Annotated in this window: 48 protein-coding genes and 1 pseudogene; 16 read left to right on the top strand and 33 right to left on the bottom strand. The window is 48.7% G+C overall.

The genetic code is table 11. The annotated features are described in order from the left end of the window. Positions 1–11: 11 nt before the first annotated feature. The 5 genes from ACFO4L_RS00245 to ACFO4L_RS00225 form a co-directional block, all read right to left on the bottom strand. Positions 12–857, bottom strand: a complete 846-nt coding sequence (locus ACFO4L_RS00245; protein WP_377907625.1) for a carbohydrate ABC transporter permease — start codon at positions 855–857, stop codon at positions 12–14. 29 nt (positions 858–886) lie between these two features. After that, on the bottom strand, positions 887–1,780 hold the full coding sequence (locus tag ACFO4L_RS00240) for a carbohydrate ABC transporter permease (protein WP_377907624.1): 894 nt from the start codon (positions 1,778–1,780) through the stop codon (positions 887–889). A 139-nt stretch (positions 1,781–1,919) separates the two neighbouring features. Continuing rightward, the gene (locus ACFO4L_RS00235; RefSeq protein WP_377907767.1) at positions 1,920–3,287 is read right to left on the bottom strand and encodes an ABC transporter substrate-binding protein; all 1,368 of its coding nucleotides are present in this window, start codon (positions 3,285–3,287) and stop codon (positions 1,920–1,922) included. Between the two features lie 71 nt (positions 3,288–3,358). Next, positions 3,359–4,279: an N-acetylmuramic acid 6-phosphate etherase gene (murQ, locus tag ACFO4L_RS00230; RefSeq protein WP_377907623.1), complete on the bottom strand. Its 921-nt coding sequence runs from the start codon at positions 4,277–4,279 to the stop codon at positions 3,359–3,361. Between the two features lie 5 nt (positions 4,280–4,284). Continuing rightward, entirely contained in the window at positions 4,285–5,247 is a 963-nt protein-coding gene (locus tag ACFO4L_RS00225; protein WP_377907621.1) for an N-acetylglucosamine kinase, read from the bottom strand. A gap of 414 nt (positions 5,248–5,661) precedes the next feature. Between ACFO4L_RS00225 and ACFO4L_RS00220 the strand changes: the two genes are divergently transcribed. Continuing rightward, complete coding sequence (locus tag ACFO4L_RS00220; RefSeq protein WP_377907620.1) at positions 5,662–5,919, top strand: hypothetical protein; 258 nt, start codon at positions 5,662–5,664, stop codon at positions 5,917–5,919. 558 nt (positions 5,920–6,477) lie between these two features. After that, positions 6,478–7,020 carry a cupin domain-containing protein gene (locus ACFO4L_RS00215; protein ID WP_377907619.1) on the top strand — a complete coding sequence of 181 codons (543 nt, stop codon included), beginning with the start codon at positions 6,478–6,480 and terminating at the stop codon, positions 7,018–7,020. Between the two features lie 861 nt (positions 7,021–7,881). Here the strand turns inward: ACFO4L_RS00215 and ACFO4L_RS00210 are convergent. After that, positions 7,882–8,112 (bottom strand): hypothetical protein, encoded by a 231-nt coding sequence (locus tag ACFO4L_RS00210; RefSeq protein ID WP_377907618.1) that lies wholly within the window; start codon positions 8,110–8,112, stop codon positions 7,882–7,884. Positions 8,113–8,474: 362 nt separating this feature from the next. Between ACFO4L_RS00210 and ACFO4L_RS00205 the strand changes: the two genes are divergently transcribed. The 3 genes from ACFO4L_RS00205 to ACFO4L_RS00195 all read left to right on the top strand — a co-directional run bounded on the left by ACFO4L_RS00205 (position 8,475) and on the right by ACFO4L_RS00195 (position 12,621). Continuing rightward, positions 8,475–9,722 (top strand): L-lactate MFS transporter, encoded by a 1,248-nt coding sequence (locus ACFO4L_RS00205; protein WP_377907617.1) that lies wholly within the window; start codon positions 8,475–8,477, stop codon positions 9,720–9,722. Positions 9,723–9,782: 60 nt separating this feature from the next. Next, positions 9,783–10,154, top strand: coding sequence for a Na-translocating system protein MpsC family protein (locus tag ACFO4L_RS00200; RefSeq protein ID WP_168008158.1), 372 nt, complete (start codon positions 9,783–9,785; stop codon positions 10,152–10,154). Between the two features lie 106 nt (positions 10,155–10,260). Beyond that, on the top strand, positions 10,261–12,621 hold the full coding sequence (locus tag ACFO4L_RS00195) for an FdhF/YdeP family oxidoreductase (protein WP_377907616.1): 2,361 nt from the start codon (positions 10,261–10,263) through the stop codon (positions 12,619–12,621). 749 nt (positions 12,622–13,370) lie between these two features. Here ACFO4L_RS00195 and ACFO4L_RS00190 read toward each other — a convergent pair. Together ACFO4L_RS00190 and ACFO4L_RS00185 are read right to left on the bottom strand one after the other, a co-directional pair. Beyond that, positions 13,371–14,390, bottom strand: coding sequence for an LLM class flavin-dependent oxidoreductase (locus ACFO4L_RS00190; RefSeq protein ID WP_377907615.1), 1,020 nt, complete (start codon positions 14,388–14,390; stop codon positions 13,371–13,373). Between the two features lie 145 nt (positions 14,391–14,535). Beyond that, a complete protein-coding gene (locus ACFO4L_RS00185; RefSeq protein ID WP_377907614.1) occupies positions 14,536–15,078 on the bottom strand; it encodes a general stress protein in 543 nt (180 codons plus the stop codon). 150 nt (positions 15,079–15,228) lie between these two features. On the opposite strand from ACFO4L_RS00185, the gene ACFO4L_RS00180 reads away from it, so the two are divergent. Then, complete coding sequence (locus ACFO4L_RS00180) at positions 15,229–16,173, top strand: EamA family transporter (protein WP_377907613.1); 945 nt, start codon at positions 15,229–15,231, stop codon at positions 16,171–16,173. Between the two features lie 20 nt (positions 16,174–16,193). Here the strand turns inward: ACFO4L_RS00180 and ACFO4L_RS00175 are convergent, their stop codons facing one another. Beyond that, positions 16,194–16,865: a phosphotransferase family protein gene (locus tag ACFO4L_RS00175; protein WP_377907612.1), complete on the bottom strand. Its 672-nt coding sequence runs from the start codon at positions 16,863–16,865 to the stop codon at positions 16,194–16,196. A gap of 106 nt (positions 16,866–16,971) precedes the next feature. Between ACFO4L_RS00175 and ACFO4L_RS00170 the strand changes: the two are divergent. After that, a pseudogene (locus ACFO4L_RS00170) lies at positions 16,972–17,703 on the top strand (MCP four helix bundle domain-containing protein); the annotation flags it as partial. Beyond that, positions 17,683–18,654: a methyl-accepting chemotaxis protein gene (locus ACFO4L_RS00165; RefSeq protein WP_377907766.1), complete on the top strand. Its 972-nt coding sequence runs from the start codon at positions 17,683–17,685 to the stop codon at positions 18,652–18,654. The pseudogene ACFO4L_RS00170 and the gene ACFO4L_RS00165, both read left to right, overlap by 21 nt. Before the next feature lie 72 nt (positions 18,655–18,726). Here ACFO4L_RS00165 and ACFO4L_RS00160 read toward each other — a convergent pair whose 3' ends face one another. Beyond that, positions 18,727–19,164 (bottom strand): OsmC family protein, encoded by a 438-nt coding sequence (locus ACFO4L_RS00160; protein WP_377907611.1) that lies wholly within the window; start codon positions 19,162–19,164, stop codon positions 18,727–18,729. A 288-nt stretch (positions 19,165–19,452) separates the two neighbouring features. Here ACFO4L_RS00160 and ACFO4L_RS00155 point away from each other — a divergent pair, with 288 nt between their 5' ends. Continuing rightward, on the top strand, positions 19,453–20,256 hold the full coding sequence (locus ACFO4L_RS00155; RefSeq protein ID WP_377907610.1) for a SurA N-terminal domain-containing protein: 804 nt from the start codon (positions 19,453–19,455) through the stop codon (positions 20,254–20,256). Between the two features lie 226 nt (positions 20,257–20,482). Here the strand turns inward: ACFO4L_RS00155 and ACFO4L_RS00150 are convergent, their stop codons facing one another. Beyond that, positions 20,483–20,911, bottom strand: coding sequence for a VOC family protein (locus ACFO4L_RS00150; protein WP_377907609.1), 429 nt, complete (start codon positions 20,909–20,911; stop codon positions 20,483–20,485). A 222-nt stretch (positions 20,912–21,133) separates the two neighbouring features. On the opposite strand from ACFO4L_RS00150, the gene ACFO4L_RS00145 reads away from it, so the two are divergent. Together ACFO4L_RS00145 and ACFO4L_RS00140 are read left to right on the top strand one after the other, a co-directional pair. Then, on the top strand, positions 21,134–21,355 hold the full coding sequence (locus tag ACFO4L_RS00145; protein ID WP_168008178.1) for a hypothetical protein: 222 nt from the start codon (positions 21,134–21,136) through the stop codon (positions 21,353–21,355). Between the two features lie 117 nt (positions 21,356–21,472). Next, positions 21,473–21,652 (top strand): SE1832 family protein, encoded by a 180-nt coding sequence (locus ACFO4L_RS00140; protein WP_377907608.1) that lies wholly within the window; start codon positions 21,473–21,475, stop codon positions 21,650–21,652. 419 nt (positions 21,653–22,071) lie between these two features. Here ACFO4L_RS00140 and ACFO4L_RS00135 read toward each other — a convergent pair whose 3' ends face one another. The 7 genes from ACFO4L_RS00135 to rlmD form a co-directional block, all read right to left on the bottom strand. Further along, entirely contained in the window at positions 22,072–22,716 is a 645-nt protein-coding gene (locus tag ACFO4L_RS00135; RefSeq protein ID WP_440898575.1) for a hypothetical protein, read from the bottom strand. A 465-nt stretch (positions 22,717–23,181) separates the two neighbouring features. Further along, a complete protein-coding gene (locus ACFO4L_RS00130; protein ID WP_377907607.1) occupies positions 23,182–24,384 on the bottom strand; it encodes a PDDEXK-like family protein in 1,203 nt (400 codons plus the stop codon). Between the two features lie 253 nt (positions 24,385–24,637). After that, positions 24,638–27,799: a type I restriction endonuclease subunit R gene (locus tag ACFO4L_RS00125; RefSeq protein ID WP_377907606.1), complete on the bottom strand. Its 3,162-nt coding sequence runs from the start codon at positions 27,797–27,799 to the stop codon at positions 24,638–24,640. Between the two features lie 11 nt (positions 27,800–27,810). Beyond that, complete coding sequence (locus ACFO4L_RS00120) at positions 27,811–29,031, bottom strand: restriction endonuclease subunit S (protein ID WP_377907605.1); 1,221 nt, start codon at positions 29,029–29,031, stop codon at positions 27,811–27,813. Beyond that, a complete protein-coding gene (locus ACFO4L_RS00115; RefSeq protein WP_377907604.1) occupies positions 29,021–30,616 on the bottom strand; it encodes a type I restriction-modification system subunit M in 1,596 nt (531 codons plus the stop codon). Before ACFO4L_RS00115 ends, ACFO4L_RS00120 begins: the two co-directional genes overlap by 11 nt. A gap of 348 nt (positions 30,617–30,964) precedes the next feature. Next, positions 30,965–31,936, bottom strand: coding sequence for a tRNA dihydrouridine synthase (locus ACFO4L_RS00110; protein WP_377907603.1), 972 nt, complete (start codon positions 31,934–31,936; stop codon positions 30,965–30,967). A 65-nt stretch (positions 31,937–32,001) separates the two neighbouring features. Further along, the gene (gene rlmD, locus ACFO4L_RS00105) at positions 32,002–33,372 is read right to left on the bottom strand and encodes a 23S rRNA (uracil(1939)-C(5))-methyltransferase RlmD (RefSeq protein WP_377907602.1); all 1,371 of its coding nucleotides are present in this window, start codon (positions 33,370–33,372) and stop codon (positions 32,002–32,004) included. A 124-nt stretch (positions 33,373–33,496) separates the two neighbouring features. On the opposite strand from rlmD, the gene ACFO4L_RS00100 reads away from it, so the two are divergent. Beyond that, positions 33,497–34,468 (top strand): SEC-C metal-binding domain-containing protein, encoded by a 972-nt coding sequence (locus ACFO4L_RS00100; protein WP_377907601.1) that lies wholly within the window; start codon positions 33,497–33,499, stop codon positions 34,466–34,468. 120 nt (positions 34,469–34,588) lie between these two features. On the opposite strand, the gene ACFO4L_RS00095 is transcribed toward ACFO4L_RS00100, so the two are convergent. From ACFO4L_RS00095 to ACFO4L_RS00085, 3 genes are all read right to left on the bottom strand, one after another. Beyond that, positions 34,589–35,554: a sugar-binding transcriptional regulator gene (locus tag ACFO4L_RS00095; RefSeq protein ID WP_377907600.1), complete on the bottom strand. Its 966-nt coding sequence runs from the start codon at positions 35,552–35,554 to the stop codon at positions 34,589–34,591. Positions 35,555–35,725: 171 nt separating this feature from the next. After that, a complete protein-coding gene (deoC, locus tag ACFO4L_RS00090) occupies positions 35,726–36,397 on the bottom strand; it encodes a deoxyribose-phosphate aldolase (RefSeq protein ID WP_377907599.1) in 672 nt (223 codons plus the stop codon). A gap of 28 nt (positions 36,398–36,425) precedes the next feature. After that, complete coding sequence (locus tag ACFO4L_RS00085; protein ID WP_377907598.1) at positions 36,426–37,676, bottom strand: NupC/NupG family nucleoside CNT transporter; 1,251 nt, start codon at positions 37,674–37,676, stop codon at positions 36,426–36,428. A 224-nt stretch (positions 37,677–37,900) separates the two neighbouring features. On the opposite strand from ACFO4L_RS00085, the gene ACFO4L_RS00080 reads away from it, so the two are divergent. Both ACFO4L_RS00080 and ACFO4L_RS00075 read left to right on the top strand, forming a co-directional pair. Then, positions 37,901–38,248 (top strand): DUF5665 domain-containing protein, encoded by a 348-nt coding sequence (locus ACFO4L_RS00080; protein WP_377907597.1) that lies wholly within the window; start codon positions 37,901–37,903, stop codon positions 38,246–38,248. Positions 38,249–38,284: 36 nt separating this feature from the next. Then, on the top strand, positions 38,285–38,737 hold the full coding sequence (locus tag ACFO4L_RS00075) for a DUF948 domain-containing protein (RefSeq protein WP_168007799.1): 453 nt from the start codon (positions 38,285–38,287) through the stop codon (positions 38,735–38,737). Between the two features lie 105 nt (positions 38,738–38,842). Here the strand turns inward: ACFO4L_RS00075 and ACFO4L_RS00070 are convergent, their stop codons facing one another. Continuing rightward, positions 38,843–39,781: a diacylglycerol kinase gene (locus tag ACFO4L_RS00070; RefSeq protein ID WP_377907596.1), complete on the bottom strand. Its 939-nt coding sequence runs from the start codon at positions 39,779–39,781 to the stop codon at positions 38,843–38,845. Between the two features lie 589 nt (positions 39,782–40,370). Here ACFO4L_RS00070 and ACFO4L_RS00065 point away from each other — a divergent pair. Further along, a complete protein-coding gene (locus tag ACFO4L_RS00065) occupies positions 40,371–40,937 on the top strand; it encodes a M15 family metallopeptidase (protein ID WP_377907595.1) in 567 nt (188 codons plus the stop codon). 37 nt (positions 40,938–40,974) lie between these two features. Here the strand turns inward: ACFO4L_RS00065 and ACFO4L_RS00060 are convergent, their stop codons facing one another. The 11 genes from ACFO4L_RS00060 to ACFO4L_RS00010 form a co-directional block, all read right to left on the bottom strand. Beyond that, positions 40,975–42,906, bottom strand: coding sequence for a fructose-1,6-bisphosphatase (locus ACFO4L_RS00060; protein WP_377907594.1), 1,932 nt, complete (start codon positions 42,904–42,906; stop codon positions 40,975–40,977). Between the two features lie 482 nt (positions 42,907–43,388). After that, positions 43,389–43,844, bottom strand: coding sequence for a hypothetical protein (locus ACFO4L_RS00055; RefSeq protein WP_377907593.1), 456 nt, complete (start codon positions 43,842–43,844; stop codon positions 43,389–43,391). 391 nt (positions 43,845–44,235) lie between these two features. Then, on the bottom strand, positions 44,236–45,669 hold the full coding sequence (gatB, locus tag ACFO4L_RS00050) for an Asp-tRNA(Asn)/Glu-tRNA(Gln) amidotransferase subunit GatB (RefSeq protein ID WP_377907592.1): 1,434 nt from the start codon (positions 45,667–45,669) through the stop codon (positions 44,236–44,238). Continuing rightward, a complete protein-coding gene (gatA, locus tag ACFO4L_RS00045) occupies positions 45,666–47,141 on the bottom strand; it encodes an Asp-tRNA(Asn)/Glu-tRNA(Gln) amidotransferase subunit GatA (RefSeq protein WP_377907591.1) in 1,476 nt (491 codons plus the stop codon). The genes gatB and gatA overlap by 4 nt, the downstream gene beginning before the upstream one ends. A gap of 17 nt (positions 47,142–47,158) precedes the next feature. Continuing rightward, complete coding sequence (gene gatC / locus ACFO4L_RS00040; RefSeq protein WP_377907590.1) at positions 47,159–47,449, bottom strand: Asp-tRNA(Asn)/Glu-tRNA(Gln) amidotransferase subunit GatC; 291 nt, start codon at positions 47,447–47,449, stop codon at positions 47,159–47,161. Positions 47,450–47,635: 186 nt separating this feature from the next. Beyond that, the gene (locus ACFO4L_RS00035; protein WP_377907589.1) at positions 47,636–48,916 is read right to left on the bottom strand and encodes a CamS family sex pheromone protein; all 1,281 of its coding nucleotides are present in this window, start codon (positions 48,914–48,916) and stop codon (positions 47,636–47,638) included. Between the two features lie 139 nt (positions 48,917–49,055). Continuing rightward, positions 49,056–51,056: an NAD-dependent DNA ligase LigA gene (ligA, locus tag ACFO4L_RS00030; protein ID WP_377907588.1), complete on the bottom strand. Its 2,001-nt coding sequence runs from the start codon at positions 51,054–51,056 to the stop codon at positions 49,056–49,058. Between the two features lie 86 nt (positions 51,057–51,142). Continuing rightward, positions 51,143–53,371 carry a DNA helicase PcrA gene (gene pcrA / locus ACFO4L_RS00025; RefSeq protein ID WP_377907586.1) on the bottom strand — a complete coding sequence of 743 codons (2,229 nt, stop codon included), beginning with the start codon at positions 53,369–53,371 and terminating at the stop codon, positions 51,143–51,145. Positions 53,372–53,412: 41 nt separating this feature from the next. Beyond that, entirely contained in the window at positions 53,413–54,117 is a 705-nt protein-coding gene (pcrB, locus tag ACFO4L_RS00020; RefSeq protein ID WP_377907585.1) for a heptaprenylglyceryl phosphate synthase, read from the bottom strand. 286 nt (positions 54,118–54,403) lie between these two features. Next, on the bottom strand, positions 54,404–54,718 hold the full coding sequence (locus ACFO4L_RS00015; protein WP_168007821.1) for a YerC/YecD family TrpR-related protein: 315 nt from the start codon (positions 54,716–54,718) through the stop codon (positions 54,404–54,406). A 135-nt stretch (positions 54,719–54,853) separates the two neighbouring features. After that, on the bottom strand, positions 54,854–56,605 hold the full coding sequence (locus tag ACFO4L_RS00010; RefSeq protein WP_377907583.1) for an adenine deaminase C-terminal domain-containing protein: 1,752 nt from the start codon (positions 56,603–56,605) through the stop codon (positions 54,854–54,856). A gap of 335 nt (positions 56,606–56,940) precedes the next feature. Here ACFO4L_RS00010 and ACFO4L_RS00005 point away from each other — a divergent pair, with 335 nt between their 5' ends. Further along, entirely contained in the window at positions 56,941–57,513 is a 573-nt protein-coding gene (locus ACFO4L_RS00005; RefSeq protein WP_377907581.1) for an LOG family protein, read from the top strand. The last annotated feature ends 158 nt before the right edge of the window (positions 57,514–57,671 follow it).

The raw sequence follows: 57,671 nt of genomic DNA, 5'->3' as shown, positions 1-57,671 counted from the left end.
GCTTTCCAGCGCTAGCCTTTGATTGCTCCTTCTGTCATGCCTTTTGAGATCCTTCGCTGGAAAATGGCATAGAGAATAATGATTGGAATAATCGCGATCGTCAAGCTTGCAAACAAGGTGCCCCACGCATTGGTGTAGGAAGCCTCCCTGCTAATGAAATCGATTGCAAGTCCCAGTGTATAGTTTTCCCTCGACTGCAAAAAGATAAGCGCCATAAAATATTCATTCCAAAATTGAATCGCATTCATAATTGTAACCGTAATAATGCCGGACATGGAAAGCGGCGTAATGATTTTCCATAAAATCCGGTATGGGCTCATGCCGTCCATCGCAGCGGATTCTTCCAGCTCCTTTGGGATCGAGCCCATAAAGGTCGTTAATACGAAAATGCTGAACGGCAGCTGGGAGACGGCATATACGATAGAAAGACCGAACAAATTATCCAGCATACCGAAGTTCATCAGCAGGAAGAACAAAGGAATCCACCCCAGCACCATCGGAATCATCATCGCTGAAATGTACAAATTAAACAGCACGGTGCTTCCCTTGAATTCCATTCTCTCCAACGCGTAAGACGTCGGCACTGCCAGGGCTAAAGCCAGCAGGGAGCCGAGCACCGTTACGAGCAGACTGTTGAATACCCCAAGATCGATATTGTAATTGTTCCATGCATCAATAAAATTTTGAAATCCAAATGATTCGGGCAGTCCCCACGGATTTGCATATATCTCTGCATTCGTTTTGAACGAACCGAGCATCATCCAGAAAATCGGATACAACACGGCGAGCGACCACAGCACCAACGGAATCCGCAGGCCGAATCGCTTCAATATATGTCCTTTCTTTTTATCCTCCATTGCTGTTCCTCCTCTGCATATCGCTCATGCTAATACTGCACTTTCTCCCGCTTCAGCAGTCTGGCGAGCACCAGCACTGTCACCAATGAAATGACCAGAATCATGACGCCGATCGTCGCTCCATAGCCGAAATTGTACTGCTCGAAGGCCTGCTGATACAGGTAGGAGCCCATGACGTGGGTCGAATTGTTCGGACCGCCACCGGTCATGATCTGCACGATGATAAACGAGCCGTTCAGCGTCGTGATAACGATATAGAGAATGGAAACCTTGATTTGCGGCCAGAGCAGCGGTACGGTTACCTTCCAGAACTGCTGCCATTCTGTCGCTCCGTCAAGCTCTGCTGCTTCATAATAGCTCTTGGAGATCGTCGCAATGCCCCCCATCAACATCAGCATGAACAAGCCGATCCCGGCCCAGATGGATGGCAGCACAAGAGAGGGGAGCGCCCACGTTTCGCTTCCAAGCCACGGGCGTGTTAAATTTTCCAGTCCTACTGCCTCCAAAGCAGAGTTCACCAGGCCGAGATTCGGATTGTAAATGAACGTCCATAAAATCCCGATAACAACAACCGACATGATATTCGGGAAGAAAAAAATAATCCGGTAAAACGGTGCTTCCTTCAGCTTCATCTGCATGATCGCCACTGCGAAATACATTGCCAATACCATGATTCCGAGCACCTTCGTTACCACAAGAAAATAATCATGGAGGATGGTCCGCGGAATGATGCCATCGTTGAAGAGTCGGATATAGTTATCAATTCCTACAAATTCCCGGTTTGCTGCTGCTCCGGACCAGCTGAAAAAGGAAAAATAAAGTCCGCTGATCATTGGATAAAGCGTAAAAACAGCAAATAAAAGAAATGTCGGTACGAGACAGAATGCCAGAAATAAGTATTTTTGTTTTTTCGTCGTTACCAATGCTATCCCTTCTCTCCCGTTCAAACTTTGCGCGCTGCTTAGCCTCCGCGCTTTTATAAAAGTGGCTGTCCCGCCTGTATTCCGGGACAGCCGATTTGTGTTACAAGGTGCTAAAGAGGACCGTCTGCATCAGACTCTTTTATTCGCCTCTGTAGTCTGCTGTAGCAGCCTCTGCAGCCTCAATGAATTCATCCACTGTGCTGTTGCCAAGCATCAGAGCCGTCAGTGCATCCCCAATCGGCGTTTCCAAATCCGCGCTCATCGGATGCGGACGGTGGTAAATCTGCACCTGCTCTTCGTCATTGATCATCGCATTTGCCTCAATCAGATAATCCGGCACTTCTTCATTTTCGGATAGATCGACGCCTTCCAGGTTCATGATGGCACCTGTATGCTCAGAGAAGAGCGTAGCGTACTCCTGAGTGAAGACAAATTCTACAAATGCTTTCGCAGCATCCGGATTGTCTGCATTTTCAGCTACAGCAAGCGGTCGAAGGTCTGGAACAATCGCATAAGGTTCTCCTTCGTCCTGCATCGGTGACGGAATAAAGCCAAATTCAAAGTCATCCGGCACATCGCCGGCCATTTCATTCGGCAGCCAGAATCCAACCGGGATAAACGCGTTATCTCCGAGCAGGAAGTTCATCTGCGACTGCGTATGGTTTAATGCGCCAAATCCGTCATCAATGTATCCAGCTTCCTGCATCTCAGCTACCTTTTCCATTTGGGCAACGACCTCGTCCCGCTCCCAGACGCCCTCTTCACCGGTTACGATATCCGCCAGAAGCTCATCCCCTCCAGCTGCACCGAATGCAGGTGTGAGCACACCGCGCAGGAAGTAGTAAGGGTGCTGTCCTGTCGTTACGAATGGTTGAATATCTTCATTGCTTTGAATATCCCCCATTGTATCCATGTAGCTAGGGAAATCTTCAGGAACGTCATACCCTTCTGCTTCAAACTGGGCGGCGTTATACCAAGTGCCCCACGTATCAAACACAAGCGGCAGGCTGTAGATTTGTCCGTCATATGTGGCCGGATCTACGATAAAGCTGTCAGAAAGCATGTTGCCGTCTGCTGTCTCCACCTCTTCAAGCCAGTCAGTTAAGTCCATCAGCTGTCCATCTTCCACCATCTGAGTTTCACTGGATCCAGCTCCGTCTATATACACAACATCAGGCGGATCGTCGGACACCCAGCGTGATCTCATTTCATCATTAACGTTCGGTCCCGCATGTTCAATGATTTCCACGTCCGGATACTCTTCCTGAAAATCTGCAATGACTTCCTTCCACCACGAGTCGCCGTAGCCTCCGACAAAATACTGAATCTCAAGCTCGCCTGAGATGTCGCCATCTCCGCTTTCTCCGTTGTCAGCTGCGGCGTTGCTGTTATTATTGTTCTCCTCTGCTTCTGCCCCATTGCCGTTGTTTTCTTCTTCTCCGCCGCATGCTGCCAAGAGTCCGATCATAAGACCAGTGGAGCATGCTGCTGTCAGCGAACGCTTCATTGATTTTTTCACTTTTTCTTCCCCCTTCAGAAAGTTAGTGTATGATGAAACGCCGAATAAATCCGGCCGGATCAACCTTGTTTCCCTGCTTGTGCCTGACTGGCTGCTTGTTTAACACATCCATTTGAGTTCTCGATTGCTTCTAAAGCTTCGTCGACTCCGACACCTGCTTTGATCATCACAATCGCGGGCTTCACCTTCCATGAAGCTTTCTCTAGCACGTCATGTGCTTCTGTAACCGACAGGCCTGTTAAATCACTGACAATCTGCTTTGCTCGTTCGCGAAGCTTGTAGTTACTCGCATGCACGTCCACCATCAGATTTTCGTGTACTTTACCGAGCTTCACCATGACGCTCGTGCTGATCATGTTCAGCACCATTTTATGAGCCGAGCCCGCTTTCAAGCGTGTGGATCCGGTCAGCACTTCCGGGCCTGTAATAACTTCTATGGCCACATCTGCATAAGCGCTTATTTCCGACTGCGGATTACACGAAAGGGAAATAGCTGCTGCCCCAATCTCTCTGGCATAGGTGACCGCTCCGATCGGGTACGGGGTCCGGCCGCTTGCTGTGATGCCAATAACCGCATCTGTTGCGCGCAGCATTCTTCCCTGCAGATCACGTTTTCCCTGCACACCGTCATCTTCTGAATTTTCTTTGGCCTGTTCGACTGCACCATCTCCGCCAGCCATGACGGTCTGCACCATCTCCGGATCTGTCATGAACGTAGGCGGGCATTCAGAGGAATCCATATAGCCAAGCCTGCCGGATGTGCCTGCACCGACGTAAAAGAGCCGCCCCCCTCGTTCCAGTTTTTCCACTATTCGTTCGATTGCCTGTTCGACGGCAGGTAAAGCTTCTGCTACAGCATCGGCTACTTTTTTGTCTTCCTGGTTCATTGTTTTCAGCATATCGGCTGTGCTCATATCACTCAGCCGCATACTCGCTGGATTACGCTGTTCTGTCAAAAGCGCTGACAGCTCTTTTCCCATTGATATCACCTGACTTTTCCTGTGTCATAAATACGTCTGGCTGCGAGTTGCAGCGCCCCTTCAAGCGGGTCTGCCGCAGATTCTGCCCACGTGCCCAGTCCGTCTGCCTTCAGCAGATGGCGGAACTGCTTTTGAAATCCTGGCGCCTGCTTAATCAGAGACCCTTCAGCTGCCACCGGAACATGAGGCGAAAACGTACCTGCCTGGTCATGCAAGCTGCGGACATGAAGGCAAAGTTCTTCAACAGCCTGATGCACAATGCCTGCAGCAGCCTCATCCCCACCCTCTGCCGCTTCCATGACGAGCGGTGCAGCAGACGCAATCTCCCTTTTTCCTGCATGCTCATACACGAACGATACGAGATCCTCCGGCTCCTGCAAACCAAAAAACGAGAGCAGTGATGAGGTTAAGCTTGTTGGTGATGCACGTCCGTCAGCTGCCCGGACAACCGCCTGCAGCGCTTCCAGCCCGATACGGTAACCGCCGCCTTCGTCACCGAGCAAGTGCCCCCATCCACCACAGTGAAACAAATCTCCTGTCTTCGTTCTTCCAATAGCGTTTGATCCAGTCCCGGCGATGATAAGAATACCTTCCCCGGGTCCCGGTATCGCCCCCTCCAATGCTGTAACGGAATCGGCATACACATCGATACAGGCAGATGCTGATATGCCAAGCTGTGAGACAGCTTTTCTCAGCTCTGCCTGAGCCCGCAGCTGATCATGCAGGCGCCCGGCTCCTGCAAGTCCGCAGCAGATTCCTGCAACATCGCCTGCTCGAATTGAATGCGCTTTCAATAATGAGGAAAGTAATTCAGTCAGTTCCTCTCGCATCTGCTCAAAGCCGACAGCTCTTGGATTGGATCCATTTCCCTGGATGACTGCTGATTCCCGGTCCAGCCCGCTTGCCGTTACAAAAGCTGCTGCAGCTCTGGAATTCGTTCCGCCTCCATCAACCCCTATCACATACATGCTGGACAGCCTCCTGTTCGTTGAATAAGTAGAGCTTACCGTTAATGAATTATTATGTCAACAATATTTTTAATATTTGTAACTATATTTCATTTATTTTTTTGATTTCTCTGACTTTTTGTATTTATCTGCTTGTAATGTTAGTTTGGGCCTGCAGCTTATTCTGCAGCTGCTGATCTTACAAGGTTTGCAAGCTGCTAATTCGGCTCTTTAGAAGCAGGACGTTTTCCCACGCATTTCCAATCAAATTTGATATGATAAAGAAAACAAGTATTTGAGAAGCACTTTTTTTCACGAAAGAAGGTTTAGTACACTTCTACCTACGGGTAGTAGAATAGTACGTGACTATACGACTATTTTTAGGAATGATGCTTCCAGAAAACGTCGCGCACGTAACAGGAGGGAGATGACACCATGGCCATGAAAGAATCCGAATCTGTTGCTGATGTGATAAAAAGAGATGTAGAAAGGCTGAAAGGCCAGATACGCAGAGAAACGGACAAGCTGGAGCGAAAAAAGGCAGCCGGCCGTAATCATAGAAGCGACTACATGATTATCCGCTCCAGACGGGACATTATTGCAATTGAATCAAAAATTCAAAGCTTGCAGTTCCGGCTTGAACAAAAGCAGACCGATCTCTCAAAAGCTCTCGCTGCCGAGCGGAGCAATTAACCAGTTAACCTTTCTGCATGATTGAAAAAGACCCCGGTCATTCCCATGGGAATGACCGGGGTCTTCTATGTTGCTTTACCTTTTTAGTTATAGACGCAGATTGCAGCAGGTGACTTCTTCAACTGGTGCCCTAATGCAAATACAGTGCCGACACCTGGTTTATGAGGAAGATTTTTCTCTTTTGGAGACGAGCACGAGCAGGAAAACAATACGCAATACCAACAGCGATCCTATGCGAGCACATTGTCTTCACCAAATATAAACGGTAATACGGTGTCAAACCCCCGGTACTCCCAGCGCATGAAGCAATGACAGCACAGCAATGGCAGCTGCAACTCCTCCCAAAAACATCCACACATCCTGCTTTCTCATCTTTCTATCCCCTTCCCTATACCAGCTGTCCTCGTTCTCTTCGCTGCTTGAATATCCATTTCTGCCTATTGTCGTCTGGTTCCTTACATGACTATTTAGGTTTCAGACATCATTACATGCCTTTTTATGGTAACCGTTTTCTTTTTAAGGTACAATATGGTAAATAAAAGAGAAGGAGGTAATGGTATGACTTCTATACCGAAGCAATCCATTACAAATAAGCTGACAGGAGAGCGCATCACGTTTCTCGAAAAAGCTCCGGCTGGTCAGGGCTACGAGAAAATCGAAGTATACCTGCCGCCGGGCGCTTCCGGTCCGCCCGTGCACTATCACGAAAAATTCGAGGAAATGTTTGAAGTCGTGTCTGGCAAGCTGCATATTGAGCGCAGCGGTGAACAGATGGACCTGAGTCCGGACAGCGGACGAATCAGTATTCCCATTAACACACCACATATGTTTAAAAACGCATCTACGTCCAGATCGGTTACGTTTCGCGTAACGCTCACCCCCGCCCACTATTTTCAGGAATCTATGTGCATTTTGTATGGACTGCTGGAGGATGGGCTTTATACGGAAGAAGGCCAGCTTGCTAACCCGCTTCATACTGCTGTCGTTCTTGACATGCAGAACACGATCGTAGAGGGAATGGAGATGCTGGAGGAATGGAAGGAAGAAGCTGAGCAGAAGGGCGTTCGTGAAGAGCTGATAGAAACCTACGTTCATTCATAAAGACGCGTTTATCCTGCTGTCACTGAAAATGCTCCAATTAGAAAGCTCGGCAGTCCTTAACAGGACTGCTGGGCCCAGAATGTTGATGAAGTCATGTTAGGTGGATAACGTTGCATCTGCCTGTATCTGCGGACACTCGCTTTCCGGAGGGAACGGGCTCGGCTCTTCCTTCTGCTGTCGGAAGCGCTGGATCTTCGCCTCGTTCTGATCCTCCAGGAGTCGAGCTCCTTCGATGTCGGCAGCTGGCAGTCTGTTTCACGTACTTGGTTAGGTCTGCACGATCGGCTTCCAAACAGCTAGATCCTTCCCGATGAGACGTTTCGATGTTGAATCGGGGTGACCGTACTTCATCATATTCACGATAAATGAAAAAAAGCAGTCGCGTCTGCCTGTCGTGACGTTGTTCTCCAACAAACAGAGCCGTTTTCCCGATGTGTCCGGCGTGCCCGTGGAAGCCGCGCAGCCTGAAGATGCCGTGCCGTTCAGATCTGCGAACGGCATCCACGCACGAGCGGAGCCGGACTGGCTCTTGAAGGCTTCTTGTAAGAAGCCTGAGTCCGAGTGAAGCCTCATAACCGTTCGATCTTGAACGGCATGAAAAGCGCGAGCGGAGCCGGACCGGCTCTTGAAGGCTTCTTGTGAGAAGCCTGAGTCCAAGTGAAGCCGCGCCATCCTCCCGTGCCTTTCTTCCCTTCATATGGGGGTCGCCCTGAGAAATAGCTGAAGGCCAGCCCACGGCAGGTTAGGTAAGCAGAGGGAAAATACAATCAAACGAATAAATATGTAAGTGGAAAGACTTTCTCAACAGCCTGAGCCCGGCAGTCCTTAACAGGACTGCCGGGCCCATTTCACGTACTGCATTTAAGCAGAGTGGAGCAGCGTCGCAAGTGACGCCTCTCTGATTCGTTTTTCTTCTTCTGATACAAGATCATACTTTTTCAGCAGATGGAACATTTCGTTTAGTGCCGTCTGATGACTGGCTGTTTCCAGATAGCGGACACTTGCTTCATAGAGCTCTATTGGCAGATAGGACTTTTGAGATTCCAGCTTCTGCTGAACATCTTGTAAACTGTGATCGATCGAACAGGTCATGTTACATCCCTCCTTGCAACTGTGGTCATTATACGAAATTCTTTAGACTCCCGCAACAAAAGCTGCAATTGTGTCCAAAAATTGAACTTTTTTCACTCGTTCTATTGTAAATGCTTACATTAGCAGGTATTATAATGAGTGCAATCATACATCCTGCATCGTGATGACGCGGAACAGCGACCCTGTCACCGGTTTCACGAAAATGCAGCTATCTAGTAAAACGCTACGTTGGCCGTTCAGCAGCGCACCTGCTGTCGTTTACCGTTGCCGTTCAGGGAGAAGACTATTCTCCTTGAAAAGGCAGCGGTTTTTTTATTGGCGGCTGATCAAAATCTTGACTACACAAAAGGGAGTGCAGCATGATGAATGGAAAATTAAAGAACCGCTGGCTGATCGCGCTGGCCGCTGTAGGTATTCACATTTCGATCGGCTCTGTCTATGCATGGAGCGTATTCACTAATCCGCTGTCTGAACAATTTGGCTGGAGCCTCAGCGCTATTTCCATGACGTTCAGTATCGCCATTGTTTTTCTCGGACTATCAGCTGCTTTTATGGGGCACTTTGTTGAGAAATACGGACCTCGCATTTCAGGTCTCGTTTCCGCATCCTTTTTCGGTGCCGGCTTGATAGGAGCTGGCTTTGCCGTTCAGGCAGAGTCACTCTATCTGCTTTATTTCACGTACGGAGCGCTCGGCGGCATCGGACTCGGCGTCGGTTATATCACGCCGGTATCCACCCTTGTGAAATGGTTTCCCGACCGGCGCGGCTTAGCGACAGGTCTTGCTATCATGGGCTTTGGTTTCGCTGCCATGATCGCCAGTCCCATTATGGCGTCGCTGATCGACTCTGTCGGCATTGCTTCTACCTTCTTTATTCTTGGTACCGCCTACTTTGTCATTATGTTTGCTTCTTCGCTGTACCTGGAGCGTCCGCCGGAAGGCTATATGAAGGAACTCCAGGCTGAAAAAGCGAAAAGCGGAGGCGATCTTTCCCAGCTTACTGCAAATGAAGCCGTGAAAACAAAACGCTTCTGGTTTCTTTGGATTATGCTGTTCATTAACGTGACCTGCGGGATCGCGATCCTGGCAGTTGCTTCACCGATGGGACAGGAAATTGCCGGACTTTCGGCGGCGGCTGCTGCAACGATGGTTGGAATCATGGGCTTCTTCAACGGGGCCGGACGACTGGCCTGGGCTTCGATTTCCGACTACATCGGACGACCGAACGTGTACACAGCATTTTTCGCCATTCAGATCGCAGCCTTCTTTATGCTTCCGTCGCTGACCCATGCAATCGCCTTCCAGATCGTGCTGTTTTTAATCATGACATGTTACGGCGGCGGCTTTGCTTCAATCCCGGCCTATATTGGAGATATGTTCGGAACGAAGCAGCTCGGCGCGATTCACGGCTACATTTTGACTGCCTGGGCGCTTGCCGGCCTTGCCGGACCAATCATTGCGGCACAGGTGCGGGAGATCACGGAAAGCTATGCAGCAACGCTTTATATCTTCGGCGGCATGTTTGTGATCGCCTTATTCGTCTCTCTCATTATCCGGGTCGACATCCGAAGACTTCGGGAAGCGAAAGCGGATCAGAAGCTCGCAAGTTGACAAGCGCTTCAGATAAGACTACGCTTTCTTTATACATTCACTGCAAAGGATTGGCGCTTGATGGGAAAATATGAAGCAGAATTCAGCAATCTCGTCCGTTCTTTCCGTAAACGGCATATGGGCAAAGGTCCAAGCAGGATTCAAACGACTTTCTGCAAAAACTGGGCGATATGCGAGATGGAAGGCAACCTCTCCCCAGTGGAGAAATTCATTGCCAGCGATCAGGACGGTCGTCAGATGCTGCGTGCAGCTCGAACCGAAATGGTAAAAAACATTTACCGCACACACCGGCCTGTTGAGATGGAAGACTTGCTGGAATGCAACTTCGTCGATTTATTTGTAGACATTGATATTGAACAGGATAAAGGCATGTCGATCTTTATTTTCGATGAGGATCTGGAGAAAAAATTCAGAAACGAAAAAGAAGGTTAGGCACTTGACAGCGTCCCTGTTAAAGACTCAACCACCGATTCCAGCACCCCGTTTTTTCGGGGTGCGGATGCGGTGGTTTTTTTATTACCTTTCAGGAGGAATGATCATGGGAAAGACAAAGCATAACGGACCGATGAAAAAAGCGAAAATGCCGGCACCGGAACATTGGGTGAGTCCTGTTCCCTTCGGCCTCGGCAAAGTAAAGCCGAAGCATATCCGCGACTCGTTTAAAACAATGTGGGAAAACAAGGACAACTTAAATTACGCTAAAAACATCATCACGAAAGGCGTCTGCGACGGCTGTGCCCTCGGCGTATCCGGACTGTATGATCAGACGCTCACCGGCCCGCACGTCTGCACGACCCGTTTTAACGTGCTGCGCCTGAATACGATGCCGGCAATAGACGAAGATGTCCTGCACTCGGACATTGATGAGCTTCGCAAGTATTCGTCGACCGAGCTGCGCAAGCTTGGCCGCATTCCTTACCCGCTCATCCGACGTCCCGGAGAACGCTCCTTCTCCCGCATCAGCTGGGATGACGCGATGGATCAGATTGCTGCCAAAATGAAGAAGCTTGATCCGAAGCAGTATGCGTTTTATATGACGTCCCGCGGCATCACCAATGAATCGTATTATGTCGGCGGAAAAGTGGCCCGTTTTCTCGGGACGAACAACGTTGATAATGCATCACGCATCTGTCATTCACCGAGTAAAACGGCACTGAAGCGCTCGATCGGTGTCGGCGCATCTACATCTAACTATCAGGACTGGATCGGTACCGATGTCCTGCTTTTCTGGGGAAGCGTGGCGTCCAATTCATCACCTGTTTCTACGAAGTACATGCTAGAGGCAAAGAAAAAAGGCACGAAAATTATTGTCATTAATCCGTATAAAGAGCCTTCGATGGATAAATACTGGGTGCCGTCTGTTCCCGAGTCTGCTATTTTTGGTACGAAAGTGGCGGACGATTTCTATCAGGTAAACATCGGAGGCGATATCGCCTTCATGCACGGTATTATGAAGCACTGGTTTGATATGGAGGAAGAGGCGCACGGGTCTGCGATTAACCATGCATTCGTTGATGAACATGTGAATGATTATGAGCAGTTAAAACAGCACGTCGTTGCGCAATCATGGGATGAAATTATATCCTCTTCCGGCGTTAGTAAAGAACGGATCATCGAGCTTTCCGAGCTGCTCGCCAACAGTAAAAATGCCGTGTTTGCCTGGGCGCTCGGCCTCACAATGCACACCTTTGCGACCGATAACATTTCACAGGTCGCGAACCTGGCACTGCTGCGAGGCTTTCTCGGCAGAAAGCACGCAGGCCTGATGCCATTCCGCGGTCACTCCTCTGTTCAGGGGAGCGGTGAAATGGGCGCCGATCCGTTTGTCCTTCCCGGAGGCGACTATAAGGGGGATAACATTCCCCGAATTGAGAAGCTCTGGAACTTCAAGCTGCCGGCGTGGCAGGGTGATATTGTCGGCGTGAGTCTGGAGAACATTATGCTGCCCGAAGACCATGAACGAAAAATAAAGATGTACTATATGTCCGGCGGAAACTTCCTTGAAACGATGCCGGATCCGGATTTTATCGAAGAAGCACTCGCCAATCTGGAGATCCGCGTTCATCAGGACATCATCCTGAATACGTCAACGCTCGTCGATGCAAAGGAAGCGGTCATTGTCCTGCCGGCGAAAACACGCTACGAGCAGGAAGGCGGCGGCACCTCGACGTCAACGGAGCGTATGGTTTATTTCTCTCCTGAAATCGAAGGCAACAAAAATAAAATTGAAGAAGCACGCGCGGAATGGAAGATTTATGTCGATCTCGCCAAACGCGTCAAGCCTGAAACAGCCCACCTTGTGGACTTTAAAACCGGACAGGAAATCCGCGATGAAATCGCTGTGGCGAATCCCGCCTATGAAGGTGTTCAGCATTTGAAGCGTCAAGGAGACGTGTTCCAGTGGGGCGGCGCATGGCTTTGCGAGGATGGCATCTGTCCGACAGAAGACGGCCGCGGAAACCTGATTCCGGTCGATATTCCGGACCTCAATCGCAAGCCAGGCGACTTTTACGTCACTACCCGGCGCGGCAAGCAGTTTAATTCCATGGTATATGGGGAGAAAGACCCGTTCAATCAGGCAGACCGCTATGACGTGCTCATCAGCAGCAACGACGCACGACGTCTCAGCATTCATGAAGGCGAAGCGGTCGTCGTGTATAACCAGCACGGCGTCTTTCAGGGTAAAGCCCGGATCGCCGAAATGGCCGATTCCAATATCGGCGTTCACTTCCCGGAAGGAAACTTCCTGCTGCCAAAAGGCCGCTACGAAAAATTTGCCGGCATACCGGACTACAACATCGCCGTGCAGGTTGAAAAAGCCGATCGCTACAACGCACGAAAAGATACGAAATACTACGAAAAACCGGTGGAAGACTTGGAGATGGCTCCCCCGTCTTAACGAATATGGATTACGTTTAGGAAGCAGAAAGGTTATTCGTTTGGCGGCAGCTCCTCTTCGCTGACCGGCGGAAGCAGTCGATTGTAAAGATGTACAGGTAACAACACGTTAGAAACATCATAAAGACCCGGAGGCTTGCGGCCTTTCGGGTTTTTTCGTTATGGGCGGTTAGAGGAGTGCGTGAGTGCCTGATCGAATAAGAGAAGCGGAAAGTTATTACGGAAGCATGTCAACTTTTCATCAGCAGCAATAAACTTTTCAACCCTGGCGCTAAACTTTTCATTCTCAGGCTGAAACTTATCAGAGCTTTCAACTGGCGTTCGCGATAGCGAAAATCTTATCAAACTGGTGGCAGAAGTTTTCATTCTGAGCGTTCAACTTATCATTTCAACCCTGAGGTCGATTTTTCTGTTCAGCATGCATCAATGTCAAAGCAAAGAAAGCTTGATTGGACCCTGAAGCGCAAAAAAGTTTAACATTTACCGGGAAATGTTGAATGTTTACCCGCCTTCGTTAACGCTATTTTCGTTATACCACTCCTAAGTTGATACTCGTAAACATGTACCGGCCATTGTTAAAGCTTTTGCAGCAGAAGTTGAACACCTTGCCGGCAACGTTCATGCTTTCACCGCAAACGTTAACCATTTTCAACCAGCCTTCAGCCGATGTCCTCTGCTTCCCTATACATGCAGCGGCGGCTCCGCCTACACACGAAGAGACCCGGAAAACTGCTTCCAGGTCTCTCTTAATCAGGTTGTCGTTTGCGAGCTGCTCGTTTTTTTAGCAATGTCAGCAAACCGCCGGTAGGAGGCGTGCTGTTTTTCTTCATCGTAAATGTAGGACACGACCATGATTTCATCAGCGGCGAACCGGGACTGAAACTCCTGCAGCTGCCGGGAAACAGTTTCCTCACTGCCGGCAAGCGTCATGCTCGACATCGCCTGGGACATTGCTTTTTCCTGAGGTGACCAAATACCATCCATGGACGCGACAGGCGGCTGCAAAGGCTGCTGCGTGCCGCGGACTACGTTCAAAAAGAACTGCTGCATCGTCGTCTGCTCGCGGGCTGCTTCTTCGTCTGATTCCATCGCGATAACGTTTAGACAGACGATCATATGCGGCTTATCAAGCCACTCGGACGGCTGAAACTGCTCGCGGTATATGCGGATGGCCGCTTCCATCTGCTGCGGAGCAAAGTGAGCAGCAAATGCGTAAGGCAGTCCAAGCCGGGCAGCGAGAACGGCGGAATCTGTAGACGAACCGAGAATGTAAAGCGGTACGCCGGTTCCAACTCCCGGATGAGCTTTCACCTTCCCTTGTATTTCAGGGGGACCAAAATAGTGAAGCAAGTCCTGCACATCATCCGGAAACGAGTGAACCGCCGTATCCATGTGCGTCCGTCTAAGCGCTCTGGCTGTATTCATATCCGTTCCGGGAGCGCGTCCAAGACCGAGATCCACTCTGTCGGGATAAAGCTCAGCCAGTGTGCCAAACTGCTCGGCAACAACGAGCGGAGAATGGTTCGGCAGCATCATGCCGCCGGAACCGACACGGATCGAAGACGTTTCTTCCAGCGTCCTCTGAATCAATAACGGCGTAGCAGAGCTGACCAGGGTCGGCGTATTATGGTGCTCGGCAATCCAGTAGCGGGTGTAGCCGGCATCTTCAACGGAAGCTGCCAGTCTCGTCATAGCATCTATAGCGTCAGCGATCGTTTCGCCTTGTCTGACTGGTGCCAGATTTAAAGCGGAGACAGGTAATGCATGCATATCTATCAGAACCCTTTCTTTTTGTAAGTCATGTAACAGCTTACCAATCCCTCCTCCCTTCGTAAACGATTCTGCTCAGATCTTCATGCAAAGCGGCGAAAACAAACATTCATAAGAAAAGACCCGCCGGATAGCGGGTCTTCATTTAACGGTCTCGGTGTTTCTCATCCACGTCACTATCCTGCGGGAACTTTGGTGCATCCTCTGCTTGTTCGGCAGGATCCTCGGAGCTCATTGGATCCCCAATCTGGCTCGGACCTTCCGGATCGATGCTGCCTTCTGTTTTCTCGTCATCAAAGGCAGCTCCTGCTTCCATCTCCGGAGCCAGAACGACCATCCTGCCGTTGTCGAGCTCGGCCTCAAGTTTCTGGCCCTCTTCACCGGTGATACCGATTTTATCAAACGTAAAGCCTTCCGATCCTCCGTCCTGACCCTTAAATTCTGTCGTTCCTTTAAACGCGGTTTTTATCTTTTCCCAAAAGGACTGATCTTCCTCATTGCCTGTGCCTTCTTCCTGCTGAGGCTCCTCAATGCGTACATTCGTTTCGGACTTCAGCCAGTCTGCCGCATCACTGTCTCCGGCTGCTACGATAATTTCCTCCGGTCTGTGGCCGTCCAATTTTAATGATTCAACGGATTCTCTTACTTCTGACTCTGATGAGAATACTCCGACTACTCGTTTTTTCATGCTGTATGCCTCCTCCTTCTTTTTATCTCCTGTTCGTTCATATTCCCAATAAGTTGAAATAACTAAACATAGGCTGTCAGACTGCCTTTACCGAAGCTGTGGCACTGTATTACACTAAAGAAAGAGTTTGGAAGGAAAGGAGTTTTCATAATGCCGCGCTGGTGGGGGTTTTTTCTCGTGATTACAGGGGCAACGCTCTGGGGTCTTGGCGGAACCGTTTCACAATATGTATTTCAGGAATTTTCAATTCCGGTCAACTGGCTTGTCAGCCTGCGATTAACCGTTGCCGGATTACTGCTGCTCCTTGTACAGGCAGTCTGGAAGGACCGGCGGGAGCTTGTGCGCGTATGGACAACGAAGCAGACCGCGATTCCACTTGTCCTCTTCGGGATATTTGGCATGCTTGCTGTGCAGTACACGTACATGGCTTCTATCAGCTACGGAAATGCGGCCGTTGCCACCCTGCTTCAGTATACGGCGCCGGTGATGATCATCGGCTGGCTCCTGCTCCGCAGACAGTCCAGGCTGACAGTCCGTGATGCCGCTGCGGTCATGCTCGCGCTCGGCGGAACGTTTCTGCTGCTCACAAACGGATCCGTGCAGGCACTATCGGTTCCAGTTCCTGCAGTAATATGGGGGCTTTTGTCCGGTGCTGCGCTTGCCTTTTATACACTTTATGCTGTACCGCTGCTGAAACAGTTCTCGGCGCTTGTCATCGTAAGCTGGGCGATGGTGATCGGCGGCACCCTCCTTTCTTTTTTGCACGCCCCCTGGGATATTCCGGCTGCCTCCCTTCCACTTTCGGCTTGGGCTGCACTCACGTTCATCGTCATTTTCGGTACGATGATCGCCTTCTGGTTTTATATTGAAAGCCTGCAGACGCTTCAGGCAAAAGAGACATCGCTTCTAGGGAGTCTTGAGCCTCTTTCAGCTGTGGCAGCGACAGTATGGTGGCTGCAGGAGCCGTTCGGCACTTATCAGTGGGTCGGCACCTTATTTATCTTCAGTATGATCTTTCTTGTTGCTGTAAAAGAAGAGAAGGCGGTTCCGGCACCGGCTGCGAAAGCTAAGAAGCGGACGCACACCGCTTCTTGAACAGCCTGTCGTACGGCTGATTACTTTGCACGATAGCGCAGCATTTTTAAACAAAACTGCTTAAATTCTTCATAGGATTGAAAGTATTTCTCCCGCCTGTTGTACCATTTACGAATTGTCTCCAGCAGCCAGAGCGGGAGCGCTTTTCCTCTTATTAAACTGTAAACCTCTTCATACGCCTCTTTTAAGTGCTCCCACCGCATGTCGTTTCCTGGCTTGCCGTATTCTGATACATCCAGTATTTTAATTCCGTTTTCCTGCAGCAGAATATTTTTCAAATGAATGTCTCTCGGATTTAAACCGCGCGACCGCACATACTGTCTTGCCTCCTCTACCTCTTCCACGGCAGTCTCCGGAATCTCAGTCCCCTGCAGCAGACAGTCGTAAAAGGTCGTTCCTGCCTCGAAGCTCATTACCAGCAGCCTGCCCTCCTGATACGTGCAGACAGGGAAATAGGCCGAACCTGCAAGCAGCTTATAAATCCGGAACTCTTCAGCTGCCTTCGCTTCTCTTCCCCCTGCGTAAAGCTTCACCGCATACTCCGGATGCTCTGCTGATTGAAAGACGGCAGCATCCGTTCCAATCCCGACACATCTGACACCTTCCGGAATACCGGAAACCAGAACCGGTTCATTATGATCCACTGCTGTGATGCTTATTTGATTCATTTGTTCAAGCCATGTTGTTTCCATTACGGGCCTCCTGTTTGCATGCTGCTAAACAACTGGCTGCAAGCAGCCGATACTAGATATTGCAGTACTTTTTACCTGCATAAATGATACTAAAGGAGCCAGCATCATGAAGCACATACGTACAAAGATTCTAGCAGGGTTTCTCATTATCCTGCTTATTGCCGCCGTTCAGGGAATTGTTAACGGTATGTCTTTTCATTACATAAGCAGTGAATCAGAACAGATTTCAGAGTCAGAGCTTCCGCAGCTGGAGGCTGATCACTTTTTGTCATACGCCATGACAGAGCGGCTCGCGCTTGTCCGCGGCTTTTTGCTCACCGGTGATCCACGATTTGAAGAAAGCTTTGAAGCCGTCACGGCAGAGGCTGATGCGGTATCAGCAGAGGTGCTTCAGCAAACGTCAAACGAAGCGTCGATCGAAGCCATTCAGCAGGCCGAAGCCTGGACGGATGCAGTAAGGGAAAATGTCTTTCCAGTGTATCAGGATGGCCGGGAGCAAGAGGCACTTGCTTACATGAATTCCGCCGGCCGAACCGACGCAGAGGAGCTGATGGCTTATTTTCAGGGAGCTGCTGCCGATCGAAGCAGTCAGGTCGCACTCCGCGCTGAGAATGTAAATGAGTCGTCAAACCTATTGTTCCTGATCGCAGTCGGTGCCGGAGTTCTTGTCATCGTGACCGGCCTCGTTACTGCATTTGTGACAGCAGGTTCGATTGCAAAGCCTGTGCATTCTGTGACGAACAGACTTCGAGAGCTGGCAGACGGCAACCTTTCCGGTCCGGCGCTTCATGTCCGCACAAAAGACGAAACAAAAGCGATGGTAGACTCATTGAATCAAATGACAGAAAATAACCGCATTCTGCTGCAACAAATTGGATCTGTAGCAGCTGAGGTCGAAAATGGCAGCACAAGCCTCGCTCACGCTTCTGAGGATGTTCGGGGCGGATCTGCTCAAATAGCCTCCACTATGGAGCAGCTGGCTGCAGGCGCAGAAAATCAAGCTTCTGTCACGACGACCTTGAGCAGCTCGATGGCTTCCTTCAGCGAAACGATGGCTCAATCGAGCTCTAATGTCGAACAGGCACTTCAGTCCTCTGACGATGTTTTGAAGCTGACGGATTCAGGCACAAACGTGGTTCTTCGTTCAGGTGAATCCATGCAGCGGATTGATGAAAGAATGTCCAGCGCCGTTACCAAAATGGATGAGCTGCAGCTGAAAACCGATAACATTTCCAAGCTTGTGACCGTGATTGAAGATATCGCAGCACAGACGAACCTGTTAGCACTGAACGCAGCTATTGAGGCGGCGCGCGCCGGCGAGCAAGGCCGCGGCTTTGCAGTAGTCGCCGACGAGGTGAGGCGACTCGCTGAGCAGGTCACCGGCTCCGTTGCAGACATCACCAATATCGTTCACAGCGTACAGCAGGATTCTCTCTCCGTCGCAGAATCTCTGCAAAAAGGCTATGAGGAAACGAGCGAAGGCAGCAGCAATATGAAAGCGACCGAGCAGACGTTTACAGCTATTCAGGCGTCGATCACGGAGCTTGCTGATCAAATGAGAGAAATCGGTAAAAACGTAGCCGGTATGTCCGGCCAGACTTCGAAGATTCATGCTTCTCTCGGGGAGGCAGCAGCTTCAGCAGAGGAAGCCGCAGCCGGTATTCAGGAAACAACCGCTTCTGCCGAAGAAACAGACCGATCTATGGAACAGATGGCGTCAAGCGCTTCAAGCCTCTCCGGCAGCGCGAAAAGCCTGCGTACAGAATTAGATCGGTTTCGTTTATCATAATCCCCCGAATACGACAGCAAACGGCACGAAGCCGGCGATCCCTAACTTGATCGCCGGCTTCTGTTGCATTGCTTATGCCTTTGTCCAAGCCGTCTGCAGTGGAATGCCTGCTGCTTCAAGCGTCGTATACACGGGACAGCGCGCATCTGTTTTTCGCTGCAGTTCATCGATCCGCTCGTCTGATTCATCGGTATGGACGGCCGCTTTTACCGTCACTTCCTGAAAATACGGTTTCACGCCTTCTTCTCCCTGCAAACCTCGCAAATCGATATAACCGCTAACCTTGAAGTCGATCTTATCAAGATTAAAATCCATTTCGTCTGCAACCATATGCGCGATGACATTCTCACAGCCTGCAAGAGAGGCAAGCAGGTTCGTCAACGGGTCCTGCCCTTCATCGTTCCCACCCATCGCAGGCGGTTCATCGATGACGATTGTATGCTTGTCCGATGCCACCTCTGTTTTCATTCCTTGACCAGTGCCTGCTACTTCAAAATCTACTCGTTTCATATTACGGACTCCTCCTTTAAATGATTGTCTCTGCTGCTATACCCGACTTTATCCACATTTAAATGTTCCATTTGCGGAACGTTTCGAGGATCAGTCCCTTTCATGATTTTACAAATTATCCGTATTTGGCTGATGGAAAGAGCACGACAGCGCTTATGTCGCTGTTTTGCATCCCACAGTCTCATAGATACTAGAAATCCGCTCTGCTCTTACAGCCGCAAGGGTCGAAACGCTTCTCGGCAGTGTGTTACACTCACCACTAAGTTATTCGTTAGGGGGAGTTATCCGATGAAAAAACAATGGACATTAACAACCGCAGCAGCGTCTGCGATGCTGATTCTCGCAGCTTGCGGCGGCAACGAAGGCAATACAGAAGAAGCACCTGAAAATGGCGGTATGAACAATAATTCCGAACAAGAAATGAACGATGAAGAAGCTGCAGAAGACCCTGAAGGAGCCGATGAGCTTGCTGACATGGGAGAGCAGGACATGCCTGAAGCAGAAACAGATGATCTTCCGGAGGTTGTTGCGGAAGTAAACGGCGAAGAAATTGAACGCGACGAATTCGCGGTTACCTATGAAAACATGTTCATGCAGGCTGCCCAGCAGGCACAGATGACTGGTGAAGAAATTGACCAGCAGGAGCTTCAGGAAGAGCTCGTGCAGAATATGGTAGATCTGGAGCTGATGGTGCAGGAAGCAGAAGAGCAAGGCTTTGAAGCATCGGAAGAGGAAGTGAACGAGCTGTTTGACGAGCTGGCTGCTCAAAGCGGCATGGAATCCGGTGATGAATTTGTTGCAGCGCTGGAAGAACAGGGTGAAGATGTAGAAAATCTGCAGGAAGAAGCAGAAATGCAGATTAAAGTCGATGAACTGATCGCTTCAGAGGCCGGCGACGTTGATCCTTCCGAGGAAGAGGTTGAAGAGTATTACGAGCAGCTCGTCGCCCAGCAGGAAGAAATGGAAATGCCTGAATTTGAAGAAATTCAGCCTGAATTGGAAGAACAGCTGCGCGCTGAACAGGAAGCCGAGTATTCCCAGACGCTGGCTCAGGAACTGCGTGAAAATGCAGATGTAACGATTCACCTCTAACACATTGTTATAACCTAAAGGACCGTTTCAGCAACTTGCTGAGACGGTCCTTTTTGCTGACTGATCCAGTTGACTGAATCCGGAGCCTGGAGTAAATCCGGTGCAGGCTCTTCCCGATCCAGCCCCCACCTTCCCGACAGGCACACACCGACTGTAAGGCTCCGGTATACCTTCCTATTCCCGTTCTGAGCCGTCAGCTAGTGAACGTTTTGTGAAGCTTTTCACGCTATTCTCCTCTGAGCATCGCATCCCGCTCTTCGTCACTCAGATCCCGGTGTACTTCATGGAGCATCCACTGATACCCGAATGGATCCATAAACACTGCATTGGATATGCCGTACTTCTCCATGGTTGTGACAGGCTGCATATTTCTGCATCCGCCTGCTATGGCGTTGTTATACGATTTATGAATGTCCGGTACTGTTACGTTAATCCAGATTGGCAGCGGCTCCTCACCAGAAGGTGCCTTCATGCCGTATGCTTCGTTTTCATCGAGCAGATGTATTTCTGTACCATAAATCGAAAAAATCACTTCATTCTGACCTTGCTGGAGATCAGTTACAGTCAGACGTTGAACATCAAAAATCGTTTCATATAAGCGCAGTGCATCCAAACTGTCATGGACAATCAGATCAATTTCAATACCTGTTTTCATGCGCAGGTCCTCCCCCGTGTTAAAATCGCTCCATTTAAGCTTATCATGTTTATTTAGAGAATACACTTGTACATATGGAATGTATTTTATATAATAGACGCATAAGCACCCCGCTTATTTTTTTACTCCATGGAGTCCCGTCGGCCATCCTTGTGCCACGGGAACTTTTTGTTCAGACGGGCTGATCAGTCTTTTCCTCATTTTATAAAGGAGGTTGTAGACATGGCAGTGATGGACAGAACGAAAGGCACCCGCAAGCTTCTTTACACGAGACGTGCACACCGATTTGAACGAAAGAATAAGTGCATCGACTGCAGAGGCCGCGGCGTTACGAAAGCGTATGTCAGTGAATACAGCTATGAGCCGGCCGAGCAGTGCCGTTCATGCAGAGGTTCCGGAACCTATGAGGATTATAAGCGATATGGGCGAAAATCAATGGCATAAACGAAGAGCGTTCCATTAAACGGGGACGCTCTTTTCTATGCGGCGGCCGGCCTTTTCCCAAACCGCCGCTTCATGATAAGCTTGCATTAAACAAAACGAAAGCTGAAGGTGATGATCGTGGATAAACAGCAGATCGACGGCCAGATTTTAGAGCTGAAGGATGAGTATGTACAGCTGCAGAACAACCTGGATAAGCTTGAGTCCATTGGCGGTAATCTGGCTCCGCTGGAAAAACGGCTGAGCGATATTGAGGTTGAACTGAAGGAATTGAATGCTCGGAAGCAGGAGCTTTCTTAATCGTAAAAGCAGCATGTTCCTTAATAGTGACATGCTGCTTATTATGTAAGTATTCTTCATATAAGGACGCTTCTCTGCAACTCGGCAGGCTTGCCGTGGACGAGCTCCTCAGCTTCCTCACTGCGCTGCGGGATCTTCCAAGCTCGTTCTTCCACAGGCGTCCGCCGGTTTTCGTTTCGCTTCTATTCGATAAAATAAAGGAGAGATCGTTTCGTTCTCTGTCTTTCCGCTCAGCAACAGGAAAGACAAGGTGATTCTTAAGACGCCTCTAAAAGGGGAAAGCTTAAAGACCATCCCGTACGCAAGGAAAAGATAGCGAAAAGACTTTTTTGTTATAAGCGTGTTTTCTTCCTATAAACACCAATCATTAATCATGATCTGCTCAACACTAAAATTCCTCTGGTGTCTTTTATTTTAAATCAATCTACTTCAAATAACATCTGAAACCTATCAAAATTATATGGATAGGCATTTTCTCCGCCAAACTTTTTTGGTTTAAATTCATTGCTATATTCAAACTCTACTTCCCACTTCGTTATATTGAGCACGTTGAATTCATCATGTTTAGCAGAATATCGTCTACGCCATTCACCAATATGCAAGTTTTTAAGCTCATATAAAAAAACGGTTTTTGTCACGTTTTTTTTATGACGCTTTTTGATTAAACCATGTTCTCTAAATTCAGAAAGGGTTATTATATCATTTAAAACTTCTATAACATATTTATGGAAGATATCGGCGCTCTTTTTAACACGAAAGGTTATTTTGCTGATAGAATAAATGTTTTCATCAAATTCAGCTGCTCTCGCTTCAGATTCAGACAAGATGTAAGTTCCCCCTGCTTCAGCATAAGCTTGCTTAGCCATTTTTAAATATTCACGAGTCCAGTAAAGTTGAGTTTCTTCGCTTGGATGCATAAAAATCTTTATATCCTCATACGGGTTTTCCATTGAATTTTTGAGGCTGCCTATCCTTTGCTTAAGTCCCCTTATGGAGGTCATAATCTGCTCTTTTGATTTTCCTTTCAGGTGCTCCTCGTAATACCACTCAGGACTAATCATCAAATTCAACAGCCCCTTTGTATAATTAATTCAATTTTCACTCGAACTTGTTACAGGCTAATTATTTTTACGGTTCTAAATAAAGTTCATTAATTCATTCACAAAAGGTTTAGCAGAAATACATAAATCACATGAAAGCAGAGCTGAAAGAATTATAGGCACGAACATAGGAACTTTCTGACGAGGTAGATGAGTAAATTCAAACAAAGCTGTGTTCTGTGCCTACGAGCGTATGCTTTCCGGAGGGGCCCGTCTCAGCTAACTGGCTCGGTGATTCCGAGCCAGTGGATCTTTGCCTCGGCCTGATCCTCTCGGAGTCAACGCTCTTCGCTTCGAACTTGTTGTTTTAGAAGGTTCGGAGCGATACGTTTTATTCATAGACTGATTCCCAAAAGGTTTAGAGTTAAGTTGCCTTGTAACCTGCACCACGAAAATAGCCTGTTCTTCAGAATCAGCCATGCTAATCCATTAAAGTTGATGGGTATTATCACTCTGAAACTCGTGCTCAAAAGCTGATTCAAGCTTTTCTAAATCATTCTTTAAAAAATCGTTCATCTTTTGTTCGATCATTTCAACAATACTGCTTTCATCTAACTCATCTTGATAGCCATTAGGAAGAATTTCTTTTGAATAAATTGGTGCATATTCAGTATTTAGTCGGTCTTTTGCAATGTTAAACAACTCAGGGTACTTTATCGCCACTTGATGGAGCTTTTCTCTAAGTGCAGGTTCACCTGGACCTATAATGCATTTTAATAGAAGTTGGTTTGGTCTGTTCTGAAACTCAAAGAGCACGATTCGCTTACTTGGCGTCCAATTAGATCCTGAGTGTTCGATAATCGAATCCAATCGCTCTGATGTAAATCGTATAAATGTTTTAATGGAATGATCCAGGATTAAGTTCTTTTCACCTTTAATATCATTTGGAAGTTTGGTTGCTATCTCAGACTGTATATCGGGTTTATATTTGTATATGAGGTCTAAGGCTTTTTTATGTTTTGCATAAATCTTCTTACATATCTGCTCTAACTCCTCATCTCCCACAATGTGCCTCCTCAACATTTCTATGTATTGTGTCAGAAAATCACGTGACCGTTCATTCAAATTTGATTCTCGATGACTCGTGCCTTCTTCAATGAGTTTAATAATCGTAGAGTAATCCACGTTAACCCAACGTTCAGAGTGACTGGCACTATCACCGAATGGAGTTAAGTAGACATAGACAGCCATGTAATCACGGTAGTGGTTATCCACTATCTGTTCGTATTTGTTCAATTGATGGTTAGACTCCTGACTCCATATCTTGTTTTCAATAACGATGACGAGCTGTTCCTTCTCTGAAACTAAAAGAATATCAATGTTCTTCCATTCTCGTTTAACTACGAGATCCGTATAATCAACTAAAGCTATATGCAAGCACTTTTTATGATCAACTTCGTCATCATGGATACGCTGTATAACCATGTTGACTAAGTCTCTCACGATGAAATCATCCATCCCGTGAGATTCATTTGGATCTAATAGCCAAGCAAGAACGTTGCTATGTCGGATCTCCTGATTTACAACTCCAAGCACTTCAAACAAGTTAAATGCAGATGCTTTCGTTTCAATTTGATGAAGAGCTTCTGTATCGAGTAAAAAGTCATTTAGCGAAGTAAGCTCTTTCTCCATATTAATACACCCCTCCTCTTCCATTGAAAAAACCGCTGTCCTGAACAAGTAAGCTTACAACAGTCGGACAACGGTTCATTGTTTATCGGTTTCTTTTACATTGGTAAGTATTAAAAATGAGAAAACAAACGATTGCAATACGCTTAGTTGAGATCTACCTTTTATCGTCTCCTCACTTTACCATCGGGCAACGAATGGACACATACGATCAACTTTAGCTCCTGCAATGCTTCCCCTAGCCAACCGCCCTTCCTTATCGAAGTTCATTATCCAACGGCAGAACTTGTTCATCCAATACTTTTTGCCATTCTCGTTTCATCATTTGAGGGTACTTGAATGGTTTGATTTCGGGATGCTCCGCTTTAAAGGCTTCGTAATCCTTACTTTCAATGATGCTTTTCATATTTGGAATTGCTTCCATGCCGATCATGTACTGGACAGCTGAGGCATGTAGTTCGTAGCTTGAAACACACCAATATTCACTAAACCCTTCAATGATATGCTCTTTTCTATCAGTAAAAAATCGCCGCTTTAAGGCAAAGATATCCTCTTCCTCATCCACTTCTTTCTTATCGATTGCATTTAAAATCTCGTGATACAAGCTTTTCACAATTTCAGCTTTATTTAATTTCTGCAAAGCTTTTTCGATTTCGTCGCGAACTGCCGGATTGTTTGCTTCATACGTTCCTAACAATTGATCAATATAGCTTGAATCAATGTCATATAATTTGGTTGTCGCCTCACTGAAAAATTCGATTCCAGAGAAATCGTCTGATCCCTCGGGGTTATCTCCTTCGGCGGTTTGGACGAGCGATCCTTTCACCGTTTCATAAACCCCGACTTCTTCTTTTAGGAGGCTTACTTGTTCTTGTAATGTATTCGAGGCATCGAAGTCCATATTGTAACTGTCATAGGTGACTAAAGCCTCGTACGCGTTGTTGAGCTCCTGAAAAGCTTTGACGTAATCAACTCGCGTTTCCACCGACTTTTGCTCATCAACTTCGCCTTCTTCTTCAATGATCGATTCCAGCTGTTTATGAGCTTTCTTAAATCGCTTCTTAACGTTCTCATAGCTTGGGTAAATTAAGCCGGATTCTTCTTTCACTTCTGAATATAGCTTTGTTGCTTTCGCTACGTTTTCTTCCATCGTAAAGGGCTTACGGAAAGTAATAATAAGGCCTTTTGTTTTTTCCGGATACGTGCGGTTTGTCCGGGAAAACGCCTGAATTAAACCAGCGTATTCAAGGTTACGGTCAACGAACAGCGTTTGAATCGTTGGCGCATCAAAGCCTGTTAAGAGACGATCCACCACAATGACAAGGTCGATTTGCCGCCCGGGCTGTTTGAATTCAGCCCGTTTTCTAGCCAGACGATTATTAATATCGCCGTTATATCGTTCAATATCTTGTAACGACCAGGCTGTTTTGTAGTACTCGTTATAATCATCGATGATCGCCTGCATCTCTTGCTGCTGCTCGATGGCGTTCTCCATATTCTCGTCGAGAGAGTACGTAATTGCGATACGCGGAAAATCTGGATCATCCATCGACCGCCCCTCTCGGATAGGACGCCCCGGATAGACGTGATTCATCCAATTCTCGTCTTTCGTCATTACTTTAATAGCATGATAGTATCGTTTTGCCATATCAATAGAGCTGGTCGTAAGAATGGCCGATTTCGTCGGCTTCCCATTTTTAAAATCAAATTTTGTATACGCATTATCCGGACGCAGAATCTTTTTTATAACTTTATCAATGTGCTCATCTTGCTCAAACATTGACCTGTCGATATACGACTCTTTTTCGACACCGCTCATCTCGTCAATCTTCACATTGATTGCCTCGTCCTCCGCGTTCGCGTATTGGGAACTCCTCAACTTATGAAAGATCATATTATCTAATGAGGTTGGTTCGATGGTTGTTTCATGCTCCATTTGGAAACCAAGTACGGACCCATCTTCTAACGCGTTTTTAATCGTGTATGTATGAAGGACTTCTCCGTACTGATCAAATGTCGTTCTCGCCAATTTTCCCTTTGCCTGTTTTTTATTATCATCAAAGATCGGCGTCCCTGTGAATCCGAACCATGTAGAGCTTTGGAAAAAAGCCTTTATTTCTTCCATGTTTTCTGCGCTTATTGCACGGTGGCATTCGTCCACAACGAAGACAATGTGCTGTCCCATCAGCTTCTCGTAGCGATTAGTCCCTTTAATTTCTTCCTGTTTCTTCGCATACTTTAACGCTGAATCAAGTTTTTGACGGGTCGTAATAATGACAACATTTGAATTGGCATCGGCAAGGAGCGTTTTACTTAACTCTTTAGCACTTCCCGTTCCAACAATTAAGCTGTTCGCCGGAGTATTTCCAGACGAGATGCCCGTATTAAATTCCGATGCGAACTTTGTAAACTCACTCGTTGTCTGGTTATCCAAGTCTTTACGGTCTACGAGCATGATCGTGCGGTCAATGCCTGACTTCTTCGCCAACAGTTTCGTTGACACAAAGCTCGTCAGCGTTTTCCCGGAGCCTGTCGCGTGCCACACGTAGCCTGACTTGTGCTTATTCGCTGCGGTAAATAAGGCTTCAATGGCATGGATCTGATAAGGATGAAGTACCATCAGCGTTTTGTTGTCCTGATCTTCACTGACGATCGTATAGTTGGCAATGAGCCGGTGAGCATCCGGAATGTTTAGTGCCTGTTTACAAAACTCATACAGGTTCTCCACTTTCTTATTATCTTTCGAACGCCAGCTGAACATGAACTTACGGTGCAAGTTCTTTGGCATCGCATTGGCAAAGTAGCGAGTCGTCTGTTCATTCGAGACGACAAACAGCTGCAGCGTGGCGAAGATATTGCTTCGAAACACACCTTCTTCTGCATATTTCTTAATTTGATTAAAAGCTTGGTACACGCCGTCCTTCGCCGTGACCTTTTTCAACTCAATCTGTACGATCGGGAGTCCGTTAATGAGAAGCGTCACGTCAAAACGACGATCTCGCCCTTCACTGGTCGCACGTTGTTTGGCAACTTGGTGAACGACTTCATAACTCGAGATCCCACCACCAATATCCTGATTAGAATAGAGCACGAGGGATACAAACCCTTCATGGCTGTCTTCCCGCTCAATCGTAATCCGGGCGATACCGTTCTCGCCTTTTAACCACTTGGCTGCATCAAACGGCGTCTGCGTCCGAAAAAGCAGCTCTGTTTTAATCGCGTCAAATTCCTTATCTGTTAAAGGCGTTTCACCAAGTTCAGCCAGGTTATTCTGCGTAATTTTTTGGCGGAGGTTTTTCCATAAGTCCGCCTCTGATTTCAAATCCTCACGAAACGTCCACTGGTTATACCCCTCCCCCAAGACTTGAATCAGATGGTTCTCGATTTCAGCCTCTGAACGATGAGACAGACTCTTCACATGATCACCTCCTAGACAAACATTTTTTGCAAGAATCCTTTTTTGGTTTCTTGTAACAATTCGAGTTCTTTTTCGTGGATGGCAATTGAATCATCAAGGTTTTTGAAGAATTCACCGATTTTTTGTTGTTCTTGAAATGTTGGAATATGTATCTTCATTTTAGCTAGTTGTTTCCCTGATATTTCTGTAAAAGTTGACCCAGCGCCATTTATTTCTCCATATTTCTTAAGTTTATTTGACATTGAATATATAAAATAACTATCGAGTATTCCCTTTTTAGGTACAATCGATTGAAAACCTTGATTGGTTGAAGCGGGATCGGCCAAAATAGCTGTATTTCCTATCCCTGCTCTAGATGTGAATAAAACCGTTCCGACGGGCAAAAGTTTAGCTGAACTTTTTTCTAAGCCTATATTCGTTATCTTTTTACGGCTCGTTCTCACAAATCGTTGTTTTCCTATTTCAGCAGGTGAAAACCAATTAACATCACCATTCCAATATTCATCTATAGTTGTATCAGGAGTGCCACCACCAACAATATCAGCAACATCCCCAAACATTAATAAAGCCCATTCCTCACTAAACCCATCAAACCGAACCTCCGGCACACGTTCGCCATCCTTCGGAAACATCTTCTGCAAAAAGCCTTGTTTGGTTTCTTTTAATAATGTGATGTGTTGTTGCTGAAGGGCGATGCGGTCGTCGAGATTCTTGAAGAAGTCGCCGATTTTTTGTTGTTCTTCATAATCTTTAGGCCCGTTATAACTATACTGATTCAATTCATCTCTATTGATTTTTGGCATTCCAGTTCTTCTAGATACCGATACAGAATACTTATAAAAATCAGATGTTTGTATAATTGTATACAAATATAATTGACTAATTCCATTTTTCGTATTTAATACATACGTATCAGCACTAGCTAAACCTTCAAAAACAGCAAGATTAAACTTCGCTAACTGAGGATTTATTTTTCCATAAAGTATATCACCGGCATTAAAATGAAATTTACCACTAATTAAATTATCCTCTTCCACAGTTTTAACATTGTTGTATAGTCTTCCAGAATAAGATTCTATATTCCCTGGTCCTACATGCATTAAATTATCAAAATCACCCGATTTTGGATCAACCATGTTGGTTGACATGTTCACCGTTTCGCACCATTTATAATTAATCCATTCACTACTAAACCCATCAAATCGAATCTCAGGCACCAGCTTATTTGTCATAACCAAACACCTCTAATGCTCCTTGAATCCACTCTGCATCTTCTTCGCTGTGTTGCAGAGAAGAAATGTTCTCAAATAGGCTTTTTTGCAGTGCCTGTTTTTTCTCTTGAATCTTTTTCATTTCAGTTCCTACAGCTTTCAAATCGACAGGCTCTTCTTCTTCAAATGTATCGACGTAGCGTGGAATATTCAGGTTATAATCGTTCTCCTTAATTTCTTCAAACGTCGCAAGATGCGCGTATTTCTCAACGGCTTCACGCTTGTTATACGTATCCACGACCTTCTCAATGTTCTCTTTGGAGAGCTTATTCTGATTCTTGCCTTTAATAAACTCACGGCTCGCATCAATGAATAATACATCCCGGGTGCTTCGGTTCTTCTTCAGGATCAAGACCGTTGTTGGAATCGATGTTCCAAAGAACAGGTTTGGTGGCATGCCAATGACTGCATAAATGCTGCCGTCTTCCAACAACTTCTGCCGGATCGTACCTTCCGCAGCTCCTCTGAAGAGAATCCCGTGTGGCAAAACAATTGCCATGGTTCCAGTCTCTTTTAAGTGATAGTAGCCATGCAGTACAAAGGCAAAATCTGCTTTCGATTTCGGAGCAAGCTTACCGTAGCGGTTAAACCGTGAATCATCGAGAAACGTATCATCCGCCGACCACTTCGCTGAGTATGGTGGGTTCATGACAACTGAATCGAACGTATACGGTTCATCGGTTGGCCAGTCCTTATTGAGCGTATCCCCATTTCGCACACGCATTTCTTCCGGATCAACGCCATGGAGGATGAGGTTCATCTTCGCCAGGTTGAACGTCGTTGTGTTGAGTTCCTGGCCATGGTACTTCACCTTATCCGGGTGGTTGAGATAGTTTCGTACATTCAGCATCAACGATCCTGATCCCATCGTCGGGTCAAAGACACTGAACCACTTCTTGTCTTCCTGACCAATCGCCACAATTTGCGACATCATATCCGATACCATATGCGGGGTATAGAACTCGCCGGCTTTCTTTCCAGCTTCAGAAGCAAACTGACCGATCAGATACTCATAAGCATCCCCAATGACGTCACCCTCATAGCCAATGAGATCAACATCATTTAGCTTTTTAATCACATCGGTCACGGTGACATTTCGTTGCTGATCATCTGACCCCAGCTTCTTCGACTGCAGATCCACGTCATCAAACAACCCACTGAACGCATCATACTTCGTGGATAGCTGAATAAACGCTTTGTTCAGATCATTTAACTGAAACACATTCTTCATCGCTTGTTCTGAAAGTACGTTGAACAAGTAGCGAGGTTCGATATCGTACCCTAGCGTATCTACTACTGTCGCCACCAGATCTTCGCGCGTATCGTCATCCGTTAATAGCTCTTGATATAATTCCGTTTGTTTTTCAGGTGTATCATATGTATCCAGTGATTCATCTGCCAGTTCGACTACTTTTAACAAAAGTTTGTCGGATAAATACTTGTAAAAGATCAGTCCCAATAAATAGTTTTTGTACTCTGATGCATCCATTTTACTGCGAAGATTATCCGCAGCACTAAATAGCTTTGAATTTAACTCTGCTCCCATTTCTAAACACTCCTTCAATGAATTCACACAACTATTTTAACACGTTTACGTAAATGAATTGCTACTCATAGGCATTTTGAGATACGACCCGATTTATAATCATTCTGCGATTTAAATCATCGAATCATAGTTACTATTAACTGCCTTTGTTAAGCTTAACCGTTGAAGTGACGGATAAAACAACTCACTCTCCTAATGAAGCATGGTAAGTTCAAATTTCGCTAATGTTCATATGAACGAGATAGTTATTGTCTCCGATAAAAATGAAAAAGCAGCATGCCGCCTCCTGGTGACATGCTGCTTTATTCATATTTGATTTGCTGTAAGCGCTGTTGTACCAAAACCGAACTATACCGGCTGCTCCGCCTGTTCAAACTGCTTCAGCAGTGCCCGCACTTCATCTGTTGATTTCGTCTGCATCAGTTCGTTTCGAAGTGCGCTGGCGCCTCGAAATCCTTTTACGTATATCTTGAAAAAGCGGTGCAGCTTCGTGATCGGGCGGGGCACTTGCTCTGCGTAATAGTCCTGAAGGTCGAGCTGCAGCTTCAGCAGATCCAAATACTCCTGGCTGCTGTGCTCTCTTTTCTCTTTTTCAAAAGCGAACGGGTTTTTGAATATTCCTCTCCCGATCATAATGCCGTCTACTCCGTATTTGTCAGCAAGCTCAAGACCGACCTGCCGATCGGGAATGTCTCCGTTGATGGTAAGCAAGGTCTCCGGGGCGATCTCATCCCGCAGCTTGGTGATTTCTGGAATCAGCTCCCAGTGGGCATCCACTGCGCTCATTTCCTGCCTCGTGCGAAGATGAATAGAGAGGTTTGCCACATTTTGCTTGAGAATGTGCGTAAGCCATCCCTTCCACTCCTCCACTTCTGTAAAGCCGAGACGGGTCTTCACGCTTACCGGCAGCCCACCGGCTTTTGCCGCTTGAACGAGCTCTGCTGCGACATCCGGCCGGCGGATCAGACCGCTGCCTTTTCCGCTTGATGCCACATTCGGCACGGGACAGCCCATATTAATGTCGATCCCCTTAAAGCCCATTTCCGCCATCCCTACGCTCATTTGCTGGAAATACTCAGGCTTGTCTCCCCAGATATGGGCTACCATCGGCTGCTCATCTTCCGTAAATAACAGACGCCCGCGCACGCTGTCTCTTCCCTCTGTATGGCAGTAGCTGTCTGAATTCGTGAACTCGGTAAAAAAGACGTCGGGACGCGCAGCTTTACTGACGACGTGCCGAAACACGACATCCGTCACATCTTCCATCGGTGCTAATACAAAAAACGGCCGCGGCAGGTCGCGCCAGAAATTCTCTTTCACAATCAATCAACTCCACTTACTATAAATATCATAAAAGAAATTCGACTTTTTCTCATTTTATCAAGCTAGCTGGATGTTAACAATGCAACGCACTCCACATGCGTCGTATGCGGAAACATATCAACCGGCTGGACTTCTTTTGTTTCGTATCCTTTTTCTGCGAGGATGCTCAGATCGCGGGCAAGGGTCGCCGGGTTGCAGGAAACGTAGACGATTCGCTCCGGTGCGAGCTCGGTCATCGTGGTGAGAAGCGATTCGTCACAGCCTTTTCGAGGCGGGTCGACGACGATAACGTCGCCACGGATTCCCTGCGCCTGCCACCAGGGCATGATGCTTTCTGCTTCACCGACGAAGAAATCAGCGTTCTCAATATGGTTAATTTCCGCGTTTCGCTTCGCGTCATCGACGGCATCCGGAACGATTTCCACCCCGTATACGCGTCGCGCTCGGCCTGCAAGAAACAAGCTGATCGTGCCGATTCCGCAGTAGGCGTCCATCACCGTTTCCGTTCCGGTTAAAGCTGCATACTCCAGCGCCTTCCCGTAGAGCACATCGGTCTGCTCCGGGTTTACCTGATAAAAGGAGCGGGCGGAAATAGCAAAGCGAACACCGTTGATTTCATCGTGAATGACGCTTTCTCCCCAAACGACGTTCGTTTCGTCGCCAAAAATAACGTTCGTCCGCTTCGGATTCACGTTGTGCATGATCGACTTCAGGTTCGGGAAGGTGTCGCGCAGCTTGTCGGCCAGCTGTTTTTTATTCGGAAGCCCCTTATCTTTCGTGATCAGCACGATCATCAGTTCATCCGTCGTTTTGGCGTGCCGGATAACAACGTGGCGAAGCTGTCCTTTATGTTTTTGCGGATCATAGGCGCGAATGCCAAGTTCCGACGCTGCTGCTTTCACGAGATTCATCGTGCGATCTGCGTCCGGATGCTGAATCAGACACTCGTCGGTATCGACGATGTCCTTACTGCGCTCAGCATAAAAGCCGCTTACGATCTGCCCCTTTTGCTCGCCGATTGGAATTTGTGATTTATTCCGGTAGCGCCACGGATCCGCCATCCCTAGCGTTTCATGCACTGGAACGTCTGTTAATCCGCCGATCCGGGCAAGTGCTTCTTTAACGACATTCTGTTTATACGCAAGCTGGCCGCTGTACGTGAGATGCTGCAGCTGACAGCCTCCGCATCGTTTGAACACCGGACATGGAGGTTCCGTTCGATCGCTGCTCGTTTCATGCAGCGTCAGAAGTCTGCCAAATGCAAAGTTCTTTTTCATCTGAACGATTTTAATGTCGGCTTCTTCCCGGGGAAGTGCGCCTTTAATGAATACCGGAAAACCGTCTATTTTTGCGACCCCGGCTCCGTCGTGCGTTAAATCCTCGACTAACACCCGGTACTGTTCGTTTTTTTTCACTGGTGCCTGCTGTTTCATGTACGTACGTCCTTTCTCTTTTCAGCTTACCCGATTGTAACACATTCCGGCTGTTTGAAAACGGACTTGAAGCTGGTATGATAGGTTAGGACAATCATGCATACAGAAAATTAGAGGTGGAATCATGGCTACGTTAAAACGAAACGATCCCTGCCCATGCGGCAGCGGAAAAAAATACAAAAAGTGCTGCTTAAAAAAGCTGGAAACAAAGTCTAAATTCGATATGGCAGATGTGCGCGCATTTAATGAACTGCTTCCGAAGCTGTTTGACTACAGCAAGGCATTTGATGATCAAATTAAAACCGAGTACGACAAAAAAACTGCTGCGTTTGAATCATTGGCCGTACCGGATGCCCGCGCCTTCTCCCAGCTCCTCTTTCACTGGATGCTGTTTAACTGGAAACTCAAGGATAAAACGATTCTGGAGCGGTTTGTCGATGAGCATCACGACAGCTATACGCCCGCATTCCAGGAGTTCCTTGGGGCGTGGCAAAAGCTTGAGCCGAGCCTGTTTGAAGTCGTTCACGCAGACAGCGAATATATCGCGCTGAAAAACGTCTGGACGGATAAGTCGCAGACGATTCAAAAGACGCCTTCCTCGCAGACGATCGAAGGCGGTTCCTATGTGATCGGCTACCTTTATCCGACTCCCGACGGACCGGCTCTCGGCAGCGATGCTGTTGAACTCCCGTCGAAGCTTGCCGAAGCATTTCTGAATGAATGTACCCGGGTGGAGATAACCAAACAGAAGCATTTTACGAAGCAGTTTGATCAGCTGCTGCAGCTGCTTGGTGCTGTCTTGGAAACCGGACCCGTCTTCGATAAACAGGAGGCTTATGAAACGATCCTGTCTGAGCTGTCTGCTCGAAAGCGTGTCCGTGCAGCCTCTGCATCCATGCTGCGCCGCTTTCTTTATCAGAAAGCACCCCGCATTACGAAACCAGCAGCCTATGCAGCCTCTCTGCACTATTGGGCTGCAAGAGAACTCCCGGATGAGGAGCCTCTTTCCCAGCAGGCCTGCGCGGAGCAGTATGGTGTCTCGAAAAGCACAATCTCTGCAAAGGTCAAGCAGCTCACTGCCTTTGAGCAATCTTAATGGAAAACGAAAAACCAGATTAAATCAACAAAGCCGGCGATCTATTCCAGATCACCGGCTTTTCTCATGTCGCTTTTTAACATCGGCAGAGTACATTTTTCTCTCATTCATCTACTTTTCTCAGGCACTTGTTTCCTGTTCCTGCTTCCAGTCAAGCAGCGCTTCCGCTGTGAAGAGGTCGGTAATCAGCACGTTGCAGTAGCCTCCCTGAAGCGAGCCGATAATAGCATCCAGCTTCTGAAGCCCGCCGGCTGCCAGCACAGCGTATTCCTTTTCCTTCAGTTCATCAAGTTCGATGCCGATCGTCCGGTTATTCAAATCTTCATCGCAGAGCTTCCCGTTAATATCAAACATGCGTGAACAGATATCTCCGACCGCCTGTTTTTCCTTCAGCACCTTCATATCATCATCGGTCAGGTAATCGGCTTTATACAAGGCGGAATCCTCATAGCGCATGCCCACCGTAAAGACAGCGATGTTCGCTTTTTTACCGAGATCGAGCACATGACGAATGTGCCGGTCGGAGACGATCGCCTGCTTCACTACCATATGGTCGACGATCGCTGGCAGCGGCAGAAAATACGGCGACGTATGAAACGCCCGTCCGAGATAGTGTATGATCTCGGAGGCGTACGTATTGGCTTCCGAATAGCTGACTCCGCCATTCAGCTGCGTCACAATCACATCGTGCACGCTTTTCTGCTGAAGCTGCCTGGCCACCTCATACATCGTCGAGCCCCACGTTGTTCCGATGATGTCGTGGTCTTTAACGATCTGCTGCAAGTAAGAAGCCGTCTGTCTCCCGATTTCCTCTTTGATAATATGATCGTCGTGAACCGGGGCATCGACGACAATACAGTTCTTCAGTCCGAAATGCTCCTCGATTACCGCTCCAATCTGCTGTAAATCCTGGTAGGGATCTACGATGCGGATTTGCACAATTCCCTTCTCTTTGGCTTCTCGAAGAAGTCTCGACACAGAAGGTCTGGAAATACCAAGCTCTTTCGCCACCGCCTGCTGACTGTAGTCCAGCTGATAATACATTTTCGCTGCTTTGACGACCCGTGATAATTTATCCTTTGTCATGGTCCTTCCCCCTGGAGCCAAACTAACGTTATTCCGTCTATGAACATTATTTCACGCAATTTCGTAAATTGCAATCGCTTTCTCCGAGAATCAGTGTGTTTATTTTACGCAGCTTTATCCATAAAGAAGGCCCCGGAATCTGCTTCACTCCGAGGCCTTACGTTCTACTGATTAATAATCGGATTCGCTCTGTTCCCCTTTTACAATCGCTACACCTGCGCTGGCGCCAATTCGTGTTGCGCCGGCCTCAATCATCGCTTTCGCGTCTTCAAGCGACCGGACTCCGCCAGATGCTTTTACGCCAGCCTGATCTCCGACCGCTCTGCGCATAAGTGCTACATCTTCTACGGTTGCGGAACCCGTCGAGAAGCCGGTGGACGTCTTTACAAAATCCAGTCCTGCCTTCACGGCAATCTTGCAGGCTGCCGTTTTCTCTTCATCTGTCAGCAGGCATGTTTCCAGAATAACCTTCGTCAGCGCTTTTCCCTGCGCTGCTTCCTGAACGGCACGCATGTCCCGTTCTACGAGCTCAAGATTTCCCTGCTTAAGCGCTCCAATATTCAGGACCATATCAATTTCATCTGCTCCGTTTTGAATCGCATTTTCTGTTTCGAAGGCTTTCACTTCCGGTGTATTAGCTCCGAGAGGAAAACCAACAACCGTGCACACTTTTGCTTCAGCGTTCTTTAGCAGTTCCGCTGCCTTTTCAACCCATACAGGCTGAACGCAGACGGATGCAAAGCGGTATTCATCTGCCTCCTGGCAGAGCTTAACGATTTGTTCTTCAACTGTTTCCGGCTTTAATAGCGTGTGGTCGATCATGGATGCAACTGACTGTGTCATCATACATTACCCCTTTTATCGTCAAATTTTAAAAGAACATGCCTGCAATAGATGCATTCAAGAGAGAGGCGAGCATACCTGCAAAAATGGCTTTGACACCGAGCTGGGCAATATCTCCGCGCCGGCTTGGAGCAAGCTTCCCAAGTCCGCCGAGCAGGATCCCCAGTGACGATACGTTTGCGAAACCGCAAAGCGCAAAGCTGATAACGAGAACCGTTTTCGGATCAAGGTTCTCGATTTCCGGTGCAAACGAAGCGTAGGCTACAAATTCGTTCAGAACGAGCTTCTGTCCGATGTAGTTTCCGGCCTGAAATGCTTCAGCCCACGGCACTCCAATCGCAAAGGCGAGCGGTGCGAAAATGACGCCAAAGATATTTTCAAGCGTTAATCCTTCCAGCTGAAATGTCGTAAAGAAATCGAGAACCCAGTTAATACCGGTCTGAACAACGCCGAGACCTCCGTTGACAAGAGCAACAAGAGCGATAAACGCCAGCAGCATCGCTGCGATGTTCAGTGCAAGCTGAAGACCGGTGCTTGCCCCTCTCGCTGCGGCATCGATGACATTATAGGACTCTTTATCATCTTCCATATCGATTTCCTGCTTATCTGACGCTTTCTCCGGCTCTGTCTCCGGCATAATAATTTTAGCCAGAACGAGTCCAGAAGGTGCCGCCATAAAGCTTGCTGCGAGCAGGTATTCGAGTGGTACCCCAAGCTGGGAATACCCGATCAGCACAGAACCGGCTACAGATGCGAGTCCACCGGTCATGACAGCAAAAAGCTCGGAGCGTGTCATCTGCGGCAGGAACGGTTTGACCACGAGCGGTGCTTCCGTCTGGCCGACAAAGATGTTAGCAGAAGCAGACAGCGATTCTGTCCGGCTTGTTCCTAAAAGCCATGCGAGGGCACCGCCGATAATCTTGATAACAAACTGCATGATTCCCAGGTAGTAAAGGATGGAAATCAGTGAAGAAAAGAAAATAATGATCGTAAGTACTTCAAACGCAAAAATCATGCCGACGCCTTCAGCTTCAAATAATCCGCCGAAGAGAAAGTCGATCCCTTCTCCCGTGAAGCCGACGATCGCGTTGACTACTTCCGTGAAGGCAAACAGCGCTTGCTGGCCCACCGTGGAATAAAGCACAATAAATGCAAATAAAATCTGGATGGCTAAACCGCCGAATATCGTCCGTGGATTAATCGCTTTCCGGTTGGATGACAGCAGCAGTGCAATACTGAGCACTGTTACAATTCCGGCAATTCCCCACAAAATGTTCATCTGTGAATCCCCCGTTATGTTAGCGTTTTCTTCTGACTTTGCCACTATACCACTAATCTTGAACATATGTAAATATCACTTTAATCACAAGTTCATTTTTGCTGATCGTGATGTACCCAACCGATCGCCCTTTTTTCTGCCTGTTGTTTACATATGGCGCATACAGGGAATAAGAACAGCAGTCCGTATTCAATCATCAGATGCAGCAGAGGAGGGTTGACTAGATGCCGCTTTCGAAGGAGCAGGAAAAACGAAAAGTCCCGTCCAAAACCCGCGGGGATGAGAAGCGCCAGGAAGAGAATCAGCGGTTTGAACAGCTGCTGGACAAGCTGGAGGATATTACGACGAATGGCCGGTTGAAGGATATGGCGTATCACTTCACTAATACGAGAGAAGTTATCAAAACGAACCTGATTGCAGGTGTAGCACGGGGCGTCGGCCTTACCGTCGGTACCGCGATCTTTATCGGTTTACTGATTTTAATTTTATCTCAGCTCGTTTCAGCTCCGCTTGTCGGCGAATATATTGCAAACCTGCTTGATATTGTCGAAGCAAATCGGGATAATGAATAGTAAGAAGTTCAAATTTTTTGAAATGAGGTGCTACATATGGATTGGTTAGGCATTGGAGTTCTTGTATTAGCAATTGCATTTTTTGTCGCCGTACTGTTCCTGCGTCCGGTGCTCAACAATCTGGCCGCCACGCTATCAAACACGGCCGATACGGTGTCAACGCTGAATAAAAGTCTCGGGGAAATTACGAGTGAGACAACGCTGATTCTTTATAACACGAACGAAACACTCGTGGATGTTAACGAAAAAATCGGCAAGCTGAATCCGCTGTTTGATATCATTCACGACACCGGCGAAGCTGCTCATCACCTGACAGGCACGCTCGCAAGCTATACGTCCGTAAAGCACGACCGTGCAACAGCCGGCATTAACTACATTGATAAAAAGCACCTTGAAGGTATTCTTCGCGGCGCTGCGTTCGTGTATTACCTGCGCCAGATTAAGAAAGAATCGAACAAAGTAGCGGAAGACGTCACATCAGCTTCCTGATCGAACTGACCCTACAGAGCGGCCCGGTGAAACTGCCGGACCGCTCTTTATTTTTGGTTGCTCAAAAAAGCTGTCGCAGGCCAATAGGACTGGACAGCTCTTTCGCTATTCTAATTCCTCCTGCGCGTCATCATCTGCTTTCAGACAGGTGTGTATTCTGTCCGGCACCATCATCGTCACATGCCGGTACAAGTTGGTAATCCGCTCCTGCAATGCTCCCCCATGCTCACCGTCCAGGTTCAGCTCCAGTTTATCTTCAGAGATGATTTCGATGTCCCCGGCCTGTACGTAGAGAACACGATCGTCCTTCAAATGCTCGCCGCGCATGGCAGCCCCTGTGAGGCGGACGACATCCGCCAGGTTCGTCTTCTTGACGATGATTAAATCGAACTTGCCATCGTCCAGATACGCCTGTGGTGCAAGCTTCTCAAATCCCCCGACGGAGTTCGTGTTGGAGACGAGAAAGAGCATAATTTCCCCTTCAAAGGTCTCTCCATCATAGTGAATCGTCACCTGCGTCGGTTTAATTCTCGGCAGCTTCTCAAATCCTTTTACGTAGTACGCCATCTGCCCCATCATCGTTTTCAGGCGGCTTGGCACTTCATATGTAAGCTCGGTTAGGGTACCTGCCCCCGCAATGTTAATAAAATATTTTTCGCCGACGCGGCCGACGTCAATCGCACGCTCTTTCCCCGATACAAGCGTCTCACAGGCTTCCTCTATGTTTTTTGGAATATGAAGCGCCCGTGCAAAATCGTTCGTAGTGCCGCCCGGAAGCAGCCCCAGCTTTGGCCGGTAGTCTTTTTCGGCGATCCCGTTAACGACCTCATGAATGGTCCCGTCGCCGCCTGCTGCAATCACAAAATCAAATTCCCGTTCACACGCAAGCGCAGCAGCTCGGCGGGCGCACCCTTCGCCGGTTGTTGCGTGGGCGGATGCTTCGTATCCTGCTTTTTCCAATGTCTCTAAAATAAACGGCAGATGACGCTTTACTTGTTCCCTGCCGGAAGTAGGATTATAAATCAGCCTGGCTCGTTTCGTCATGGTACCGTCCCCCGTCATCCCCAGTTTTCCAAGTCAGTATACCATAATATGGACGCTTGAAGCATACAAAAAGCAGGCCTTTGTCAACAGCATCGTTTTTGACAAAGGCCTGCTCATGTTCGTATGTCGCTATTCATCCTGTTTTGCAATCCCTCCTTCGCGTAAAAAATCCTTGCTGTGGCTGGATCGATCGCAAAACCCCTTTCCTATGGATATCACAGCTTCTTGCTGTGTAGAGCTCATTTTATACGATAAACTTTTTATTGTAAATATTCAGAATTATTAATTTAATAGGCAAAATCGCTTTATCTCTCATATATACTACTGCATGCTTTTAATTTCTCTCTTTTTCGTTTTGTATTACCCTGACTTACCGGGTTAAAGCGGATATGCCCGACTTGCCTGCCGAGACATACACAGGCTAAGGCGTTCTTGGCTTTGACCCTCACAGACCCGTTGCCATTATGAGCAGCATCATGTTCGTGCGTCGTTCCGTGCTTTCATTTACTCGCAGGTTCCATCGAAAGGAGGTTGGGCACCGTCTCAAATCCTGTTCTGTGATACCATAAACGAAAGAAGGTGAAATGATATGCGATTAATTGTAGTGATGCTTCTCCTGGCAGCGCTCGCTGCTTTGTCAGCGGTAGACTGGAAGACGGTGGAGCTTCCGGGCAGTACCGAAGAAGAGAGAGATCCGCTCGTTTCCGCGGAAGCTGTCGTGTCGGAAAACCAGCTTCACCCGCTCGTGGAAGAGGCGAAAGAGGAATTGCTGCGGCGGGCGGAGGAACAGAACATCCGCCTCGTTATTACAGAAGGGTACCGCTCCCCCGACCGCCAGGATGAACTGTATGCGAGAGGCCGGTCTGCCGACGGAGATATCGTCACCAACGCAGCCGCCTGGGAGTCGTATCATAACTACGGCCTTGCCATTGACTATGCACTCGAAACCGATGATGGACTTGTTTGGGACATCGAAACCGACTTTAACGGAAGCGGCGAACCAGACTGGCTCGAAGTGGCCGCTATCGCCAAAGATATCGGTTTTGAATGGGGCGGTGACTGGGATGGCTTCTCCGATTACCCGCATCTGCAAATGACATTTGGCCTGTCCATCAATGAACTTCAGCGGGCTCGGGAAACTAACTCCGATGAGTAAAGCGCCGCCCCTTCAGCAAAAGATGCGGCGCTCTTTTCTATGTCATATACCGGTGTTCCCGCAGCCGGTGCAGGCTTTCGATATCTTGCTTCAGCTTTTCTCCGTTGTTCGTCTCCCGCACTTTTTTCCGCACGAGCTCCTCATTCACGAGTCGCTTCACCGAGAGAACGTCGGTTTCCTTCGTCAGCACGTCTTCCTTTGAGTTGAAATGCTGGTGGGCGACGAGCTGCATGCCGTACGAATTGTACAAAAGCGTGTATCCTGCAATTCCCGTCGTCGACTGGTACGCCTTTGAGAAGCCGCCGTCGATTACGATCATCTTTCCCTCGGCTTTAATCGGGTCCTCCCCGTCGATTTCCTTCACCGGGGTGTGCCCATTGATGATGCGTCCCTGCTCCGGATCCAGCTCGAACTCCTCCAGCATGCGCCGGCACATGTTCTCATCCTCCCGCAATGAATAATACGGATTCTTCCGCTCCTTGTGTGTCGCCTTGTCCCTAATAAAGTAGCGCTCAAACGTCGTCATCTCCCGCTTGCCGAACAGCGATGAATTTTCACCCGTCCATAAATACCAGATCATATCCGTCGCGAAATCATCCGTCTCCTCCGGACGGGCAAACGAATCGCGTACGTACCGCTCGAACACATCGAGCAGTTCACGCCCGGCGTATACCTTGCCTTCGATATCCATTTCTTTCATGCTGCCGTCTTCTTCCAGCGGAATGCAGCCGTGAATCAGCAGGTTGCCGTTATATTTTAAATACAGACTGCCTTTTTTCATTAGAAAATTCATATGGCGCGTCAGTTTTTCGGAGTGCTGAACGGAGAACAGCAGCTTGTCAATCACCTGCTGCTCCTCATCCAAAAGCGCAGACGGATCATCCGCGTCCACGGTGGCAAAGCAGCCGTTTTCGATCGGATAGGTTTTCCCGTGAATCGTCACTTCATTCTTACCGTAGTCGACACGCTCCAGCAGCAGCCGGTCCTCCATGTGCAGGCATGGACGCCGTTTGATGATGGGACTTTCGAGCTTGAACTGAATGATGGCGATCGCCTGGTGGATTTTCGTGATCTGCAGCTGCTCCTGCTCGCTCAGCTGATCGTCATCGGTCCGCTTCGGACGGAACGGCGGATTATCCCCGTAGTGCTTTTCAGCAAGATTCAACAGCGGCCGCAGGTTAATACCGTAGGCGTCTTCAATGATGTCCAGGTTGTTGTAGCGTGCGCAGATGCGGATAATATTGGCAAGACACACTTTAGAGCCGGCGTAGGCGCCAATCCAGAGCACATCATGGTTCCCCCACTGTATGTCGAGCGAATGGTAGTTAATGAGTGTGTCCATAATTTTATGGGGATCGGGCCCCCGGTCATAAATGTCACCGACGACGTGCAGATGGTCGACGACGAGCCGCTGCGTCGTATAGGCAAGGCCGATAATCAGCTTGTCTGCCTGTCCGAAGGCAATTGTGCGCTCAAGTATCTTTTCGTAATACTCCTTTTTATCTTCGACCTCATCCTTTTTGTACAGCAGCTCTTCGACAATATAGACAAACTGCTGCGGCAGTGCTTTACGGATCTTGGACCGCGTATATTTTGAGGATGAACGTGAAATCAGCCGCAGCATGCGTGCGATCGTTTTCTCATACCACCCCCTGAGCTCCTCCTTGCTCGTGAAGGTGCTTTTGACAAGCTTTATCTTCTCCTCCGGGTAGTAGATGAGCGTCGCAAACTCGTTTATTTCCGCTTCGCTCAGCTCGCCTTTAAACACATCGGCAATCTTCATTTTGACATTGCCCGATCCGTTCCGCAGCACGTGCTGAAACGCCTGGTATTCACCGTGAAGGTCGCTTACAAAATGCTCCGTTCCTTTCGGCAAATCCAAGATCGATTCCAGGTGAATAATCTCCGTCGCCACTTCCTCTTCACTATCATATTTCTTTGCCAGCAGATCCAGATACTTTTCATCCATCCAGAATACCCCCTTTGCCTGTGCAGGTCGTTCCCTGCAGCAGGCTTTTTCTTCGTGACATGCCGGTACTTCCCCTCCATGGTAAAGAGGTTTCAACTTACCTCCAGTTTATAGCAGTTACGCCGGTGGAACTAGTGGAAAAAGGAAAAATTTTCAGAATGGATTGCTGGTGCAGCTCCGACCGCCGCAAGTCTTGCTCGAGCAAGACGTCAAGACGCCTCGCTGCAGTACTTTCGCTAAGCATGCAGGCTGCCGGAGTTTCTTAACCGCAATTGTCCGGTACATCACAGTGTTCATCGGCGCTTCAAGCCTTCTCGATCCTGACGCCCCCCCTCTCTCTCTGCAAATCCTGCAGCAAGCCGACTAACGAATGAAAAAACCGCTCGTTCTCCAAAAAATGAAGAACGAGCGGTTTTGTTTTAGCCCTTGGCCGATACAAAATGAAGCATAAGCGGCCTCTTTACAGAGGGGAATGCATGTTTTTAAGAATGTTCGGTTGTGAGATGTACTCGCGGCTGCTTCAAGTGCCGGACCTGTTTTAAGATACCTGCGTACAGCAGCCTTGCTCCAGCTGCGATAGCCGTTATCACAACCGCAAGCCCGAGCGTTGAAAACGTGATGCCAGTCAGGGAACTGCTGACTGTCGCCAGATAGCCTGCAAAAAAACCAATTTGAAGAGCAGAAACAGCATATGGGAAAATGATTCTCCGGATTCTGCGCTGCACTCGTATCAGCTTCAGCCAATCAATGATCTGAACCGGTATGATCCAAAGGACGACTGCGGCTGAAAATACCGCGAGAGACGTCCAGGAGCTGATCAGCACGTCATTGCCAAGGGCGAGAGACGCCAGCTGGACAATCATCGCCGTACCGCCTGTCACCAGCAGCAGCATAGCGGCTGTACGTATAAAGAAAAGAAGCATTTGCTTCGTCATCACTCGAAAAACACCTTTCGTTTGTCAGTTTTTTTCACGAATGCTTTCGAGTATAACGAAGAATCCTCCCATTTGACAACCCGCTTCAGGACCTCTGCCGCAGAGTCTAAGCGTCGCGTCATGATTGAAGCCGGCCTCAGACAAACATATCGCCTTATATCTTTAAAAGGTAACGCTTTCACTGCTTTCCTCACGTTTGTGAAGAGAGTCCGCCCGCTTTTTCGGACACAGCATGAACGTGGCGCGAGTCTGAATGGCGGCAAGCTTTTATCATGACCGGTCACAATGCAACGTCATTGCCATGTCAGCATCTTCCGCAAACCGTTGTGACGTCACGACATCTGTTCCAGCAGCGCAAATAAGCCGCCCGATCGCTTGATCAGACGGCTTCCTTTTATCGTTTTTCGATTTCTTCTTTTAAGAGCTCGTTTACCAGCTGCGGGTTGGCTTTGCCTTTTGAGGCTTTCATCACTTGTCCGACGAGAAACCCGATGGCTTTGCCTTTACCGTTTTTGTAATCCTCGACAGATTGCTCATTTTGGTCCAGTGCTTCATTGACCATGCCGCGTACGGCACCTTCGTCGCTGATTTGCACCAGTCCTTTTTCTTCAACGATCGCTTCAGCATCTCCGCCGTTTTCAATTAGTTCCTTGAATACTTTCTTTGCAATCTTGGAAGAAATCGTCCCTTTCTCGATCAGGGCAATCATGTCCACGAGTGCTTTCGGCGTGAGCGGCACGTCCTGAATGTCCTTGTCATGCTGATTTAAATAAGCATTCACTTCGCCCATCAGCCAGTTGGACAACGGCTTCGCCGGTCCGCCTAAAGCCAGTCCCTGCTCAAAAAAGTCGCTCATTGCCTTTTGCTGCGTCAACACGCCGGCATCATAAGCAGGCAGATCATACTTCTTCATGTAGCGGTCTTTTCGTGCATCCGGTAGCTCCGGGATTGTCGCTTCCACTCGCTCTTTCCAGTCCTTATCAATATACAAATTAACGAGATCCGGATCCGGGAAGTAGCGGTAGTCGTCCGAGCCTTCCTTCACGCGCATCAGGATCGTTTTCTTCGCCTGTTCATCCCAGCGGCGTGTCTCCTGTAAAATCTCTCCACCGTTCTCTACCTCTTCCCGCTGACGCGTCTCTTCGAATTCGAGACCCTTTTGAACATGGGTAAAGGAATTCAAGTTTTTCAGCTCTGCTTTCGTGCCGAACTTTTCCTGGCCGATTGGGCGAATGGAAATGTTCGCATCGCAGCGGAGAGAGCCCTCCTCCATTTTGCAGTCGGAGACTTCCGTATACTGCATAATGGCTTTCAGCTTCTCCAAATACGCATAGGCTTCTTCCGGAGTGCGGATATCCGGCTCCGATACTATTTCCACGAGTGGGGTGCCTACGCGGTTATAGTCGACAAGCGAGTGTCCTTCTCCATCCAGATGCGTCAGTTTGCCCGCATCTTCTTCCAAGTGAAGGCGCGTAATGCCAATTCGCTTTTTCTCCCCGTTTACCTCAATATCAATCCAGCCGTTCTCTCCGATTGGTTCATCAAACTGAGAAATCTGATACGCTTTCGGGTTGTCCGGATAAAAATAGTTTTTCCGGTCAAATTTGGTCCGCTCTGCGATCTCGCAGTTCAGTGCCATTGATGCCTTCATCGCAAAGTCGACCGCCTGCCTGTTCAATACAGGGAGCACGCCCGGGTGACCGAGGCAGATCGGGCACGTGTGGGTATTTGCAGGTGCACCGAATTCAGTGGAACAGCTGCAAAATATTTTGGAATTCGTTTTCAGCTCAACGTGTACTTCGAGGCCGATTATCGTTTCATAGCTCATGCCTGCGCCCCTCCTTTAAACTGCGGCTTGGCGTTGTGGGACGCCGCTTTCTCATATGCATGGGCAACCTTGTAAACCGTTGCTTCATCAAAATGACGGCCGATGATCTGCAATCCGACCGGCATGTCATCTGACAAGCCGCACGGAATGCTGATTGCCGGTACACCTGCGAGGTTCATTGGAATCGTCAAAATATCGTTTGCATACATCGTCATTGGATCATCTACAGCTTCTCCAATTTTAAATGCTGTTGTCGGAGAGGTCGGCCCAATCACGACATCATACTGAAGGAACAGGTCTTCAAAATCTTCTTTTATCAGCGTACGGACACGCTGTGCTTTTTTGTAGTAAGCGTCGTAGTAACCGGAGCTCAGGGCGAATGTTCCGAGCATGATTCTGCGCTTAACCTCATCCCCGAATCCTTCACTGCGGGACTTTTTGTACGTATCGAGAAGGTTGGCTTCTGTCTGGCGAACGCCGTACCGAATACCGTCGAAGCGTGCCAGGTTTGCGGATGCTTCAGAGGATGCCAGCACATAATAGGCTGCCAGTGCATACTTCGAGTGCGGCAGAGACACTTCCTCGTAGTCGGCTCCCAGCTCCTTTAACAGCCGCAGCGCTTCTTCCACTTTTTCACGGACGCCTTGGTCTACTCCTTCACCGAGATACTCTTTCGGCACCGCAATTTTCATTCCTTTTATATCCCCGGTAAGGCCTGCTAGATAATCCGGGACGTCCATATCGGCGCTTGTTGAATCCCGTTCATCAAATCCTGCAATATGCTGCATGACAAGCGCATTATCCTCAACGGAACGTGTGATAGGACCAATTTGATCCAGGGATGAGGCGAATGCGACAAGACCGAAGCGGGACACCCGCCCATACGTCGGCTTCATGCCGACGACGCCGCAGTAGGCTGCGGGCTCCCGAATAGAACCGCCCGTATCTGAGCCGAGTGAAAACGGCACTTCTCCTGCCGCTACTGCAGCTGCAGAGCCTCCGCTCGATCCGCCTGGAACGTGATCCAGGTTCCATGGATTTCGGCAGAGCTTGTAGCCGGAGTTCTCATTTGAGGATCCCATCGCAAATTCGTCCATATTCAGTTTGCCGACCGTAACGGTTCCAGCATCGCGCAGTTTTTCGACGACGGTAGCGTCGTGAACCGGTTCAAAGTTTTCCAAAATACGGCTTGCACAAGTCGTCACAAGTCCTTTGGTTACGATGTTGTCCTTCACCCCGACCGGCAGGCCGAATAGGGCGTCCTCTGCAGAAATACTGTTTTGCTGAAGCTGCCGATCCAGCTCCTGTGCCCGTTCAATGGCGCGATCTTTATCGAGACGCAAAAAAGCGCCGACTTGGTCATCGACCTCTTCGATTCGGGAAAACGACAGATTCACGAGTGCTTCAACGGACGTCTCCCCGTTATGTAGCTGCTGCTGCAGTTCCTTTAGTGAGTAATCAAATGCTTCCATTCAGCTGGTCCACCTCTCTATTCCAGAATTGACGGTACGCGGATCTGGCCATCCTGCTGATCCGGCGCGTTTTTCAGTGCTTCTTCCCTTGGTAGGGATGGTTTTACCTTGTCATCGCGAAGCACGTTTCGGACATCCAGAACGTGAGATGTCGGCGCTACGTTTTCAGTATCCAACTCATTCAGCTGCTGGGCAGCATCAATGATTTTATCCAGCTGCTCACCGAAATGACGAATTTCTTCGTCCTTCAGCTCGAGTCTCGCAAGCTCTGCGACGTGGCGGATTTGCTCTTCTGTAATTCGCTCCATGTTGCTTCCTCCTCTCCAAACTCTACAATAGTATGATGATATCAAAGAAGCGCCCCCCAGGCAATCGTAAGCGGTCACAGCTGGTGTAAAATGCAAACACCTCCGTTTAAGCAGCCTGGCCAGGTAAATCTGCTGCAAAAAGGGAGCACCAGATCATCCTGGTGCTCCCCGATTATGAGTGATTCATTAGCGGTAGACATGCATAAACGGATCTTCGTCCGGATACTGAATCACGACTGCTTCTCTGCCTTCAACAGAATCAATATAAATATAGATCGGTGCCTGCATTTGGAACGCCTGGCCGACACGGCTGCTGATAAACTGCGTCAGCGCGATAATCTCTGCTTTTCCGTGAGACTGCAGATTGATCTCGACTTTAAATTCATCAAGTGACTGATCCTTGTAGCGGCCCTTGCCTACGATGCCAAGCGGCATATCGAAAAAGTCTTCCAGCTCGTCACGGAAGGACAAAAAGTTTTCGGACAGCTGCGGCTGCTGCTCGCGTGCTTCACTTGACGGGAACACGAGATTCGTCTCGCTGATTGCTTCCCATCCGCCGATCTCTGTTTCGCCTTCACCGACGGTCGCCATCTGTCTGAATTCACCAGGTACGATGGAGCCTCGCGGTTCCTCACGGAAAACGGCAAACGTAATCGGCACGTCGGCAAGCTCCTCCTGGTTCCGGAGCCGTGTCAGCATTTCCTGCGCCTGCTCTTCCGCATAGTCAAGCGCAAATTCTTCATCGACCGGCTCTTCGTGGTTAAATATACCGCCCTCATCGTTCTCTGTGCGGAAGTAGTAGACCGAGCGAACGGAGATGCCGATCACCATGCCGCCTAGCCGGACCCCTTCTTCTTCACTGCCGACATAATAATTCTGCTCTTTGATATTGGAAAGCACGAGCGGATTGCTGCGCATACGCTCTTCCATCACTTCCCAATCCTCCAGATCGTCGGCATTCTCCACGTCGCCTTCATCGCCGAGCGGCGGGTTCAGACCGGCCATTTCATCTATTTCAACGGCTTCATCTGAGGCTTCTTCGTCTTCGACATCTGTATCATTCTCTCCGTCTTCATCTGTCTGCTCCGGCTCAAAGCGGCGAAGCCAGCTGTTGATCAAGTCACTGGAAAGATGCGTTCCTTCTTGAAAAAAGTAGTTCTCCTGATCGTATATTCCACTCGCTATTTCCATCAGTCCAAGCTCAAAGTGCTCAATATCGACACGGTTGTTCATCGCATCTGCTACGCTGCCGCGAGCTTCACTGCGCTGATATGTACCGTCTTCAAGAACATTGCGGTAATAGCTGTCCGGTGAATCAATCGTAGGGGTAATGACATATTCCTGTTCTTCTTCCTCTTCTGTCTCCTCTACGACGATGACCTCCTCCTCCGTCTGGTCAAGAGAAGGCATACATCCGGCAAGCAGAAAAAGAGAGGCCGAACCGGTTAAAAGCAGCTTTTTCTTCATGTTTACTGTCCCACTCCTTGAAGCTCAAAGTTTCCTCTACGCATTTTCTCACAAAGCCGCCCGCTTCGCCAGCCTGCATCGGCTTCTCCGGTGAAAAGAGGGCTTCCGGCTCATAAAGGCGGCAGCTCGCTTCATACGGTCAGCTTCGGCCCAGCGCCTCTGTAAACGCAGATTCATCCAGCACCTGAATGCCGAGCTCTTCGGCCTTGGTGAGCTTTGAACCGGCTTTCTCACCTGCTACGAGAATATCTGTTTTCTTTGTTACGCTGGATGTGACTTTGCCGCCCAGCTGTTCAATTTCCGCTTTTGCTTCGGACCTCGTCATCGTATCCATGGAGCCTGTCAGCACAACGGTTTTGCCTGCGAATACCGAATCAATATCAGACGCTTCCTGAAGCTTGGGACCGTTGTACGTCATGTTGACTCCGAGAGAGGCGAGCTCTGCAATCAGCTCCTGCACTTCCTCCTGCGCAAAATAAGTCACGATCGCATCGGCCATCTTACTGCCGATCTCGTCAACAGCGGTCAATTCTTCCACATCTGCCTGCTGCAGTCGCTCCATCGTCTCAAAATGCATGGCGAGGGTCGCAGCTGCTTTTGAGCCGACAAAGCGGATGCCAAGTCCAAACAGCAGCTTTTCAAGCGAATTTTCTTTTGTCGCTTCGATCGCGCTGAGCAAGTTATCCGCAGATTTTTCCCCCATTCGTTCAAGCTCCAGCAGCTGCTCCCGCTGCAAGCGATAGATATCAGCAACATCTGCTACGAGCTCGTGGCGGAAAAGCTGGGAGATAACCTTTTCCCCAAGTCCGTCAATGTTCATCGCATTACGGGAGACGAAGTGAATCAGCCCTTCCCGGATTTGTGCGGGGCATTTTGGATTGACGCAGCGAAGAGCCACTTCCCCTTCCAACCGGACAAGCTCGCTTTCACACTCCGGACAATGCGTCGGCATATGAAAGTCTTCTTCATCCCCAGTCCGCTCATCTGCCAGTACACGAACGACTTTGGGAATTATGTCACCTGCTTTTTTAATGACGACCCGGTCGCCGATTTTAACGTCCTGCTCGCGAATCAGGTCTTCATTATGAAGGGAAGCCCGCTGTACGGTCGTTCCTGCTACTGAGACAGGATCCAGGATGGCTGTCGGAGTCACGACGCCTGTACGGCCTACGCTCAGCTCAATCGTCCGAAGAGTCGTCACAACTTCTTCCGCGGGAAATTTATATGCCGTTGCCCAGCGTGGGCTTTTGGCTGTAAAACCAAGCTGCTGCTGATCTTCAATCGAATCAACCTTGACGACAATGCCGTCAATTTCATACGGCAGATCTGCCCGTTTTTCAACCCACTTCTCGCAGTAGTCAATCACTTCCTCGATTGAATCGAGTCTCGCTGCTTCCCGATTGGTCTTAAAGCCAAGGTGCTTGACGTACTCAAGTGCTTCATGGTGTGAATCAAAGTCTTTATCCGGGGAACTGCCGATGCCGTAAATAAACATATCAAGATGACGGTCCGCTGCAATTTTCGGGTCCAGCTGACGCAGCGAGCCTGCCGCTGCATTGCGGGGATTGGCAAAAAGCGCCTCGCCCCGTTGGGCTTTTGCTTTATTCAGCCGCTCGAAGGATTTCTTCGGCATAAATGCTTCTCCGCGTACCTCAAGCGTTACCGGTTCTTTCAGCTTGAGCGGGATCGAACCGATCGTGCGGAGGTTATGTGTAATATCCTCACCGGTCTGACCGTCTCCACGGGTTGCCCCGAGTATAAATGAACCCTTTTCGTATTTAAGCGTCACGGCAAGTCCATCAATTTTCAGCTCGCAGCTGTAAACCGGCGTACCACTGATCCCGTCCCGGACCCGCCTGTCAAAATCACGGAGCTCCTCGGCATCAAATGCATTGGACAGCGACATCATCGGAACGTCGTGACGGACCTTGCGGAACTGATCGAGGGGCTCTCCGCCGATTCGTCCGGTCGGGGAATCCTCATGCCTGTGCTCAGGGTGCGCCGCCTCCAGTTCTTCGAGCTCTCTCAGCAGACGGTCGTATTCTTCATCCGGCACTTTCGGCTGATCAAGTACGTAATAATGGTATGCATAATCTTGAAGGACATGCGTCCGTTCATCGATTTCTTTTTTTTTGGACATGCTTTGCCACCTCCGCGGAAAAAATCCTCTGTATCTCAGAAGAGGGCGGCATGTACGGAAAGCCCCGTCATACCGCCTTCTTCAGCTTATTCTTTTGTAATTGGTGCAAACTTTGCAAACAGACGCTTTACGCCTACTTGCGGAAAGGCGATATCAAGCTCGACGTCATCGCCGCTCCCTTTCAAGCTGACGACAGTACCTGTTCCCCACTTTTTATGGGCGGCCTTATCGCCGACGCTCCAGCTGAACGAGGATCCTCCGGTTGCAGCAGGCTGCGGACGGGCCGGTTTTCTCGGCTTAGGCGCCGGCCTGCGGCTCATACCTGAACCGGACCTTGCAGAAGTGCTGCCTCCGCTCCACGGCACTTCAGGAGACGCTCCTTCCCTGTGCAGCAGCTCCTGCGGCAGCTCCTGCAGGAAACGGGACGGCGGATTCATATTCGTGCGTCCGTACAGCGTTCGCATTTTCGCACGGCTGATATAGAGCCGCTCCTCAGCTCTTGTGATCCCGACGTAAGCGAGACGGCGTTCTTCTTCCATTTCCATTTCTTCCATGAGAGACCGGCTGTGAGGGAACACACCTTCTTCAAGTCCAATAAGAAAAACGACTGGAAATTCGAGTCCTTTTGCTGAGTGCAGCGTCATAAGCAGCGACTTATCCTCCGACTTTTCCTCGTCGTTATCGACTTGATCAATGTCAGCTATAAGCGCAAGATCAGTTAGAAAGGCCGTCAGCGTTTTATCATCGCTCGCTTCTTCAAACTCTTTGGCAACCGTTAAAAATTCATCAATGTTTTCCAATCGAGCCTCTGATTCCAGGCTTTTATCCTGTTTCAGCATATCCCGGTAGCCTGTTTTTTCAAGCATCTCTTCAACAAGCTCCATCACCGGCAGGTATTCCTGCATTTCCACCCAGCCGCGCAGCTGTGCCGCAAATTCGCGAAGCGTCTTCACCGCACGGGCGCTGAGACCTGCCTGATCAACTTCCTGAACAGCCTGATAAAGCGAGAGATCATGATAAGCCGCGTAGCCTGCCAGCTTATCGACGGAAGCAGCGCCGATGCCGCGCTTCGGAACGTTGACGATCCTGCGGAAGCTGATGTCATCGTCCGGATTCGAAATCAAACGGAGATAGGCCAGCAGATCTTTAATTTCCTTTCTATCATAGAACTTTGTGCCGCCAACGATGGTATAGGACATGCTCGATTTGACGAGCAGTTCCTCCATCACCCGGGACTGAGCATTCGTACGATAGAGTACGGCAATCTCCGACGGCTTGTATTTGCCGGAATCAATATAGTCCTTCATCAATCCGACGACGTAGCGTGCTTCTGCATGCTCGTTATCGGCTTCGTACAGCGTGATTTTTTCTCCGTCAACGTTTTCAGTCCACAGGTTCTTTTTCTTTCTGTTCGGATTCCGCTCAATTACCGCATTAGCCGCATTCAGGATCCGCTTCGTTGACCGGTAGTTCTGCTCCAGCATAACGACCTTGGCATCGTCATAGTCCTTCTCAAACGAAAGAATGTTTTGGATATCTGCTCCGCGCCAGCGGTAGATGGACTGATCTGAATCCCCGACGACACACAGGTTTTTATGCCGGTCTGCAATCAGCTTGACGAGCTTATACTGCGCACGGTTCGTATCCTGATACTCATCCACCATGACATAGCGAAATCGGCGCTGGTAGTATTCAAGCACTTCCGGCACCTGCTCAAATAAGCGGATCGTCACCATAATCAAATCATCAAAATCGAGCGACTGATTCTTTTTTAATTCCTTTTCGTACCGTTTATACACCTCATACACGGTCTCTTCATAAAAGCCGTTTGCCTGCTTTCCAAACTGCTCGGCTGTTTTCAGCTCGTTCTTCGCGCTGCTGATGGAGCCGAGCATAGCACGATGATCAAATTTTTTCGGATCGAGATTAAGTTCTTTAATGATCCGCTTTAACACGGTCTGCTGATCTCCGGAGTCGAGAATCGTAAAGTTCCGATTGTAGCCGATCCGGTCAATATCTCTGCGCAAGATTCGGACACACATCGAGTGAAAGGTCGAGATCCACATTTCCTCTGCACCGCCGCCGATAATCGAAGCCACCCGGTCTTTCATTTCTCTCGCCGCTTTATTCGTGAACGTGATCGCGAGAATCGACCAGTTCGGAATACCCTTTTCACTGATCAGATAAGCGATGCGATGTGTCAGTACTCTTGTTTTCCCGCTTCCTGCTCCGGCCATGATCAGAAGCGGTCCTTCATGATGCCGGACAGCTTCCTGCTGTTCCGGATTTAATCCTGTCAATAATGCATGTGTCATGCTGCCACCACCCAAACATTTGTTCTATTGTTTATCATACGCTACGTGTTCCGTTTTGTATATGCTTTGACAGCAGCGACCGTTTTCAACGCTGTTCTGAAATCGTCATAAATAACGTTGCCGACAACAACAACGTCTGCTAATGCACCCATTTCAGATGCCTGCTCCGGGGAAGCGATTCCGCCTCCGTAGAACAGACGGGCACGGTCCAGCACGGCTGCCGCCTGTCGCACAAGTTCCGGATCGCCGTATGTGCCGCTGTATTCAAGATAAAATATCGGCATCTGAAAAAGCTTGTCGGTCATCCTGGCATATGCAACAACATCCTCTGCGTCCAGCGAGGTATCTGCTTCGGTCCGCTGCGCCACCTTCGCCTCGGGGTTCAGCACACAGTATCCTTCCGCGATCAGTTCCTCTTCGCCGATCAAATGGCCGAATTCCTTCAGTGCGCGATGATGCAGCCCTGTGACCCACGTAACAGACTGCGCGTTTAACACAGACGGAACGAGATAATAATCGAATCCCGGGACGAGGCTCTCCATTCCGCTCACTTCCAGCACACATGAAACGCTGAAGCGGCGGATACGCATCAGCAGATCCAGCGTGTTGTCTTCTGTCACTCCATCGGTTCCGCCTACAATGACAGCGTCTGTTCCTGATTCACAGAGCTCCTCCAGCTGATCGTCGCTGATCTCTTTTGCCGGATCCAGCTTAAAAACGTGCTCCCAATCCTCTAATTGTTTCATGGTCATCGATGCTCCTACGTATAAATTGATCTGCCGGGCAGACCGTCTGTTATGTAGTATATCAAAAATTGGAGCATGCCTCGATTATTAATCAGCCGCCATTGCACCAAAAACGAAAAACAGGTGCAAGGGACCACTTTTCCCCCATGCCGCCACGGCAGCAGACCGCCGCTGCAGAGAAGCCTGCCGGTTCCGGTGCCATGACGAGGATGCTTCTTATCCGCACAAAACCGCCTCAAGCACAGGCTAGAGACGGTTCTGGTCTTCTTATATAGTTGTAAACATGTTATCCGCGCTCGTGCTGTCCTTCTGGAGCGTGCACTCGGTCCAGCGTGAATTTGTAGCCGTCATTTCCGTAGTTAATGCAGCGCTTCACTCTGGAAATCGTTGCCGTACTGGCACCGGTCTGATGTTCAATCCGCTGATACGTATCTCCATCCATCAGCATTCGGGCGACCTCCAGCCGTTGGGCAAGGGACTGAATCTCATTCATCGTGCATAAATCATCAAAAAACTGATAGCACTCTTCCCGGTCTTTCAAGCTTAAAATAGCGTCAAACAGCTGATCCAGCTCTTTTCCGCGCAGTTTATCAATCTGCATAGTGACCGCTCACCTCTTTCTCGTAATTCCAGGCAGCCAGGGAAAATCTTTCCTGTCCAAGCAAAAGAGCTCCTTCGTCTGTAACTCCCGGTTCCTGATTGAGAAGGGAATGACGTACCCTTGTACTTTACTAGTTTACCGCATAAGAGCAGGAAAGAGTACCCTTTTCTTCTTTACATCCACAATTCCCTTTTGGGTGATACGTACAAACGGCAAATGTGTAGCGGAGAAAAACAGCAGACTGTAAACTGGATCACCAAACGGATAGCCGTGTTCAGCGAGCTTTTCACGTAAATGCTGCTCTTGATTGAGCAGTCCTTCCTCCAGCTTCAGGCTTGCAAACATACCGCCGATCGGCAAGTCTACGGCTGCACTGACCGATCTGTCCTCCTCCATCAATACGATGCCGCCTTTTCGCCGCTTCAGCTCCGCGAATGCTTCCCGCATCCCCTGCTTACTGCGGCCGATCAACATGATATCACCGGTCGTGGAAAAGCTGGACGCAAAGCCATAAATGCTTTTTGCAAACCCTTTTATTACCGTGCATACATTCCACTTGCCATGACGATCGAGCATCACCATAAACAGCTCATCGCTGTCGGCAGGCAGCTCTTCTCCCGTCAAGTCATGTGCGATTTGATACGGCTTCATAATGACTTCATTCTCCATCTTCATTCCGAGCGGCATAGAGAAATGAAAATCCACTTCCTTCAGCTCCCAGTCTAAATCAAGCGGATGAAGTCCGAATGCTTCCCAATCAACTTCTATTGGTGGAAAGCATGGTTCTCCGTGCCGGCGAACCCACTTCCCTTTTGCCAGCACATCTTCAGGAAATGGATCATCTGTGGAAGGAAGCAAGTTAATATTAGCTAAACGGCCCGGAGCAAGAACACCAGTAACGTCATCCATATAAAAGTGGCGCGCCACGTTCCAGGAAGCCATATGCACAGCATCGATAAACGGCACCCCTTCCTGAACCGCAAGGGCAATTAAATGCTCCATAACGCCTTGCTTCATGAAATGAGGCGGCGAACCGTCAGTCGTCATCATCAGCGAATCGTAGCAGGTGAGGCCTTTTTCATGCAGCTCACGCAGCAGATCAGGGAGATCCGGACGAATAGAGGAATAACGCAGAGACGCGTTCAGTCCGGCGTTCAGACGCTTAAATACATCATCTGCCGACATGGATTCATGATCACCGTCTACGCCGAGAAGTGCCATCTGCGTCAATGTTTTTTCTCCCGCTCCCGGCAGATGACCTTCGATCGGCTTGCGCATATCTTTCGTCTCCAGCATGCTGTGCATCAGTTGTTCGTCACCCTGAAGAACTTTAGGCCAGTCCGTCAGTTCACCGCCCTGCACGACATACGGATGCTCCAGCCATCGGCGCATGTTGGCATAGGAAAAGGTATCATCTCCGTTGGCAAGCTCCGTCTGGGCATCGTAGCGGGCGCTCCAGAGCAGGCACACCGGGCTTTTTTGCAGCTCATCAAGCAGCGCCAGCCCTTGCTGCGGAGGAAGGTGCATAAAAAACGGCAGATTATCTCCGATCATCGTTGTCGTGCCTCGCACTGCTGCAAATTCTGCCAGCGTCAGCGGATTGTAAAGCTGAAACGGATGAGAATGATGTTCGATATAGCCCGGCACTGCTGCCTTCCCTTCAGCCTCCATGATTTCTGTCTGGTCAGACGGGTCCGGCATTTCATCCCCGATGTACACAATTCTGTCGTGCATGATCCATATATTTGCCTTCAGCCATACGCGTCTGAAACTGTTCAAATAGGTCACATCTTTCAAGACCATAGTTGGGGCCAGTTCTCCGCGGACAACCTGAAGCTGTTTTTTTATTTGTTTTTTCGTCCAGTAGTGTGAGAATCCTTTTGACATCAAAATCACCTGCGCATTCGGATGATTGTTTTCTTTTTCACAAGCATAAACGAAAAGAAAAACGGCTCTCACAGCCGCTTCTTCTTCACCGTCAAACCCTTGTCAGCAAAGTAAAGAAAACGTTTTCATAATTGTAACACAGGCACGCGGTAAAGCGCACGTGACAATTTTATGACGATGTCCAAACGCCCCCGCCGGCTGTTCTTCTGCATCTGGTACAGGACTCCTGTCTTTATCATGCATATCTTTCAGAAAATTCGTGTTTTTCATGCTGAAAGTGGTATGATTAAGGGTATAAGAAAGAACAGCCTGAATAAAAAGGGGGAGTCGGCATTATGAGGCGTATCGCCGTATACTGCGGTTCGAGCACCGGACGTTCTGACATCTACGAACAGGAATCGACGAAGCTTGGAAAAGCGCTTGCCGAGCGGGGAATTGAGCTTATTTATGGCGGCGGTGCCGTCGGCATGATGGGCGTTACCGCGAATGCCTCGCTTTCAGCAGGCGGTAAAGTAACCGGTATTATGCCGCGCATGCTGCAAGAGCGCGAAATAGCCCATCCGATGCTGACCGATCTAATCGTTGTGGATTCCATGCACGAGCGGAAATCCCGGATGGCGGACATGGCTGATGGGTTTCTGATCCTTCCCGGCGGTGCCGGTACGATGGAGGAGTTTTTTGAAGTGTTTACGTGGGCTCAGCTTGGGATCCACAAAAAGCCAATCGGTATTTTAAACGCTGATAATTATTATGAACCGCTGCTGACGATGTTTGATCATATGATTCGGGAAGGTTTCCTCCACGAGAGCTATTTATCGATGCTGACAATTGGACGAGATTCCGGCCGATTAATTGATATGATGGAGCAGTATGATCCACCTTCCATGCAGCGGTATGTGAATGACTGATTAAGAGAAATGCGCCCTGTCTGCACAGGAAGTAAGTGCTGTCATACTCTTCTCTATCTCTACACGTATAAAAGCCGGACCGGGCTTCCACGGGGCCACTGAAAATCTAGCGATTTTTCGTTTCGTATCGCAGAATCTCATATGAAAACCGCCCGTTT

This window comes from Bacillus daqingensis, from assembly GCF_042654445.1.
GTDB classification, from domain to species: domain Bacteria; phylum Bacillota; class Bacilli; order Bacillales; family Salisediminibacteriaceae; genus Alkalicoccus; species Alkalicoccus luteus.
The sequence above is the reverse complement of the archived record's forward strand: the minus strand, read 5'-3'. Positions and strand labels throughout refer to the sequence as shown.

What these genes read in the sequence shown, in the direction of transcription:
- ACFO4L_RS00060 (WP_377907594.1), bottom strand. Translation starts at nt 42,906, where the DNA reads ATGGATGAAAAGTATCTGGATCTGCTGGCAAAGAAATATGATAGTGAA.
- ACFO4L_RS00225 (WP_377907621.1), bottom strand. Translation starts at nt 5,247, where the DNA reads ATGTATGTGATAGGGGTTGATGGAGGCGGAACGAATTCCAGAGCTGCA.
- ACFO4L_RS00085 (WP_377907598.1), bottom strand. Translation starts at nt 37,676, where the DNA reads ATGAACATTTTGTGGGGAATTGCCGGAATTGTAACAGTGCTCAGTATT.
- ACFO4L_RS00245 (WP_377907625.1), bottom strand. Translation starts at nt 857, where the DNA reads ATGGAGGATAAAAAGAAAGGACATATATTGAAGCGATTCGGCCTGCGG.
- rlmD (WP_377907602.1), bottom strand. Translation starts at nt 33,372, where the DNA reads ATGAAACAGCAGGCACCAGTGAAAAAAAACGAACAGTACCGGGTGTTA.
- murQ (WP_377907623.1), bottom strand. Translation starts at nt 4,279, where the DNA reads ATGGGAAAAGAGCTGTCAGCGCTTTTGACAGAACAGCGTAATCCAGCG.
- ACFO4L_RS00235 (WP_377907767.1), bottom strand. Translation starts at nt 3,287, where the DNA reads ATGAAGCGTTCGCTGACAGCAGCATGCTCCACTGGTCTTATGATCGGA.
- ACFO4L_RS00185 (WP_377907614.1), bottom strand. Translation starts at nt 15,078, where the DNA reads ATGAAAAAACGAGTAGTCGGAGTATTCTCATCAGAGTCAGAAGTAAGA.
- ACFO4L_RS00080 (WP_377907597.1), top strand. Translation starts at nt 37,901, where the DNA reads ATGCCGCTTTCGAAGGAGCAGGAAAAACGAAAAGTCCCGTCCAAAACC.
- ACFO4L_RS00190 (WP_377907615.1), bottom strand. Translation starts at nt 14,390, where the DNA reads ATGCATGCATTACCTGTCTCCGCTTTAAATCTGGCACCAGTCAGACAA.
- ACFO4L_RS00095 (WP_377907600.1), bottom strand. Translation starts at nt 35,554, where the DNA reads ATGACAAAGGATAAATTATCACGGGTCGTCAAAGCAGCGAAAATGTAT.
- ACFO4L_RS00165 (WP_377907766.1), top strand. Translation starts at nt 17,683, where the DNA reads ATGGTAGACTCATTGAATCAAATGACAGAAAATAACCGCATTCTGCTG.
- ACFO4L_RS00115 (WP_377907604.1), bottom strand. Translation starts at nt 30,616, where the DNA reads ATGGGAGCAGAGTTAAATTCAAAGCTATTTAGTGCTGCGGATAATCTT.
- ACFO4L_RS00065 (WP_377907595.1), top strand. Translation starts at nt 40,371, where the DNA reads ATGCGATTAATTGTAGTGATGCTTCTCCTGGCAGCGCTCGCTGCTTTG.
- ACFO4L_RS00075 (WP_168007799.1), top strand. Translation starts at nt 38,285, where the DNA reads ATGGATTGGTTAGGCATTGGAGTTCTTGTATTAGCAATTGCATTTTTT.
- ACFO4L_RS00100 (WP_377907601.1), top strand. Translation starts at nt 33,497, where the DNA reads ATGGCTACGTTAAAACGAAACGATCCCTGCCCATGCGGCAGCGGAAAA.
- ligA (WP_377907588.1), bottom strand. Translation starts at nt 51,056, where the DNA reads ATGTCCAAAAAAAAAGAAATCGATGAACGGACGCATGTCCTTCAAGAT.
- gatC (WP_377907590.1), bottom strand. Translation starts at nt 47,449, where the DNA reads ATGGAGCGAATTACAGAAGAGCAAATCCGCCACGTCGCAGAGCTTGCG.
- ACFO4L_RS00220 (WP_377907620.1), top strand. Translation starts at nt 5,662, where the DNA reads ATGGCCATGAAAGAATCCGAATCTGTTGCTGATGTGATAAAAAGAGAT.
- ACFO4L_RS00160 (WP_377907611.1), bottom strand. Translation starts at nt 19,164, where the DNA reads ATGAAACGAGTAGATTTTGAAGTAGCAGGCACTGGTCAAGGAATGAAA.
- ACFO4L_RS00210 (WP_377907618.1), bottom strand. Translation starts at nt 8,112, where the DNA reads ATGACCTGTTCGATCGATCACAGTTTACAAGATGTTCAGCAGAAGCTG.
- ACFO4L_RS00150 (WP_377907609.1), bottom strand. Translation starts at nt 20,911, where the DNA reads ATGAAAACAGGTATTGAAATTGATCTGATTGTCCATGACAGTTTGGAT.
- ACFO4L_RS00145 (WP_168008178.1), top strand. Translation starts at nt 21,134, where the DNA reads ATGGCAGTGATGGACAGAACGAAAGGCACCCGCAAGCTTCTTTACACG.
- ACFO4L_RS00180 (WP_377907613.1), top strand. Translation starts at nt 15,229, where the DNA reads ATGCCGCGCTGGTGGGGGTTTTTTCTCGTGATTACAGGGGCAACGCTC.
- gatB (WP_377907592.1), bottom strand. Translation starts at nt 45,669, where the DNA reads ATGAGCTATGAAACGATAATCGGCCTCGAAGTACACGTTGAGCTGAAA.
- gatA (WP_377907591.1), bottom strand. Translation starts at nt 47,141, where the DNA reads ATGGAAGCATTTGATTACTCACTAAAGGAACTGCAGCAGCAGCTACAT.
- deoC (WP_377907599.1), bottom strand. Translation starts at nt 36,397, where the DNA reads ATGACACAGTCAGTTGCATCCATGATCGACCACACGCTATTAAAGCCG.
- ACFO4L_RS00155 (WP_377907610.1), top strand. Translation starts at nt 19,453, where the DNA reads ATGAAAAAACAATGGACATTAACAACCGCAGCAGCGTCTGCGATGCTG.
- ACFO4L_RS00195 (WP_377907616.1), top strand. Translation starts at nt 10,261, where the DNA reads ATGGGAAAGACAAAGCATAACGGACCGATGAAAAAAGCGAAAATGCCG.
- pcrB (WP_377907585.1), bottom strand. Translation starts at nt 54,117, where the DNA reads ATGAAACAATTAGAGGATTGGGAGCACGTTTTTAAGCTGGATCCGGCA.
- ACFO4L_RS00010 (WP_377907583.1), bottom strand. Translation starts at nt 56,605, where the DNA reads ATGTCAAAAGGATTCTCACACTACTGGACGAAAAAACAAATAAAAAAA.
- ACFO4L_RS00130 (WP_377907607.1), bottom strand. Translation starts at nt 24,384, where the DNA reads ATGGAGAAAGAGCTTACTTCGCTAAATGACTTTTTACTCGATACAGAA.
- ACFO4L_RS00205 (WP_377907617.1), top strand. Translation starts at nt 8,475, where the DNA reads ATGAATGGAAAATTAAAGAACCGCTGGCTGATCGCGCTGGCCGCTGTA.
- ACFO4L_RS00070 (WP_377907596.1), bottom strand. Translation starts at nt 39,781, where the DNA reads ATGACGAAACGAGCCAGGCTGATTTATAATCCTACTTCCGGCAGGGAA.
- ACFO4L_RS00120 (WP_377907605.1), bottom strand. Translation starts at nt 29,031, where the DNA reads ATGACAAATAAGCTGGTGCCTGAGATTCGATTTGATGGGTTTAGTAGT.
- ACFO4L_RS00005 (WP_377907581.1), top strand. Translation starts at nt 56,941, where the DNA reads ATGAGGCGTATCGCCGTATACTGCGGTTCGAGCACCGGACGTTCTGAC.
- ACFO4L_RS00215 (WP_377907619.1), top strand. Translation starts at nt 6,478, where the DNA reads ATGACTTCTATACCGAAGCAATCCATTACAAATAAGCTGACAGGAGAG.
- ACFO4L_RS00035 (WP_377907589.1), bottom strand. Translation starts at nt 48,916, where the DNA reads ATGAAGAAAAAGCTGCTTTTAACCGGTTCGGCCTCTCTTTTTCTGCTT.
- ACFO4L_RS00175 (WP_377907612.1), bottom strand. Translation starts at nt 16,865, where the DNA reads ATGGAAACAACATGGCTTGAACAAATGAATCAAATAAGCATCACAGCA.
- ACFO4L_RS00200 (WP_168008158.1), top strand. Translation starts at nt 9,783, where the DNA reads ATGGGAAAATATGAAGCAGAATTCAGCAATCTCGTCCGTTCTTTCCGT.
- pcrA (WP_377907586.1), bottom strand. Translation starts at nt 53,371, where the DNA reads ATGACACATGCATTATTGACAGGATTAAATCCGGAACAGCAGGAAGCT.
- ACFO4L_RS00015 (WP_168007821.1), bottom strand. Translation starts at nt 54,718, where the DNA reads ATGCAGATTGATAAACTGCGCGGAAAAGAGCTGGATCAGCTGTTTGAC.